The sequence below is a fragment of the Neobacillus vireti genome, assembly GCF_001026695.1.
GTDB lineage: Bacteria > Bacillota > Bacilli > Bacillales > Cytobacillaceae > Neobacillus > Neobacillus vireti.
This window is the reverse complement of sequence record NZ_LDNB01000007.1, coordinates 204,883-262,553: the sequence shown is the minus strand read 5'-3', so window position 1 is coordinate 262,553 and position 57,671 is coordinate 204,883. Positions and strand designations below refer to the sequence as shown.

At 41.6% G+C, this 57,671-nt stretch carries 58 protein-coding genes and 1 riboswitch (1 of these 59 running past the window's edge); of the genes, 12 read left to right on the top strand and 46 right to left on the bottom strand.

What is annotated here, in order from left to right:
• Positions 1-21: 21 nt before the first annotated feature.
• From AA980_RS08370 to AA980_RS08360, 3 genes are all read right to left on the bottom strand, one after another.
• Positions 22-336: a DUF4870 domain-containing protein gene (locus AA980_RS08370; RefSeq protein ID WP_024029121.1), complete on the bottom strand. Its 315-nt coding sequence runs from the start codon at positions 334-336 to the stop codon at positions 22-24.
• 63 nt (positions 337-399) lie between these two features.
• Positions 400-1,305, bottom strand: coding sequence for an ABC transporter permease subunit (locus AA980_RS08365; RefSeq protein WP_024029122.1), 906 nt, complete (start codon positions 1,303-1,305; stop codon positions 400-402).
• A 2-nt stretch (positions 1,306-1,307) separates the two neighbouring features.
• A complete protein-coding gene (locus tag AA980_RS08360; protein ID WP_024029123.1) occupies positions 1,308-2,249 on the bottom strand; it encodes an ABC transporter permease subunit in 942 nt (313 codons plus the stop codon).
• 596 nt (positions 2,250-2,845) lie between these two features.
• On the opposite strand from AA980_RS08360, the gene AA980_RS08355 reads away from it, so the two are divergent.
• From AA980_RS08355 to AA980_RS08340, 4 genes are read left to right on the top strand one after another with little or no spacing between them, the layout of a single operon-like run.
• A complete protein-coding gene (locus tag AA980_RS08355; RefSeq protein ID WP_024029124.1) occupies positions 2,846-3,574 on the top strand; it encodes an amino acid ABC transporter ATP-binding protein in 729 nt (242 codons plus the stop codon).
• Between the two features lie 21 nt (positions 3,575-3,595).
• Positions 3,596-4,390 carry a transporter substrate-binding domain-containing protein gene (locus AA980_RS08350; RefSeq protein ID WP_024029125.1) on the top strand — a complete coding sequence of 265 codons (795 nt, stop codon included), beginning with the start codon at positions 3,596-3,598 and terminating at the stop codon, positions 4,388-4,390.
• Positions 4,391-4,448: 58 nt separating this feature from the next.
• Positions 4,449-5,099: an amino acid ABC transporter permease gene (locus AA980_RS08345; protein ID WP_024029126.1), complete on the top strand. Its 651-nt coding sequence runs from the start codon at positions 4,449-4,451 to the stop codon at positions 5,097-5,099.
• 15 nt (positions 5,100-5,114) lie between these two features.
• On the top strand, positions 5,115-5,825 hold the full coding sequence (locus AA980_RS08340) for an amino acid ABC transporter permease (protein WP_024029127.1): 711 nt from the start codon (positions 5,115-5,117) through the stop codon (positions 5,823-5,825).
• A gap of 33 nt (positions 5,826-5,858) precedes the next feature.
• On the opposite strand, the gene uvrA is transcribed toward AA980_RS08340, so the two are convergent.
• From uvrA to AA980_RS08315, 5 genes are all read right to left on the bottom strand, one after another.
• On the bottom strand, positions 5,859-8,735 hold the full coding sequence (gene uvrA, locus AA980_RS08335; protein ID WP_024029128.1) for an excinuclease ABC subunit UvrA: 2,877 nt from the start codon (positions 8,733-8,735) through the stop codon (positions 5,859-5,861).
• Positions 8,736-8,742: 7 nt separating this feature from the next.
• On the bottom strand, positions 8,743-10,722 hold the full coding sequence (gene uvrB, locus AA980_RS08330) for an excinuclease ABC subunit UvrB (RefSeq protein ID WP_024029129.1): 1,980 nt from the start codon (positions 10,720-10,722) through the stop codon (positions 8,743-8,745).
• 337 nt (positions 10,723-11,059) lie between these two features.
• Complete coding sequence (locus AA980_RS08325; protein ID WP_024027059.1) at positions 11,060-11,299, bottom strand: CsbA family protein; 240 nt, start codon at positions 11,297-11,299, stop codon at positions 11,060-11,062.
• An 83-nt stretch (positions 11,300-11,382) separates the two neighbouring features.
• Complete coding sequence (gene panF / locus AA980_RS08320; RefSeq protein ID WP_024027060.1) at positions 11,383-12,828, bottom strand: sodium/pantothenate symporter; 1,446 nt, start codon at positions 12,826-12,828, stop codon at positions 11,383-11,385.
• Entirely contained in the window at positions 12,825-13,109 is a 285-nt protein-coding gene (locus AA980_RS08315) for a YhdT family protein (RefSeq protein ID WP_024027061.1), read from the bottom strand. Before AA980_RS08315 ends, panF begins: the two co-directional genes overlap by 4 nt.
• A gap of 368 nt (positions 13,110-13,477) precedes the next feature.
• On the opposite strand from AA980_RS08315, the gene AA980_RS25745 reads away from it, so the two are divergent.
• Entirely contained in the window at positions 13,478-14,908 is a 1,431-nt protein-coding gene (locus tag AA980_RS25745) for an Ig-like domain-containing protein (RefSeq protein WP_024027062.1), read from the top strand.
• Between the two features lie 286 nt (positions 14,909-15,194).
• Here the strand turns inward: AA980_RS25745 and AA980_RS08305 are convergent, their stop codons facing one another.
• The 5 genes from AA980_RS08305 to AA980_RS08280 form a co-directional block, all read right to left on the bottom strand.
• Entirely contained in the window at positions 15,195-15,560 is a 366-nt protein-coding gene (locus AA980_RS08305; RefSeq protein ID WP_024027063.1) for a hypothetical protein, read from the bottom strand.
• Positions 15,561-15,971: 411 nt separating this feature from the next.
• Complete coding sequence (locus AA980_RS08295; protein ID WP_024027064.1) at positions 15,972-16,787, bottom strand: energy-coupling factor ABC transporter ATP-binding protein; 816 nt, start codon at positions 16,785-16,787, stop codon at positions 15,972-15,974.
• The gene (locus AA980_RS25740) at positions 16,787-17,476 is read right to left on the bottom strand and encodes an energy-coupling factor transporter transmembrane component T family protein (protein WP_024027065.1); all 690 of its coding nucleotides are present in this window, start codon (positions 17,474-17,476) and stop codon (positions 16,787-16,789) included. Before AA980_RS25740 ends, AA980_RS08295 begins: the two co-directional genes overlap by 1 nt.
• On the bottom strand, positions 17,473-17,748 hold the full coding sequence (locus tag AA980_RS08285; protein WP_024027066.1) for a PDGLE domain-containing protein: 276 nt from the start codon (positions 17,746-17,748) through the stop codon (positions 17,473-17,475). The genes AA980_RS25740 and AA980_RS08285 overlap by 4 nt, the downstream gene beginning before the upstream one ends.
• Complete coding sequence (locus tag AA980_RS08280) at positions 17,745-18,380, bottom strand: energy-coupling factor ABC transporter permease (RefSeq protein ID WP_024027067.1); 636 nt, start codon at positions 18,378-18,380, stop codon at positions 17,745-17,747. Before AA980_RS08280 ends, AA980_RS08285 begins: the two co-directional genes overlap by 4 nt.
• Before the next feature lie 75 nt (positions 18,381-18,455).
• Between AA980_RS08280 and nikR the strand changes: the two genes are divergently transcribed.
• Positions 18,456-18,875 carry a nickel-responsive transcriptional regulator NikR gene (nikR, locus tag AA980_RS08275; RefSeq protein ID WP_024027068.1) on the top strand — a complete coding sequence of 140 codons (420 nt, stop codon included), beginning with the start codon at positions 18,456-18,458 and terminating at the stop codon, positions 18,873-18,875.
• A 451-nt stretch (positions 18,876-19,326) separates the two neighbouring features.
• Complete coding sequence (locus tag AA980_RS08270) at positions 19,327-20,862, top strand: NCS1 family nucleobase:cation symporter-1 (RefSeq protein WP_024027069.1); 1,536 nt, start codon at positions 19,327-19,329, stop codon at positions 20,860-20,862.
• A 125-nt stretch (positions 20,863-20,987) separates the two neighbouring features.
• On the opposite strand, the gene cydS is transcribed toward AA980_RS08270, so the two are convergent.
• From cydS to AA980_RS08200, 15 genes are all read right to left on the bottom strand, one after another.
• On the bottom strand, positions 20,988-21,089 hold the full coding sequence (gene cydS, locus AA980_RS28235; protein WP_407937457.1) for a cytochrome bd oxidase small subunit CydS: 102 nt from the start codon (positions 21,087-21,089) through the stop codon (positions 20,988-20,990).
• A gap of 20 nt (positions 21,090-21,109) precedes the next feature.
• Positions 21,110-22,135 (bottom strand): cytochrome d ubiquinol oxidase subunit II, encoded by a 1,026-nt coding sequence (locus AA980_RS08265; protein ID WP_024027070.1) that lies wholly within the window; start codon positions 22,133-22,135, stop codon positions 21,110-21,112.
• The gene (locus AA980_RS08260) at positions 22,132-23,478 is read right to left on the bottom strand and encodes a cytochrome ubiquinol oxidase subunit I (protein WP_024027071.1); all 1,347 of its coding nucleotides are present in this window, start codon (positions 23,476-23,478) and stop codon (positions 22,132-22,134) included. The genes AA980_RS08265 and AA980_RS08260 overlap by 4 nt, the downstream gene beginning before the upstream one ends.
• 224 nt (positions 23,479-23,702) lie before the next feature.
• Positions 23,703-24,344, bottom strand: a complete 642-nt coding sequence (locus AA980_RS08255) for a response regulator (RefSeq protein ID WP_024027072.1) — start codon at positions 24,342-24,344, stop codon at positions 23,703-23,705.
• Complete coding sequence (locus tag AA980_RS08250; protein WP_024027073.1) at positions 24,344-25,138, bottom strand: sensor histidine kinase; 795 nt, start codon at positions 25,136-25,138, stop codon at positions 24,344-24,346. Before AA980_RS08250 ends, AA980_RS08255 begins: the two co-directional genes overlap by 1 nt.
• Positions 25,139-25,190: 52 nt before the next feature.
• Positions 25,191-25,898 (bottom strand): ABC transporter ATP-binding protein, encoded by a 708-nt coding sequence (locus AA980_RS08245; protein ID WP_034723304.1) that lies wholly within the window; start codon positions 25,896-25,898, stop codon positions 25,191-25,193.
• Entirely contained in the window at positions 25,889-26,701 is an 813-nt protein-coding gene (locus AA980_RS08240; protein ID WP_024027075.1) for an ABC transporter permease, read from the bottom strand. The genes AA980_RS08245 and AA980_RS08240 overlap by 10 nt, the downstream gene beginning before the upstream one ends.
• A 73-nt stretch (positions 26,702-26,774) precedes the next feature.
• A complete protein-coding gene (locus tag AA980_RS08235) occupies positions 26,775-27,338 on the bottom strand; it encodes a nitrous oxide reductase accessory protein NosL (protein ID WP_024027076.1) in 564 nt (187 codons plus the stop codon).
• On the bottom strand, positions 27,335-28,615 hold the full coding sequence (locus AA980_RS08230) for a right-handed parallel beta-helix repeat-containing protein (protein WP_024027077.1): 1,281 nt from the start codon (positions 28,613-28,615) through the stop codon (positions 27,335-27,337). The genes AA980_RS08235 and AA980_RS08230 overlap by 4 nt, the downstream gene beginning before the upstream one ends.
• Positions 28,616-28,969: 354 nt before the next feature.
• A complete protein-coding gene (locus tag AA980_RS08225; RefSeq protein WP_024031181.1) occupies positions 28,970-30,148 on the bottom strand; it encodes an MGDG synthase family glycosyltransferase in 1,179 nt (392 codons plus the stop codon).
• A gap of 149 nt (positions 30,149-30,297) precedes the next feature.
• Complete coding sequence (locus tag AA980_RS08220; protein WP_024031182.1) at positions 30,298-30,915, bottom strand: DedA family protein; 618 nt, start codon at positions 30,913-30,915, stop codon at positions 30,298-30,300.
• Between the two features lie 7 nt (positions 30,916-30,922).
• Positions 30,923-31,615 (bottom strand): polysaccharide deacetylase family protein, encoded by a 693-nt coding sequence (locus AA980_RS08215; protein ID WP_024031183.1) that lies wholly within the window; start codon positions 31,613-31,615, stop codon positions 30,923-30,925.
• Positions 31,612-32,976, bottom strand: coding sequence for a sensor histidine kinase (locus AA980_RS08210; protein WP_024031184.1), 1,365 nt, complete (start codon positions 32,974-32,976; stop codon positions 31,612-31,614). Before AA980_RS08210 ends, AA980_RS08215 begins: the two co-directional genes overlap by 4 nt.
• Positions 32,977-32,980: 4 nt before the next feature.
• On the bottom strand, positions 32,981-33,679 hold the full coding sequence (locus AA980_RS08205; RefSeq protein WP_024031185.1) for a response regulator transcription factor: 699 nt from the start codon (positions 33,677-33,679) through the stop codon (positions 32,981-32,983).
• 189 nt (positions 33,680-33,868) lie between these two features.
• A complete protein-coding gene (locus AA980_RS08200) occupies positions 33,869-34,462 on the bottom strand; it encodes a putative ABC transporter permease (protein WP_024031186.1) in 594 nt (197 codons plus the stop codon).
• A 480-nt stretch (positions 34,463-34,942) separates the two neighbouring features.
• On the opposite strand from AA980_RS08200, the gene AA980_RS08195 reads away from it, so the two are divergent.
• The 4 genes from AA980_RS08195 (at position 34,943) to AA980_RS08180 (ending at position 38,742) form a co-directional block, all read left to right on the top strand.
• Complete coding sequence (locus AA980_RS08195; protein ID WP_024031187.1) at positions 34,943-35,668, top strand: ABC transporter ATP-binding protein; 726 nt, start codon at positions 34,943-34,945, stop codon at positions 35,666-35,668.
• A complete protein-coding gene (locus tag AA980_RS08190) occupies positions 35,665-36,723 on the top strand; it encodes an ABC transporter permease (protein ID WP_024031188.1) in 1,059 nt (352 codons plus the stop codon). The genes AA980_RS08195 and AA980_RS08190 overlap by 4 nt, the downstream gene beginning before the upstream one ends.
• Positions 36,724-36,868: 145 nt before the next feature.
• The gene (locus AA980_RS08185; protein WP_024031189.1) at positions 36,869-37,447 is read left to right on the top strand and encodes a DUF2087 domain-containing protein; all 579 of its coding nucleotides are present in this window, start codon (positions 36,869-36,871) and stop codon (positions 37,445-37,447) included.
• 83 nt (positions 37,448-37,530) lie between these two features.
• Entirely contained in the window at positions 37,531-38,742 is a 1,212-nt protein-coding gene (locus AA980_RS08180; RefSeq protein WP_024031190.1) for an MFS transporter, read from the top strand.
• A gap of 32 nt (positions 38,743-38,774) precedes the next feature.
• On the opposite strand, the gene arsC is transcribed toward AA980_RS08180, so the two are convergent.
• From arsC to prfB, 17 genes are all read right to left on the bottom strand, one after another.
• Positions 38,775-39,194, bottom strand: coding sequence for an arsenate reductase (thioredoxin) (gene arsC / locus AA980_RS08175; protein WP_024031191.1), 420 nt, complete (start codon positions 39,192-39,194; stop codon positions 38,775-38,777).
• An 81-nt stretch (positions 39,195-39,275) separates the two neighbouring features.
• Positions 39,276-39,938, bottom strand: a complete 663-nt coding sequence (locus AA980_RS08170) for an MIP/aquaporin family protein (protein WP_047771446.1) — start codon at positions 39,936-39,938, stop codon at positions 39,276-39,278.
• 91 nt (positions 39,939-40,029) lie between these two features.
• Positions 40,030-40,308, bottom strand: a complete 279-nt coding sequence (locus AA980_RS08165; RefSeq protein ID WP_034724656.1) for an ArsR/SmtB family transcription factor — start codon at positions 40,306-40,308, stop codon at positions 40,030-40,032.
• 284 nt (positions 40,309-40,592) lie between these two features.
• On the bottom strand, positions 40,593-41,174 hold the full coding sequence (locus tag AA980_RS08160; protein ID WP_024029817.1) for a DUF3995 domain-containing protein: 582 nt from the start codon (positions 41,172-41,174) through the stop codon (positions 40,593-40,595).
• Positions 41,175-41,362: 188 nt separating this feature from the next.
• The gene (gene crcB / locus AA980_RS08155; RefSeq protein WP_024029816.1) at positions 41,363-41,725 is read right to left on the bottom strand and encodes a fluoride efflux transporter CrcB; all 363 of its coding nucleotides are present in this window, start codon (positions 41,723-41,725) and stop codon (positions 41,363-41,365) included.
• A gap of 2 nt (positions 41,726-41,727) precedes the next feature.
• Entirely contained in the window at positions 41,728-42,129 is a 402-nt protein-coding gene (gene crcB, locus AA980_RS08150; protein ID WP_024029815.1) for a fluoride efflux transporter CrcB, read from the bottom strand.
• A gap of 64 nt (positions 42,130-42,193) precedes the next feature.
• Positions 42,194-42,255, bottom strand: a riboswitch (Fluoride riboswitch).
• A 48-nt stretch (positions 42,256-42,303) separates the two neighbouring features.
• Complete coding sequence (locus tag AA980_RS08145) at positions 42,304-43,371, bottom strand: sulfite oxidase (RefSeq protein WP_024029814.1); 1,068 nt, start codon at positions 43,369-43,371, stop codon at positions 42,304-42,306.
• Positions 43,372-43,677: 306 nt separating this feature from the next.
• Positions 43,678-45,063, bottom strand: coding sequence for a hypothetical protein (locus AA980_RS08140; protein ID WP_024029813.1), 1,386 nt, complete (start codon positions 45,061-45,063; stop codon positions 43,678-43,680).
• A complete protein-coding gene (locus AA980_RS08135) occupies positions 45,038-45,586 on the bottom strand; it encodes a sigma-70 family RNA polymerase sigma factor (protein WP_024029812.1) in 549 nt (182 codons plus the stop codon). Before AA980_RS08135 ends, AA980_RS08140 begins: the two co-directional genes overlap by 26 nt.
• A gap of 234 nt (positions 45,587-45,820) precedes the next feature.
• Positions 45,821-47,014 carry a PDZ domain-containing protein gene (locus AA980_RS08130; protein ID WP_024029811.1) on the bottom strand — a complete coding sequence of 398 codons (1,194 nt, stop codon included), beginning with the start codon at positions 47,012-47,014 and terminating at the stop codon, positions 45,821-45,823.
• A 320-nt stretch (positions 47,015-47,334) separates the two neighbouring features.
• A complete protein-coding gene (locus AA980_RS08125; protein WP_024029810.1) occupies positions 47,335-48,789 on the bottom strand; it encodes a S41 family peptidase in 1,455 nt (484 codons plus the stop codon).
• A 391-nt stretch (positions 48,790-49,180) separates the two neighbouring features.
• Positions 49,181-50,491, bottom strand: coding sequence for a murein hydrolase activator EnvC family protein (locus tag AA980_RS08120; RefSeq protein ID WP_024029809.1), 1,311 nt, complete (start codon positions 50,489-50,491; stop codon positions 49,181-49,183).
• Between the two features lie 113 nt (positions 50,492-50,604).
• Positions 50,605-51,498 (bottom strand): permease-like cell division protein FtsX, encoded by an 894-nt coding sequence (gene ftsX / locus AA980_RS08115; RefSeq protein ID WP_024029808.1) that lies wholly within the window; start codon positions 51,496-51,498, stop codon positions 50,605-50,607.
• On the bottom strand, positions 51,488-52,174 hold the full coding sequence (gene ftsE, locus AA980_RS08110; protein ID WP_024029807.1) for a cell division ATP-binding protein FtsE: 687 nt from the start codon (positions 52,172-52,174) through the stop codon (positions 51,488-51,490). Before ftsE ends, ftsX begins: the two co-directional genes overlap by 11 nt.
• A 256-nt stretch (positions 52,175-52,430) precedes the next feature.
• Positions 52,431-52,748 carry a cytochrome c551 gene (gene cccB, locus AA980_RS08105; RefSeq protein ID WP_024029806.1) on the bottom strand — a complete coding sequence of 106 codons (318 nt, stop codon included), beginning with the start codon at positions 52,746-52,748 and terminating at the stop codon, positions 52,431-52,433.
• Positions 52,749-52,800: 52 nt separating this feature from the next.
• On the bottom strand, positions 52,801-53,667 hold the full coding sequence (locus AA980_RS08100; RefSeq protein WP_024029805.1) for a YitT family protein: 867 nt from the start codon (positions 53,665-53,667) through the stop codon (positions 52,801-52,803).
• 224 nt (positions 53,668-53,891) lie between these two features.
• A protein-coding gene (gene prfB / locus AA980_RS08095; protein WP_152681113.1) for a peptide chain release factor 2 occupies positions 53,892-54,993 on the bottom strand; the annotation gives its coding sequence in 2 pieces (ribosomal slippage) (positions 53,892-54,920 and positions 54,922-54,993; 1,101 coding nt in all).
• A gap of 458 nt (positions 54,994-55,451) precedes the next feature.
• Between prfB and AA980_RS08090 the strand changes: the two genes are divergently transcribed.
• On the top strand, positions 55,452-56,666 hold the full coding sequence (locus AA980_RS08090) for a YecA family protein (RefSeq protein WP_024030739.1): 1,215 nt from the start codon (positions 55,452-55,454) through the stop codon (positions 56,664-56,666).
• A gap of 124 nt (positions 56,667-56,790) precedes the next feature.
• Here the strand turns inward: AA980_RS08090 and AA980_RS08085 are convergent, their stop codons facing one another.
• Positions 56,791-57,671, bottom strand: partial view of a cytochrome c3 family protein gene (locus AA980_RS08085; RefSeq protein ID WP_024030740.1) — the end only. The gene runs 1,174 nt beyond the window's last position; 881 of the gene's 2,055 nt are visible here — the last part of the coding sequence; its start codon lies beyond the right edge, outside the window — the gene reads right to left on this strand; its stop codon occupies positions 56,791-56,793.

Below are 57,671 nucleotides of genomic sequence, written 5' to 3'. Positions count from 1 at the left end.
AAAATTTTTCTCTCTTAAAGCTTATTCAGCTGTTAGGACCTTTACGCCTTTTACAATATTCCAAATGAGAACAACAATCCAAATCAGTATTAACACGACAATACTTATAAAGGTAAAAGCAGGAAGCTGATCTGGCAAGCTGGCAAAATCATACCATACAGCAACAACAATCAGCGGTGTCGGGATCAATGGAATTAAATGCGATATTAGTGATTTCTTCGCATGAGTTTTTGTCACTTCGTCCCCTGTTGCAAAGTAGACAACCAATGGAAAAAGAAACCCTGCGAAAAAAATACTAAAATAGCACAAACTTGAAAGTACCTTTCTTGTATCCATATCGTTCATCACCTCTATCCTATATTTACGGAAGGGAAAGCTGAAGGTTTCAGTTTTTTTAAATTATAAATCAGCGCGGTAGGTTCGGTATTTATTTTCAAAAAACTTTTGCAAGCCATCTGCGAACAAATTAAAGGTGTAAATCGTCACGGCAATCGCGCCAATTACGGAAAACGGTATCCATTGATAGGTAAAGATATCCGCCGTAATTTTTTCAAACATCGTAGGCCATGCAAGGGAGGTATTAACAACTTCATAGGCCCCCAACTCATTCGTGATGAACGTATGGGTTACATAAACATGGACAATTCCCAGCTGTGCGAGCAGGAAAAGCACCCTGCCTATATCATTGACGATTAATATTATCAGATGCGGTATCACGACAGGCATATAATAGTTTTTAAACAGCCGAAACGGCGTGCCGCCAGCGACAATTCCCGCTTCAATATATGGGCGTTTCTTTGTCTCCTTCATATTTTGCAGGATAATCTCTGCCACCCTTCCCGTTTCCAGCATCGCAATCACAAGAATGACCCACAATCCTCTTTCCTTGGAAAAGAAGATCAGCGGCAGTGTCACGAAAAAGGTAACAAAAAAGATTGGCGGCATAAAGGAAAACAGCTGCTGCCAGCCCTGCAGTATTTTTTCCAGTAGTTTCGAATAAAATCCGCCAACAGCTAACGGGATGGCCAATACGTAGCGGATGACAACGACAAGGATGACGGTGGTCAATGTTTCTTTCGCCCCCATAATGATCAGGCTGAGAACATCAACGCCTTTATGATTACTGCCTAGCGGGAATCCTTCTCTCGGTGGAATCGGCGGAAGGATGAAGGCTCCTGTTTCGGTTTTGATCACACCATGTTGCTTTAAATGGTGATCGACAAACGGCAAAGATGGCCCAGCGAACACAACAATCAGTAAAACTAGTAAAAAGAGCGAACTTATCCAAAGCTTCCAATTCTTCAATTCTATTCATTCCTTTCCAACGGCGATACCATGCCTTTTGCGATTTCACTAAGAACCTTCGCCAGAAAAATTACAGCGGTAAAGAGGATAACATATCCTGCAGCCGGGTAAACCGCTATTGAGAAGTCCTGACCTACCATGAAAGCTTTCGGTGATGTAACCGTTTCGTAAAAAAAATAGGCGGCGCCCCGATAATTCGTTAAGAATTCGACGATGAATAAGTTTGAGAGCGCATATAGAGTAATCGTATTTGTATGGCTCAAGATTTTGACAAAACAATTTTTTAAGACGTGGCGGTACAATACCTTAAAGGAGGACGTCCCTTTGGAAAAGGCGGTCCGTATGTAATCCATTCCCTGCTCGTCACGGATGCTAAAAAAAGTAATATTAGCTATGTAAAATAACGGATAAATCGCTAAGAAGATAATATCCAAGATGACAACACTTGGCTGGTCGCTGCCGTAAACAATAATATGGGGAAGCAGGCCGGCCTCAAAGCCTTCCATAATTAGCAGCTGCAAGGCAATGATCAAAAATAAGTCAGGAATCGAGAGGAAGAATCTTGTTGTATGGACCCCAAACAGCTTCCCTCTTCGATTGCGAATCCGGTAGTCGAAAACACCTTTGGCGATGCCAAGGAAAAAGCCTAGGAATAGGGCGGGAATGGTAATCAGCATGCTTTTTTGGAAGGTGCGCCAAATATTTTCTGTAAGCGAGATCCCATTATAAACGGTGCCAAGGCCTTTATTTTCCTTAAGATATTGAAAAAATTGCTTAAATTGGTCAATATGGGCGTTGAGTGAATAATTGTAGGTCGCGCCTTTATACATGCCTCCCGCCCCGATATCATAGGCAGCTGTGCGTGGCAGGAATAACAATGTCAGAAACAGCATAATGGTTATCAGCCATAATAGAGTCTGATGAAAAATATTTCTGAAAATCATCTCTTCATCTCCTTTTTTTGGAATCTCCTACTATTCTACTAATATTTCAAAATTATTTCAATTTTGCGAATGAGATTACATAGGAAATGACCTTTTTTTAAAAAGCGGCATGGGATTTCGCCAACTTTTTGGATTAATCTCGCCAAACTGGGGGCGGATCCCGCCAAACTTAGCATTTATTCCGCCAAACTACTTTTTTAGCCCCCTGGTCATTGCTAATTCCGCCAAAAATGGTTCGGATTTCGCCAACTTTTAGATTAATCTCGCCAAACTGGGTCTGGATTTCGCCAAATTTTAGATTAATCTCGCCAAACTGAGTCCGGATTTCGCCATCTTTTGGATTAATCTCGCCAAACTTGGCACGGATTTGCCAAACAGGTGTCAGGTCTCGCCAAACTTAGCCCGGATTTCGCCAACTTCACAATTGATACCGCCAAAGCCTCTATTCCCCGAACCTCCATAAAACCAGGTATTATTACCTAGGTACTTCAGACTAAATTCAGATTCCCACTGTGAAAACTGAATAAACCTTGTCCCTTATTCATAGTGTAAAGGGAATTTACTTTTAACTATTTTTTGCTTTGGAGGGGGTTGTATTGATTTCATTTCGTAATGTCAATAAACATTACGGTAGTTTTCATGTTTTAAAGGATATTAGTTTAGAAGTGAATCAAGGCGAGGTTGTAGTCGTCATTGGTCCCTCAGGCTCTGGAAAAAGTACGATGCTTCGCTGCATCAATCGATTAGAAACCATTACCGACGGCGAACTGGTTGTAGGCGGTATCCAAGTGCATAGTAAACAAACCGATATAAATGATCTCCGCAAAAATATCGGGATGGTGTTTCAGCATTTCAACTTGTATCCTCATAAAACAGTTTTGGAAAATATTACGTTAGCTCCCATTAAAGCACTCGGTCAGGATGACAAAAAGGCGCATGAAACGGCAATGTTCTACTTAGAAAAAGTCGGTATTCCTGAAAAGGCAAATTCCTACCCATCGCAACTATCAGGAGGACAGCAGCAAAGGGTTGCGATTGCCAGAGGGCTGGCAATGAAGCCGAAGGTCATGCTTTTCGATGAACCCACCTCCGCTTTAGATCCCGAGATGATAGGTGAAGTTCTCGAGGTAATGAAGCAGCTTGCAATCGAAGGGATGACGATGGTGGTGGTCACCCATGAAATGGGCTTTGCTCGTGAAGTAGCCAACCGGGTCGTCTTTATGGATGAAGGAGAAATTGTTGAGGAAGGAAAGCCTGCCGAGTTTTTTGCCCATCCACAGGCTAAACGGGCGCAGCTCTTTTTAAAACGTGTATTAAATCATTAATTATAAAGGGGGAAAAATGGTATGAAGAAGTGGTTATTTTTTGGAGTCATATTTACTTTAATCGCAGCCTTGATGGCTGGTTGCGGGAAGTCGTCCTCAGGCAGTGAAAGTGACGGCACTTTAGGAAAAATTAAGGATCGCGGAAAGTTTGTCGTCGGGGTCAAATATGACACGTATTTATTCGGCTACAAAGATCCGCAATCAGGTAAGGTCGAAGGCTTTGACGTCGATATCGCAAAGGCCCTTGCAAAGAAAATACTTGGCGATGAAAAGAAAATTGAATTGGTAGAGATTACGTCCAAAACGCGGATACCGATGCTGAAAAACGGCGATATTGATGCGATTATCGCAACGATGACGATTACCGAGGAGCGAAAACAGGAAGTAGATTTCTCAGATGTGTATTTTGATGCCGGCCAATCGCTGTTAGTGAAAAAAGGCAGTGCCATTAAAAGTGTCGATGATTTGAAAAAAGGAACAAAGGTATTAGCCGTTAAGGGGGCAACTTCTGGAGCAAACGTTAAAAAGGCGGCGCCTGAAACAGAGCTATTAGAATTTGAAAACTACGCCGAAGCATTCACAGCATTAAAGTCCGGTAAAGGCGATGCCCTAACGACTGATAACTCGATTCTTTATGGGATGGCGGCGCAAGATTCCGATTATGAAGTGGTCGGCGGTACCTTCACTGAAGAACCTTACGGAATTGCGATGACAAAAGGAGATAAAGAATTTGTTGACTATGTAAATAAATTTTTGAAAGAGTTAAAGGATAGCGGCGAATACGACAAAATGAAAGCGAAGTGGATTAAAGAGTAGGATTTTCATAGAGGATGGGATAAAGGATCCCATCCTTTGATGAAAGGAGAGAGAAAATATGCTTAATTTCTCCATTTTAACAAAATACTTTGATTTGTATTTCCAAGGCTTTCTGACGACGATTGAAGTCAGTATTATTGGCCTTATATGCAGTTTTATCCTAGGGGTTATCGTGGCTGTGATGAGAATTGCCCCCCTCCGAATCTTAAACTGGATCGGGACCTGTTTTGTCGAGTTTATCCGGAATATTCCCCTCATTCTTATTGTGTTTTTCTTTTATTACGGGCTAAGTAACTATATCAATTTAAGCGGCTTTGCTGCCGGAACGATTGGTCTGACGATTTATACAGCTGCTTTTATTGCCGAGGCAGTACGTGCCGGGATTCAATCCGTTGATAAAGGACAAATGGAAGCCGCCCGCTCTTCCGGACTAACGTATATTCAAGCGATGAAACACATTGTACTGCCCCAGGCGATTAAAATTGTCATTCCCCCGATTGGCAATCAATTTATTAATCTCGTTAAAAACTCGTCGATCTTAGGCCTTGTCGCAGGGATGGAATTGATGTATTTTGCCGATTATGTTCATGAGAAGACATGGATATCATTTGATACGTATATTTTTGCAGCGCTGTTTTATTTAGTGTTAACAATCCCATTGAGCTTTTTTGTCAATCGTTCAGAAAAACGACTGGCAAGAAGCTATTAAAAGGGGTGATGAGCAATGGACTTTATTGGAGCGTACTCTGTCGGAAACCTTAGCTATTTACTAAAAGGCTTTTTGATTACCCTCGAAGTCGCAGTCATTTCGATTATTTTAAGCTTTGTGATTGGCAGCTTGTTAGGAACACTCAGATATGCTAAAATTCCCGTTTCGTCAAAGATAGTGGCAGTGATTGTCGAGACGATTCGGAATTCACCTTTATTACTAATCATTTTCTTCAGTTATTTTGGATTGCGGGAAGTGGGCCTAAAGCTAGAGATCATGCCTGCAGCCATCATGGCGTTAACGATTTTTGAATCAGCGATGATTTCTGAAATCGTCAGAAGCGGATTGAACTCGATTGAAAAAGGGCAAATCGAAGCGGCAAGATCTTCTGGGTTAACCTATATCCAAACGATGTGGCATATTATCCTGCCGCAAGCGTTAAAGCGGATGATTCCGCCGCTGGTAAGCCAGTTTATTTCCTTATTAAAAGACACATCATTAGCTGTCGTCATCGCATTACCGGAAATGCTCCACAATGCGCAAGGGATTTACAACGGAAATGTCACCTATGTAATACCAATTTTCATTTTAGTCGCATTGATTTATTTCATTGTCAACTATTGTTTATCACTAGTGGCCAGGGCATTGGAAAAACGGTTGGATACCAATCAAAAAGACGGGAAAAATGGAAACAGGAGAATTCGAGCTGCATCCTTATCCGGCTAGTCTCCACTATAAAAAAAGCTAAAACGCGAAGTTTTAGCTTTTTACTGTCATTTCTTTCTCTTCAATTTGCTGTTTCATTCGTAAGCGGTCACGCTCGAGGATCGGTTTTAAGTATTTGCCGGTATAAGATTCAGGGACTTCCGCGATCTTTTCCGGTGTGCCAGTTGCAACAATTGTCCCACCTTTGTCTCCGCCTTCAGGTCCTAGGTCGACAAGATAATCTGCAGCCTTGATGACATCGAGGTTATGCTCGATGACCAGTACGGTATCGCCATTTTCCACTAAACGCTGGAGAACAACAAGTAATCGCGAAATATCATCAACATGGAGACCGGTTGTCGGCTCATCTAAAATATAAAATGATTTTCCGTTCGAACGGCGGTGCAATTCAGAAGCAAGCTTGACGCGCTGGGCTTCCCCACCGGATAGTGTAGTCGCCGGCTGGCCAAGCTTGACATAGCCAAGGCCGACATCCAAAATCGTCTGCAGCTTACGGCTGATTTTCGGAATGTTTTCGAAAAATTCGACGGCTGCTTCAACAGTCATATCGAGGATATCAGAAATATTTTTTCCCTTGTACTTCACTTCCAGTGTTTCACGGTTATAACGATGCCCATGGCACACTTCGCACGGAACATATACATCAGGTAAAAAGTGCATTTCAATTTTGATGATCCCATCGCCGCGGCACGCTTCACAGCGTCCGCCCTTGACATTAAAGCTAAAGCGCCCCTTTTTATAACCGCGCACCTTCGCTTCATTTGTCGAAGCAAACACATCACGAATATCATCGAACACACCGGTGTAAGTTGCCGGATTGGAACGCGGTGTCCTTCCGATTGGCGACTGATCAACATCGACGACTTTTTCCAGATAATCGATGCCTTTGATACTCTTATGTTCCCCTGGCTTCGTTTTCGCATGATGAAGCTTTTGCGCCAGTGATTTATGAAGAATCTCGTTGATTAGTGTACTTTTTCCTGATCCGGATACACCAGTAACGGCGATAAACATCCCAAGCGGAATCTTGACATTGACATTTTTTAAATTGTTCTCGGATGCGCCTTTGATTTCAATATAGCGGCCATCCGCTTTGCGGCGTTCCAGTGGCAGCGGGATGAATTTCTTTCCCGACAAATATTGCCCGGTTAGCGAATTTGGGTCCGCCATTACTTCAGCAGGTGTTCCGGCCGAGATAATTTCACCGCCGTGGATACCGGCACCTGGTCCAATATCAATCAAATAATCCGCCGCAAGCATCGTATCTTCGTCATGCTCGACAACAATTAATGTGTTGCCGATATCACGCATGCTTTGCAACGTGCCAATTAAGCGGTCATTATCACGCTGATGAAGTCCAATCGACGGTTCATCTAAAATGTATAATACGCCTGTTAATCGTGAACCGATTTGGGTGGCCAAGCGAATTCGCTGTGCCTCCCCTCCCGAAAGCGTCCCAGCTGTACGGCTCAGCGTTAAATAATCGAGTCCGACATTTACTAAGAAGCCAAGACGCTCACTAATTTCACGAAAGATCAGCTTCGCAATTTGCATTTCTTTTTCCGAAAGCTTTAATTCGGCGAAAAATTGCTTCGCTTCTTCAATTGAAAGGTCTGTCACATGGGCAATATGGTGGCCATTGATCAGGACCGCTAATGTTTCCTTTTTCAAGCGGTAGCCTTTACAGGATGGGCATGCTTTTTGCCCCATGTATTTCTCCATTTGCTCACGGATATAATCGGAGCTTGTTTCCTTGTAGCGGCGCTCGACATTGCGGATGACGCCTTCGAATTCAATATTCCCTTCACGGATTTGGCCAAAATCATTCTCATAACGGAAGTATATTTTTTCGCGGCCGGAACCATAGAGAACTTTTTCTAACAGATGCTCGGGAATATCCTTAACAGGAATATTCATATCCACGCCAAAATGATTGCATACCGCCTCCAATAGCTGCGGGTAATATTGCGAGCTTGTCGGCTCCCATGGGGCAATCGCATGCTGTTTTAAAGTCAAATCCTTATTAGGGATGACGAGATCCACATCCACTTCTAGCTTGGAGCCAAGTCCATCGCACTCCGGACAGGCACCAAAGGGACTGTTGAACGAAAACATCCGCGGCTCCAGTTCTCCGATCGAAAAACCGCAAATAGGGCAGGCATGGTTTTCACTGAACAACAGCTCTTCTTCGCCGATCACATCGACAATGACCTTTCCTTCGCCAAGCTTTAGGGCCGTTTCTAGGGAATCGGCAATCCTGGCGGAAATCCCCTCTTTGACGACAATCCGGTCAACGACCACTTCAATCGAGTGCTTTTTATTCTTTTCGAGTTCAATCTCATCCCCGATGTCGACCATTTCTCCGTCGACACGAACACGGACAAACCCTTGCTTTTTAATGTCTTCGAAGACCTTGACATGTGTTCCTTTACGACCGGAAACAACCGGGGCAAGGATCTGCATTTTCGTTCGTTCCGGATATTCGAGAATCCGGTCGACCATTTGCTCAATCGTTTGTGAAGAGATTTCTATTTTGTGTATCGGGCAAGTTGGATGCCCAACTCTGGCAAATAATAAGCGTAAATAATCATAGATTTCTGTCACCGTTCCGACGGTTGAGCGCGGATTCCGGCTTGTTGTCTTTTGATCAATCGATATCGCTGGGGATAACCCCTCAATCGTGTCGACATCCGGCTTATCCATTTGGCCGAGGAATTGCCGGGCGTAGGCAGACAGTGACTCGACATAGCGGCGCTGCCCTTCGGCGTAAATTGTATCAAACGCGAGTGAGGACTTTCCAGACCCGGAAAGTCCGGTTAAGACAACTAGCTTATCTCTCGGAATTGTGACATCAATATTTTTCAAATTGTGGGCTCTGGCGCCTTTCACAATCAATTTTTCCATCGCCATCTGTACGTCATCCTTCCGCTTTCAGCTCTAAAATTAAATCACGAAGCTCTGCGGCACGTTCAAAATTAAGTGCCTTCGCTTCAAATTTCATTTCTTTCTCCATATTCGCAATCAGTTTCTCTTTTTCCTTTTTGCTCATCTTGCCAAACGAAGCGGCTGGTGTGTATTGTTCCTGATCCTCAGCTGCATGAGTGGCTCGGATGACATCGCGGATTTCTTTTTGAATCGTCATTGGGGTAATTCCATGTTTCAGATTGTATTCCTCTTGTATCAAACGGCGCCGCTTCGTTTCGCTAATCGCCAGTTCCATCGAATTGGTGATTTTGTCGGCATACATGATGACGTGACCATTAGAATTACGGGCAGCACGGCCAATCGTCTGAATTAACGAACGTTCCGAACGGAGGAAGCCTTCTTTATCGGCATCTAGAATTGTAATCAGCGATACCTCTGGAATATCCAGCCCTTCACGGAGAAGGTTGATTCCGATGAGAACGTCGTATTTTCCCATGCGGAGCTCACGGATAATCTCAATTCGTTCGAGCGTCTTCACTTCTGAATGCAGGTATTGGACCTTGATGCCAATTTCCTTCAAATAATCGGTTAAGTCCTCGGACATTTTTTTCGTTAAGGTCGTGACAAGGACTCGTTCATTTTTCTTTACCCGCTCGTGGATTTCACCAATCAAGTCATCTATCTGGCCCTCAATTGGACGGACTTCAATCGTTGGATCGAGCAGGCCAGTCGGGCGAATGATTTGCTGAACCATTTCTGGCGTGTGTTCCAATTCATAAGGACCCGGTGTTGCCGAAACAAAGATGGCATTATGAACGTGCTTGTCAAATTCATCGAAGGTGAGCGGCCGATTATCGAGCGCTGATGGCAGCCGGAAACCGTGGTCGACAAGCACCTGTTTCCGCGCTTGGTCGCCATTGAACATCCCTCTTACTTGCGGCAGGGTGACGTGCGACTCATCGATGATCATCAGGAAGTCTTCCGGAAAATAATCGAGCAGTGTATATGGCGTTGATCCCGCTGGTCTTAGGGTTAGATGGCGCGAGTAATTCTCAATTCCCGAGCAAAAGCCCATTTCGCGCATCATTTCAAGATCGTAACGAGTCCGCTGTTCAATCCTTTGTGCTTCAAGCAATTTATCTTCAGCACGGAGGACGGCAAGCCGTTCTTCGAGTTCTTTTTCAATATTCTCAATCGCAACGCGCATCTTCTCTTCTCGGGTAACGAAGTGGGAGGCCGGGAAAATCGCAACGTGTTCTCGCTCAGCCATGATTTCACCTGTAAGAGCATCGACTTCACGAATGCGATCGATTTCATCACCGAAAAATTCCACCCGCATGCAATGCTCATCACGTGAAACGGGGAAAATCTCAACGACATCGCCGCGGACTCGGAATGTCCCCCGCTTAAAATCAATATCGTTTCGTTCATATTGAATATCTACTAAGCGATGAAGCAGCTGGTTGCGTTCAATTTCCATTCCAGTTCTTAGTGACAGCACCATCTCGCGGTATTCTTCCGGCGAACCGAGACCGTAAATACAAGATACGGAGGCAATAATAATGACATCCTTGCGCTCGAATAAAGAAGAAGTCGCCGAGTGGCGCAGTTTGTCAATCTCATCGTTGATACTGGCATCTTTTTCAATGAATGTATCGGTCTGTGGCACATATGCTTCAGGCTGGTAGTAATCATAGTAACTGACAAAATACTCAACGGCATTGTTTGGAAAAAATTCTTTAAACTCGCTATATAGCTGGCCGGCGAGCGTTTTATTGTGGGCAATCACTAATGTCGGTTTGTTTACCTCTTTTATCACGTTTGAAACGGTAAATGTCTTTCCCGTACCGGTCGCACCAAGAAGTGTTTGATGGCGCTTGTTTTGCTTGATGCCTTCGACTAATTGCCTGATGGCTTCCGGCTGATCCCCTTGTGGCGAGTACTTTGAAATTAATTCAAATTGATCTTTCACAAAAAGTTTCCTCCCCATAAAATAAATCACTTTTCAGCTTAATAACCTTGTTAATGTGGACCGGGATAGTGCCGGAAAGTGTGCTGCAAAATTTCATATTAACATTCTACCACATTCACCCAAAAACAAACCAACAATATGCGAACTAGCATTCGATTTTTTTAAAAGAACCAGTCTGTGTTAAAGCGCCTTGTTGATTTTGGGCACAATGTTGATTGGAGTGGAAGGCGCGAGACTCCTGCGGGAGCAGCGGGACAGGTGAGACCCCGCAGGCGCNAACATTCTCTCACAGCCAAAAACAAAAAAGCCTGCCGCAATTCGACAGACTTAACAAATCCTAGCTTCTTTTCACCGCTCGCTGCTTCATTTTTGCCGCCATCCAGAACCCAGCGGTTAAGGAGAAGGCGTCAATCACAATTAGAAGAAAAGAGCCGGTATAACCTTTATAAACAGACGCTGCAATAAGGGCAACGGTTAAAACAAGACCGATAATTCGATTGTAAGTGACCCGTGTAAACAACAAAACTAGTAACCCCGGCATAATAAAGGCTGACAAGTATCTAATAACATCTAACAATCGGTCCACACCCATTCAAAGATTTCTGTTAATTCATTCTAGAAATTAATGACTAAAATTGCAACAAAAAGACTTCGGCTCTATTATTTTTCAATATTGATAGCAGTGGTGTGTTGCTGGGATGCAATGCTAACGAGCACAAATCCTAGCAATGAGAGCACAATTGGCACCACTACAGTATGGAGCCCGAAGGCGTTCGGATAAAAACGGTCTAATAGGATGTAGGAACCCATCCCTAGAATCATCGATGTGATGGCGCCATATTTATTGCTTCTCCGCCAATACAGCCCCATGATAACAGGCCAAATAAAGACGGACTCCAAGCCGCCGAAAGAAAATAAATTAAGCCAGACGATTAAATCAGGCGGACTTAATGCCAACAGAATGACGAGGATTCCAATAATCGCCGTAACACTGAAACTGACCTTTTTCACATGGTACTCCCCGGCATTGGGCTTTATGTAATTCAAATAGACGTCCTTGACTAATGCTGAACTGACGAGGATGAGCAGGGCATCGACCGTCGACATAATTGCTGCCATTGGCGCCGCCAGGACGATGCCGGCAACAAACGGCGGCAGCACTTTCATCGACAGCAATGGCATGACGGTATCACCAATTTTGATACCAGGAAGCACCGGCCTTGCGAACACACCAATGAGATGCATGCCAAGCATAATAAAACCGACAACAATTGTTCCAATAATGATGGCACTATGCATCGCTTTTGAGTTTTTATACGACATCGCTCGTACGGTAATTTGCGGCAGCCCAACAACACCGATCCCGACTAATATCCAGAACGAAGAAACATAAGCAGGCGTTAATGTTCTCTCGGCACCAAACGGGCTGATTAAATTCGGATTTTCCGCAGCTAAATCGGCGATGATTCGCGGGATGCCGCCGCCTGCTTTAATCGTCGCCACCAACAGGATCAGCGTCCCGAGAAACATAACGACACCTTGGACAGCATCGGTAAGGGCCACGGCTCGAAAACCGCCGATAATGACAAAGGCGAGAACGGAAAAGGCAAAAATTAATAGGGCCACTCTGTAAGGCAGCCCGGTTAGGGATTCAACAAGCCGTGCCCCGCCAATCCACTGCGCTGCCATTGATGAAAACAGAAAAATGATAATACTTGCCGCAGATAAAAGGACAACGGTTTTACTTTTATAACGCTCTTTTAGAAAGTCAATTAGAGTGATCGCTTTATACTGACGTGCCACAATTGCGAATTTCTTTCCCAGCACCATTAACGTGAAATAACCGGTTGCTAATTGGGCCATCGCCAGCAGGACCCAGCCTAAGCCTTGGGTGTAGGCAATCCCCGGTCCTCCGATAAAACTTGAGGCACTGCCATAGGTCGCAACCATCGTCATAGCGAGGATAAAGCCGCCCATTTGCCGTTCACCTAAAAAATATTCCTCGAGAAAGGAATTAGATTTGAGGACGAACTTGTTTGACCAAAAGCCGACGGCAAAAATAATCATGAGGAAGAGTATCAAAGGTGTAATGACCGCCCAATTCATTTGCTCTCCTCCTCTTTCTCTTCAAAAGGAACTTCTTTAAACAGAAATTTAACGGTCATAATGACGAGAATCACCATAACCACAAAGCCAGCAATGCAGCTGTAAAAGAACCATGCCGGCAGCCCGAATATGTAGGTATAGTTTTGGACATCGGTTGAACCAAGGCCATAGGCAAAGCCATACCACCAAATAAAATTAATCAAAACAAGAATAACCCCGATCAGGGCTTCCCTGTGGGCAATCTTAAAACGCTTGTCCAGCGGTTTAGCTGTTTTTTTCAACTGGACCTCCTCCTCGTTTCCCAACTACGTTATTTTTAACGAATAATGAACATTTTACCAAACAATCCTGAATGCAAAAAGGGGGTGCCCCTATGGGACAGAGAGACAGGCTTATTGTCCTAGTTAATTTCTAATAATTTCATAGAGAAACCCCTAACCTAAAATTGGGACAAGGTGCCCCATGTCCCTGTTCAACCATACTTTTACAAAATCCACCAATTTCTAATGGTGTCAGGCACCATTTGTGAAAAAATACCATTTTTATAGAGGGGATTGTAGTTATTTAGGGGAATATATTTGTTAAAAAATACCTCTTCCTATAGTAACATGGTTCTTGTTGGTAGTTTTATTAAAGGGGGATGTATTGGATGAAGTTAAAGGCAATTGGGAGTTTAGTAGTATTAATGATCATTTTGCTCATCGGTAATTCAGGGGTTAAGGCGGAAACAACATCCGAATCACTAAAAAGTCTTTTTAACAAGGAGGTAACTAGCGCTGAAAAGGCAGATTTCACTTTTGCACAGAAACAGAAAATCCGCGACTTAAATAAAGTACTAACTAACGGAAAGAAATGGTCTGCATCTGCATCAGATTCTGCTAATCGTAATTCAGCGGCATCAGCAATGGATGATTATCCAACTATTTACGAAGTCGAGCCGAATGACTTCATTTATCAAGCGAATCCATTAAAATTAGATGAAATAGCTCTGGGCACATTAGATTACTATGATATTGATACATACAAAATTAATGTGACAAAATCCGGACCATTGGCCGTCCTTGGTCTTATGGATGATTATGCTTTATCTGAAATTGGATTTTTACTATTTGATAAAAATGATACCCTTGTCAACATGGATGATATCTATCAAGAAGGGAAACTATTAGTAGAGCTTTATAATATCAAACCAGGAACTTATTACATCAAAGCATTCAACTTAAATGACTATTACGGCGACACATACGCACTAATGGCCACGATGAATCTTGATAATGAAGATACCACTCCGCCAGCGGCACCACAGGTTGATCGCGTGAATGATAAGGACAATATCTTAACAGGAACGGCAGAAGCTGGTTCTATAATTGAGGTAACTGTAAACGGATCTGTAGTTGGTACAGGTATTACCGGTGCAAATGGGAAATTTAGCGTTTCTATACCTGTTTATCCAGCAGGAACAGTATTAAACGTAACGGCAACAGATAAAGCAGGAAATAAGAGTAAGGCAACAAAGATTACAGTTGCAAGTTCAAATTTTACCGGCTGGGTGGTTGAAAATGGTAAACGTTATTATTACACCAATGGAGTAAAAAATACCGGCTGGTTTTACCAAAACGGAAAATACTATTTCCTTGATAAAACTAGCGGCGCTATGGTAACGGGTTGGCTGTTCACTGAAAACAAATGGTTTTTCCTCGATAAACAGTCTGGAGAAAGGAAAGCAGGCTGGATTTTGGATGGCGGCAAATGGTACTATCTTGATACGAATGGTGTAATGAAAACAGGCTGGGTCAAAGACAAAGGTACTTGGTATTACCTAAATAGCAATGGCTCGATGAAAACTGGCTGGCTGAAATCTGGTAAAGATTGGTATTACCTTAGCAGCAGTGGGGCCATGAAGACTGGGTGGCTTCGTTTGGGTAAAGATTGGTATTTCCTCAGCAGCACTGGAGCCATGAAGACCGGCTGGGTCAAAGATGGAGCAAAATGGTATTATCTATACGGCAACGGTAAAATGGCTTACAGTACAAAAATTGGCACGTACCGCTTAGGTGCCAATGGTGCTTGGATTAAGTAAACGGCATTAAGAGGAGGAGCGAGGTCATCTTGAAATGATTTCGCTCCGCTTTTTTTGTTTATTTTCATTTTTTTCGTTACATATAACTTATAGTGCGGTTTCGGTTTCATCTAAAGTTCCTACTGCCAAGTCTGTTGTGGATTTTCACCACCAAGTTATAGCCCATGCCAGGCGCACCATAAAAACCTTAAGAGAAATTTTCTCTTAAGGCTATTATGGTAATCAAATATTGATCTACATTTCTTCGGAGCAGCAATCAATACTTTACCTTAAATAGATGAAAGTATTACCAAACTACTATGTCATCCCCCCTCATAAACATGGCTGCCTCATGACCTTTATAATCTTGTTCAAGTAAAGAAATCTCCATTGTTGTATTCTTTTCAAAAATCAACTTGATTGCTTCCTTTTCAAGCAATAAGACTTTTTCTACTTTTTGGTTTATTAGTGAACACAATTCATCTCTGTACCCCTTTGTAACAATACTGTAAGAGACATTATTTTTATAGACTGTTGGTAATTTATATGCGGTTAAAATGGCTGTATCGTTAATCCCTTCAAAAATTATCTGGATATAATCTCTGATGAAAATAACCGATGTCATTTCTACGCCCTCAATCCAACTGATACCAAATCTATCAACAGATGACATAATTTACCCTCATTTATCTTTAATTTATTTTAATGGAATATACTACCATGAGTCTGCTTTTCCATTTGCTGTTCTTGCTGTTAAAGGATTAACTGCTTGACCTGACTTGTTCACTTGCTGAGTAAATATAGTGACGTAGCACGTTCCCTTTATCATCTGTTTCATATAAGACATTGATGCTGCTGCCGTCGTAAATATAGCGAATGATGGATGTTGTTCCATCACTTTTTTGATCTTCTTTTCGATGCAGCTGCCTGCATCATCGTATCTATATTCTGTAAGTAAAGACTTTTTTCCTTTTTCTGTTTCAGAAATTAATTGGTAAGCTGCATCCCATTGATATGTGTATTTGCCGTCTGTTTACCCTTGATAATAAAAAAAGGAAAGAACGCTAGGTTCTCTCCTTACTTCTTATATTTTCCGCACTAACCACTTCTTCGCCTCCTCGACTCGAATAGGCATTTTGTCTTTTTCGCCCTTCCATATTGCCGTCATTAATTCGACGATTGGCGGCAGCGTTAGGTTTGCCTGTTTCATGATATCAGGGCGGCCAAAAAGTTCTCTTGGTTGAAATGTCCCGAGGCACTGACCTTGGTGGATGACAATGACATCCTCTGCCCATTCGGCGACAAACTGCATATCATGGGTGGTGACAATCACGGTTTTGCCTTGCTCCTGCAGCAACTGTAATATCGATGCCATCCGTTCTTTTCCATAGGGATCAAGAAAGGCCATTGGTTCATCCAAAATAAATACGTCCGTCTCCATCGCCAGCACCCCGGCAATGGTGACATGCTTTTTTTGTCCGTAGCTAAGTTCTGATGGGTTTTCCATCAGTAAGTGTTCAATTCCTAAAATCTTGGTATATTTCCCCACTCTTTCCTGAACATCTGAAGCGGAAATTTCCATCTGAACCGGTCCAAACGCAATGTCATCGGACACCGTCAATGAAATGATTTGGTCGTCAGGGTCTTGAAAAGCGATACCGACATGCTTATATAATTCTTTCCGTAACTTCTTATCAAGCTTTTGGCCACGGAAGAAGATGTCCCCCTGCTGCTGGGCAAACAGCCCATTTAAATGAAACAAAATTGTCGACTTTCCAGCACCGTTTGCGCCAACAATGGCTGTTTTCCGGCCTTCGCGAATTGAAAAAGTGATGTCGCGTAAGATTGGCTTGTCCTTCGTATAGCCATACGACACCTCGTTAAATCGAAATATATCCACTATCGCAAACCTCCTACAAAAAACATACAAAGAACGCAGCCAGCCCACAGTGCACAATGCAGCCACTCGTACTTAGGGACAAGTTCTGTCCTAATTGATTTAAAACGTTCACCTTTGTAGCCCTTACTTAACATCCCCAAATAAATCCGCTCCGAGCGTTGATAGGAACGGAGCAGCAGACTTCCCAACAGCCCGCCTAATATCCTGTATTTCTTTAGCTGAAACCAATTGCCTGTATAAAACCCCCTGCTCCGGAGACTTAACAGCATTTGCCGCACTTCCCCGCGAAACACATCCATAAATCGCAGGGTAAACATGAGTAGCTCAATAAAAATCGACGGAAGCCGAAGTTCAGCCAATGCTTGTAAAAAGGCAACAATCCCTAGACGGTAAAACAGGAAGCTGAGCACCATGGCAACAAACAGTAAGCGCCCGCTATATTGAAGTGCTTTTATCCAGCCATGACTCCCTTCATAAAACGGAAAGAAGAGAAACGTAAACAGCATAAAGAAGGCGATCGGCTTTAGCTGTTTAACAAACGCACGAAACGGAATTCGATAAATAAACAATAGCAGGAGACCGATGACGAGATTTCCGCCAATCATCACAAGATTCTTTGGTAGAACACCAAGAATAATCAAGATAAGAGCCATCACCACTTTGACTCTTGGCTTTGGGACCGTAATCATCTGCGTTTCCCAGCCATTTTTCCAAGCAAAAGAAAGAGCACAAACGTAATCGCTACGCCCAGGATGCCGGAAAGACTAGTTGATAGCCATGAATGGACGCCTGGAATCGCATAGTCAGGGAGTGGTGAATGCAAATAGGTTGTGGCTCTGTCAATAAACCCCAATTGTTCTCCTGCCTTTTCGTAGCCATCTGGATGATTCGACGCAAGTAATGAAACTGCACCGGCAATAAATAACGATACCGCTATCCAAAAAACTAACCGCTTCTTCATCGTAACCTCTCCTCCCTGCCGCCAAGAAAAAAGGATGAGCGGCGGGCAAACGGAACAACTGCAACTGTTATCACGCCCTCACCAATCCCAATAATCGCATGCCAAAGAATAAGAGTTTGTAAGGCCAATTGATAGGAAACAACCTGTGACGCCCCGAGCTGAAGCGCAGCAAATCCAGCCGTGACAACTACAGAGACCCAGCCGGCGATAAATATCATTACCGAAACCGGTACCTTTGTTTTCTGTAAAAGTTTATACACTACTGTTGCGGCCAGCGGTGCAAGGATAGCCATATTGAGAATATTGACGCCAAGCACACTGATGCCGCCATCCTGGAAGACCACTGCTTGGATGGTGACGACGGTTGTCATAATGAGCGTCGTCGGCCAAAACCCAAATAAATAGGCAGCCAGCGCTCCGCCAATCAAATGCCCGGATGCCGCCGCTCCTAATAGTGGAAAATTCACCATTTGCGCCGCAAAGATAAATGCTGCCATCACGCCCATTATCGGCACAGCTGTCTGCTCCAGGTTCCTTTTCGATTCTTGAACACTTTTGGCAAGGACGACAACCGATACGGCAGCACCTGCCGCTAAAATAGCGGGACTTAATATTCCATCAGGAATGTGCATAATGATTCTCCTTTTCACTTTTTCTATTAAAATATTTGTGATATCGTTACGTTATAGGGAAGGAGGCGAACTATCTTGAATTCAAAGAAATTAAGCCGGTTTGGCGTATCCATGGAAGAAAGTTTACTCGAAAGCTTCGACCAACTAATTGAAGAAAAAGGCTATAAAACCCGCTCGGAAGCGGTCCGGGATTTAGTCCGTGAAAAATTAGTCAAACATCAATGGGAACAAGATGATCATGAGGTTGCAGGCTGTCTCCTGATTTTTTATGATCACCATCAGCGCCATCTAATGGCAGAATTAACAACGATTCAGCATGACTACCATGATTCGATTTTGGCAACGACTCATTTTCACCTTGATCATCATAACTGCCTTGAAATGATAGTCGTTCGCGGGAATGCCCTAAATATTCGTAGTTTACGAGATAAATTGCTTAGTTTAAAAGGGGTAAAGTATGGCCAACTGTCCGTTTCCCCTGTATCCGAACCATAATCGTGTTACTTTTCAATATAATCGTAACACCAATATATGCCAGTGAATTGGACTATATGTGTCTTTTTTAGTTTAATTAAGGGTAAAAAAGCCGTTTTTTATAGTGGAACGAAAGAATCTCCTCAAGAAATGGCTCGAATCCTTTCAACGATAACAGTAATTGCCCCCTTTACAAAATATAAGAAATAACAAAACAATTTTTTTACTTTTTGTCCAATGACAGCCCAATTTGTAGAAAATATAATAATATAGGCAGGGATGGGAGGTTGGTGCCACAATTAAATAAAAGCGCTTACAATTAAGGGTATCGGGGTATTAGGGATTTTAATTTCCGAATATTCAATCTTCCGTGAAATTGGCAGCTCGAAAGTTATCATGAGAATCCTCTGTCAAACTTGTTTTAAATGGTTTTGTTTTGTAGCTTTTGAGGGCCAAAAAAGGAGGAATTTTATTGAAAACGCAGATTGAGCAAAACGGCATTGTCATTTTAACAAAGGAAGCTTCGGACAGCCTGGAGGGAAGTGGGTTATGGAATGACGATCTCCGCCCAACGACCATTAGGGAGCATTCGTGGAAAGGTCTGAACTTTGCGACGCTATGGATTGGAATGTGTTTATGTATTCCAGCTTATACAATGGCCAGCGGATTGATTTCTTTAGGAATGAACTGGTGGCAGGCGATTGCAACCATCTTTGTTGGTAACGTAATTGTTCTTATTCCTATTTTATTGAATTCTCATGCTGGGACAAAATTCGGGATTCCGTACCCAGTTTTTGCCCGCCTTTGGTTTGGCTCAAAGGGAGCACATATTCCTGCTATGGCAAGAGCCATTGTTGCTGCCGGCTGGTTTGGTATTAATACCTGGATTGGAACCGGCGCTATCGATACCTTATTATCAGCTTCCTTCTCTTTCTGGAACTTTTCCGGACATACAGTCATTGTCTTTGCTCTTTTTTGGACCTTAAATGTAGCAGTTGCATATAAGGGTCCGCAGGCTATGAAATATTTAAGTTTGATTGCAACTCCTGTTGTTGGGATCTCAGCGATTATTCTCCTTATATGGGCACTCACCAATTCCGGCGGCTGGGGGCCGATTTTATCGACTCCATCTAAATTTCAGACAACCAGTGAATTTTTAAAAGTGTTTTTCCCTGCCGTAACCGGGGTAATTGCCTTCTGGGCCACACTTGCTTTAAACATTCCTGACTTTTGCCGTTACGCAAAAAGCCAAAAGTCGCAAATGATTGCACAAAGCTTTTCACTCCCACTTACCATGACGATTTTCTCCTTTATTGGAATTGCTGTAACTTCTGCTACTGTGGTCATATTTGGACAGGCGCTTTGGGATCCGGTTGCGCTTCTGGCAAAGTTCCCGCCATTTATCATCTTTTTAGGTACAATCGTGATCGTTATTTCATCTTTAACTATCAATGTTGGAGCAAATGTTGTTGCGCCAGCACGTGCAATCGAAAATTTGAATCCAAGACGAATTACATTTGGACTCGGAGCCCTTATTACAGGTCTATTTGCCATCCTCATGCAGCCGTGGTATATCATGGAGAACTTTGGTAATTACATTTTTGGCTGGCTTGGAACATACGGTGCCTTACTTGGGCCAATCGATGGAATTGCCATAGCTGATTACTGGCTTGTTCGTAAACGGCAAATGGCTCTTCATGAGCTGTATGATGTAAACGGCCGTTACAGTTATACGGGCGGTTTTAATAAAAATGGAGTTTATGCGCTCATCATCGGAGTAGCCGTCCCGGCTCTTGGTCTCATCATTCCGGGCCTTCATTTCTTATGGGATAATGCATGGACGTTTGGATTATTTGTTGCGATTATTGTCTATACCTATTTAATGAAGGGCGATCAGAGCGTTCTCCGAAAAGGTGAGTATGAAAAAATTACAAGCTACAAAAACTCAGTTTCAGGGAATCTTGCAGATACATTGGATGGAAGCAGTCCAAATGTTGATTTATATTAAACCTAAAATCTGCTAGGATTGAGAAAGAAGGAAAAAATGAGTGCCAAATTCATCTAAAATTTGGCACTCATTTTTTATAGCTAACGGAACCCGTTAATCGATGAAACTCTTCAAATGCATGTATGTTATTTGTTCACTGCGTTATCCTTTAGAGCACTCCAGAACCCAACCAGGATGGATGCGATCAACACAAGAAATGGCGCATAAAAGATCAGGAATTTTTCCAACACCGTTAGTCTCCCCCCTCCTAGGCATGATCATTTCGATCACCTTGTACATAGGCTTTGTTAAACAAGAACAGCCTGAGCAACAGATACAGTGACGGCAAAAGCAAGCAAAGTCCGGCGATAAACGCAATGACGAGCGCCGTAGCCATCGCTTTATTCGTGAAGCTGTCATAAATCGTCAAATACGGATACATTAAATATGGGTAATGAGAAATTCCATATGCCAAAAAGGCTGACGTAAATTGCCCAATCAACAGCCAAAAGGCGAAACCGTAGGCAAGCCGCTTCCAAAGTAAAAACACCGTTCCCGCAAAGAAAATCACCGACAGTGCAAACAGCCACCAGACATCGACTAAGCGTTGATAATGTTCCGGATTATGTCCCTTCATTTCCACAATGATGCCGGCGGCCGTGATGATTGCCGGTACCGCCCAAACGAGTGCATATTTCCTTAGCAGGCTGACTGCAGCCCGGTCTTTCGCCTTTTGCGCATACCACGTTAAAAACACGGCGGAAATATATAAGACGGATGTCAAACTTAGAACGACAATACTCCATGATAATGGGCTCGTAAACAGCGTCCAATAATCGAGGACAGGTCCCGAATCCATCATGGTGACAAAGCCGCCCTCAGAAATCGTCAAAACAATCGATAAGGAAGCCGGGATAAATAATCCTGTCAATCCGTACAAAATCGTGTAACGTTTATGCTTCAGCCCACCGTATATGGTAAACGCATAATAGGCGCCGCGGATGGCCAGCAAAATGATGGCGATGCTCGCGGGGACAAGCAAGGTTGAGCCATAATAATAGGCTGTTTTCGGAAAAAAACCGACAATCCCGACAAAGAAAAACACTAGAAATACATTCGTCACTTCCCAGACCGGTGATAAATAACGCTGAATCACCTTCGTCAAAATATGCTCTTTACCAGTCACTGTACTGAAGGCGTTAAAGAATCCAGCCCCGAAATCAATCGATGCGACGATAATATATCCGAAAAGAAACACACCCAATACCGTAATACCGAGAACCTCCAGCGTCATTTCGCAACACCCGCTTTCTCTCCGGCCCGGTCAGCCAATTCCTGTTCCACCGGATTCCGGCGGAACATCCGCCATAATATGAAAACACTGCCAATCCCAAGGATGAGATAAAGACCAGCAAACAGCCAGAGCATCGTATCGACATGGCCGCTTGCGGTGGCTGCATCCTTTGTCCGCATAATCCCGCGCAATACCCATGGCTGACGCCCGACTTCATCGAGCCACCAGCCCGCTTCAATCGCGATAATTGATAAAGGGCCGCCGAGCACCATCAGCCATCTAAACCATTTTGAAAAAATAAACTGCCATTGACGCCATGTTCCAACAACATACACAAACGATAGGAGAACCATCCACATTCCGATTGTCACCATTAAATCGAACATATAATGAATATAGAGCGGCGGCGTGTCGGCCTCGTTAAATTGGTCTAACCCAATCACTTCAGCATTTGGATTGCTATGGGAAAGGATGCTGAGACCAAAAGGAATTTTCAGGGCATATTTCACTTCACCGTCTGCAAGGACACCGTACAATATCAGCGGCGCCCCCTTTTCTGTTTCAAGATGCCACTCCGCTGCTGCTAATTTTTCCGGCTGATATTTCGCTAAATACTTGCCAGAAAAATCGCCGAGGACCACGGTGGCAATCGAAAAAATCAGCCCGAGCTTCATTGTTAAAAACAGTGCCTTCTTGTGATACACATGATTAGAGCCCTTCAACAGCCGATAAGCGCCGATCGAAGCGAGAACAAACGCCGATGTCATATAGGCTGTGACCACAACGTGGGCCACCTTAGACGGCATCGCCGGGTTAAACATCGCGAGCAGCGGACTTACATTCACCAGCTGCCCGTTAACCAAGTCAAAGCCTCGCGGTGCGTTCATGAACGCATTCACAATTGTGATGAACACGGCAGAAAACGAGGCACCCAGCGCAACCGGAATTAAGAGCAGCAAATGCTTTTTCTGATTCTCAAATCGATCCCAAGTATATAAGTAGATGCCAAGAAATATCGCTTCAAAAAAGAAGGCGAACGTTTCCATAAATAACGGCAGGGCAATTGTATTTCCTGCCAGTTCCATGAAATTTGGCCATAGAAGCGAGAGCTGCAGACCAATTGCGGTCCCGGTTACCACCCCGACTGCCACGGTAATGACAAAGCCCCGCGTCCACCTGCGTGCTAGTAAAATATAATGTTCGTCATTTTTCTTAATCCCAACCCATTGGGCAATCATAATCATCAGCGGGATGCCCACGCCAATGGTTGCGTAAATAATATGGAAGGATAAGGTTAATTCTGTTAAGACACGGCTAAAAAATAGTGCATCTTCATTTCCCATTACACGGTCCGACCACCTTTCTTACATTTTGGAAGGCATCATTCAATCTGCCACCCATTTTCACTCAAAAAATCCTGCCAATAATTGATAAGCCGATTATAAAAGCCACAATAAAGGCCAGCCAGATTAACATTCGTTCTTGTTTTTTATAAATAAGACAGTCCTCCCTTTTTATGCTCAGTGTATCACAAACTTTTAAATGCTTCATATTTATCATTACCCATTTATTTCACAATATATTTAACCGCATAGGAAGCGAGCTGTACTCTGTTTTCCAGACTAAGTTTTTCGAGGAGATTTTTGATGTGGTTTTTTACCGTATTCTCGGCAATAAACAGGTTTTCGGCGATTTGCTTATTGGTCAGCCCTTCCGAAACTAAGAGGAGAATTTCTTTTTCTCTCGGGGTCAATGAACTAATCGCCGGGGTATTCTGCAAATCACGTTCGCGAAATTGATAGAGCAGTTTCCCGGCCAAATCCCTTGTTGTCGCATTCGAACCGTCGACAATCGAACGAAGATATTGGAGCCAATCATCGGGATCCATATTTTTTAATAAATAGCCCTGGGCGCCGTACTGAATGCTGGTAAATAAATCGCCGACATTGTCAGAGACACTTAAAATAATTACTTTGATAAACGGATATTTTTCTTTAATAATTTTCGTTGCTGCTAAACCATCCATAACCGGCATTTCAATATCGATTAATAATATATCAGGAAGATGCTCTTCACATAACTCAATGGCTTCCTTGCCATTTTTTGCTTGAGCGACAATGGTAAACAGCGGTTCTTCTTCAAGAATTGCGATAATTGCCTGCCTTGCGTGGGGATGATCGTCTGCGATCAAAACTCGATATGGAACCATCATTTGTCGCTCCCTTTTACAATTATTTTCGTTCCGTGATTTTGCTCAGAGGTGATGTGAAGTACCGCATTAATTTTTTCAACACGCTCTTTTAACATAACGAGACCGTATTGATTCGGATTTCGTTCGTCTTGCGCAAACCCGTTGCCATCATCTTCAATTTTCATTTCCCATCCATCGGAAGCAATTTGGAAAAGCAAAACAGCAGATTTAGCCCCTGAATGTTTCCTAATGTTCGTAAATGCCTCCTGGATGATTCCGAAAAGCTGCACTTCTTCCGAAGGGGTAAAGTAACCTTCCGTTAACTGAATACGGACCTTTGCTTCAATCCCAGAAACCGTACTCCATTCATTCAGCCAATTCTCGACGCGATTCGGAAATGATATCATCTCTAACGGGTTCACCCGCAAATTATAAATCGCCTGCCTGACATTGGCTTCGATGGAATTGACGAGGCCGCTCGCCTCATTAATCTTCCCCTTTTTTAAGTTTACCTTTAGTAAAAATAAAGTTTGGGCAATATTATCGTGTAACTCTTTTGCCAGCCGTTCTCTTTCTTCATAAACGGCACGCATTTCCCGCTCGGTTGTAAGGCGATGATTTTTATCCTCGATCATCTTAAACATCCAAGTGGAAAACACATAGGAAACGGCTAATGTTATGAGGATAATCAAATAATTCCCTGTCTCCATTGATAAGTCATGCAGTAATACACTATGGCGAATCAGTTCAAAGCTCCCAATAATTAATGGAGGTATTAAAATCGTGATAATTTTTAGTGTACGATAAGACATCCTTATGGCCCCTCTACATGCTGATAACTCCATTAAAGCACACCTGCCCTAATTATTCCTCTTTTTGACGATAGCGGCCAAGCAGGTCCACCATAAATTGTTTCGGATTCAAGTGGTCATTTTGGATTATTTCCGTGATCCTTCCATTTTCCATAAAAATGACCCGGTCGGCGACTTCGGCAGCAACATCCATCATATGGGTTGAAAAAATAACTGTTGTGCCGGTCTGTTTAATTTTTTTCAGCATATCAATGAATTTATCAATCCAATAAGGGTCAAGACCATTTGTCGGTTCGTCAAGAATCAACACGGCAGGATTTGCCAACCAGGCCTGACCGAATAACAGCCTTTGGCGCATTCCTTTTGATAAGTGTTTAATCATCTCATCCTTTTTGGGCGCTAATCCAAGTATGTCGATAACTTCCTTAATTCGTGATGGGGCCACCTTTCGAAACGTTCCATAAAAAGTTAAAAACTCGGTGACAGTCAGCGTTTCCTGAGCAAAGAATTCATCCGGCATAAATCCAATTAACGATACATACTGTTTTCGATTTAGCTTGATATCAACTTGATTGATTAAAACAGTGCCATCGCCTGGTGCGGAAATGCCAGCAATCATCTGCAGCAATGTGCTTTTGCCGGCCCCGTTTCCGCCGCAAAGTACAATGCACTCACCATCATCTCCTGTCAACGAGAGGGGATAAAGTGCTGTTTTCTGTTTGAATACCTTGGAAACATTTTTTATGTCGATCATAGAAATCTCCTTCTTCTTAAGAACAGGATCGCTAGGGAAAACAATACAAATACGTAAGCAATCATGTAACCAAACAGAATGCTCCAGCCGGCACCTGATTGAAATAGATGAACAACCCCATCATACGAGCCGCCAAATACCGCGCCGCTATCCCATTGAATGATTAGAAAAATCCGCAAAAACTCGGCTGGGTTAAGGACCATCGCAAGTTTCATTAACGGATCAATCAGCGGATAAGGAACGAGTCCTAAAATCGCAATCAAAGCGGTGGGCCAAATCATAATCAGGAAGAACCAAATGGCAACTGAGGTCATTAATGCCTTCCACCTTGTTTTCGCTACGGTTCCAATAAATAATCCAAGAATTAAAAATACATAGATTAAGAGGAGCGAAAAGAGATAGATCCCGAGCAGCCATGACAGTGATAGCTGGATACCTGAAAGCATCCCAATTGCCATGCTGATTGCAAAGCTTAAAGTGAACACAGCCGCTTGCGCCGTAATCAGACCGGCAAATTTCCCAAAAAGATAGGCGGGAATACTCACCGGATACGTACAGAGAAGCTGCCACTGGCCGCTTTCCATTTCATTGGTAATCGAAAATGAACCAATAATCAGCATAAACAACGGCAGTAAATAGAGCAGGATATTGACAATCGTTCCCGTGACATTCGTAAAGCTGGAAAGACCGGCATTATTTCGTTCAAGTAAAAACAACAGCGAAAACACGAGTCCCCAAAGGATCAGAAATAAAAAGTAGGAACGCTGCCTCGTCATTGTTTTCCATTCAGAAAGCCATAAGTTTCTCATCGAATGCATCCTTTCAATCAAAAAGACAATCATAAAAGACTGTCTTTTTTGCACATTTTTCATTATTCAGCGATTAATGGCTATCCTCAGAGTGTTCCATATCCATGCCGTCATGTCCGTCATGTCCATCATGCCCGTCATGCATCTTCATTTTTTCTTTCATTTCTTTGACCATTTCCTCGTTCTTTTCCCATGTATGGCTTTGGAGCTTATCATAGGTTAATAGGCTGCCGCCATGTTGGTCAATAAAGCTTTGGGCATCTTTTTTATCTGTAAAAGAGATGACGTTATAGGCCATTGGAGTTTTGATTGGCTTGTCATACACATAGGAAGCCTTTTCTGCTTCAATCCATTTCTTTGAATCATAATCCTTCACATAGGAATTGGCTACTTTCTTGTCGTTATTTTCCTTCAACCATTTATACATGCAGCCGATATCATCAAAGACCATAGATTTTCCGTTTTCAAGCATAATTTCAGTAGCAAATTCGTTATCTTTTACAGCCATATGACAGATTTCACATTTATCGGTTTTTTCATTGATCGCAACTGGGTTAACTTCCTTCTTACTACATCCGGCGATGATGAATATGGCGAGAATCGCCATCAGGAATGGTTTAATTAAATTGTGTTTCATGTTCTTTTCCTCCCAAAATATATTATTAGCAGACTACTGACAATCATTGCCGCACAGATGAACCAGAAAATCGGCTTTTGCTGATTGGATTGTTGCTGTTTGTGTAAAACGTTGTTCATTAAGGGCTCTTTATCGGTTACAAGCAGTTCTTCAGGGCTTTTTAGCATTTTTTGCAGCAGGGTCATCCCCGGGTGTTGAAAAAATAGCTGATATGGCGGTGTTTCTCTTGCTAGATTAAGGAAAAACGGATCGGCACTGTGAGGCAGATTGCTTTTTCCATCACCGTCAGTATCAAGCTTCAAGGCGGCATCCCAATAATTTCGTTGAATTTTATTATCGGTGCCATCCGTTGCTTGAAAATCATTGACATTGCTAATAAAGGTATTGCCCACAATCATATTCTTCTCGATTCGATTCATTTGCGCACCGATGAAATTAGCTGTAATTTCGTTCCCTTTTATTTTATTACCGCTTGAATCTTCGACAAACATCCCGACACGGTTATGGGAAATACGATTGTTATTGATTATTGAATCATGGACATCATAAAGGAGGAGCCCCTGGGCGTTCACATTTTGATTGTTTTCCATGAGCTGATTATCGGCAATAACAGAATAGTTCGTCCCCATCACCATTGCACCGGTAAAATTCCCTGTTGAACGATTGTTCTTCACGGTAATATAGTCAGAAAACATTACATGCAGTCCGTATCTTGAATTGCTGATAGTATTGCCGCTAAAGGTATTATTGTGGCTGCTCTCCAGATAAAATCCATCTTGAACATGATCAATCCGGCAGTCTTCAAAGGTATTATGATTGGATTCCCACAGATCAAAGCCGTTCTTTTTATTCTTCCCTGTGACGGAAATATTTCGGAACGTACTATTGTTAACCTCTTCCAGCTCTAATCCCAAATGGTCATATTCAACCGTAATATCTTCAAGCTGATGTTGTTTCCCACTAATAAAAATCGCCGCTGGGCTCTCCGCCTTTTGGCAGCCAATTATTTTCACTTGCTTGACCATTACTTTCTTTCCCGAAATCGATAGCGCTGGTTCGGACGAACATACTTTCAAAATCGTTCCATTCGTACCCTCTAAGATAATCGGCTTTTTTAATACAAGCGCTTCATCATAAATACCTGCTGCAAGCTTAAAAACAGCGCCATCGGGAAGTGCATCAATTTGTGACTGAAGCGTTCCTTCTGCTGCCCCCTCCTTTCCCCCCAATAAGCTAATCATCACCGCCAAAAATATAAGTTTCACTAACATTTTCATTTGGTCTTTTCCTTCCTCGAAAACACTAGGTTAAGGGCTACATGGCTTAACACCTAATAAAGTAAACGAATTCACAGGTATTTCATATGACTCAGTGGGGCTATTTTTTCATTAATAGTTGACATTTTTGAGGCAAAAGCTGTGTTAAAAGAGAATGTTGATTTCCGTTCCAGGCGCTTCGCTTTCCGCGGGGCGGGCGGTGAGCCTCCTCGGCGCTAAAGCGCCTGCGGGGTCTCACCTGTCCCGCTGCTCCCGCAGGAGTCTCGCGCCTTCCACTCCAATCAACATTGTGCTTTAACACAGCTAAGGCAAAAAAAAAGAAGAGTCATGTAAACTCCTCTTCTTCTCATATTATTAAGCTCCTGCTCTCTGCAGGACTTTTTGCTGGCTGCCAACGGCTGCTTGAATACAGCTTGTCTCTTGGTCGAGAATGACTTTGATGGCATCCACCATTGATTCCGGATGATTGAGCTCAATCCCCTGCTGATAGGCATCGACGGCCTGCTCCCAGCGCTTCATTTTGCCAGCATCCTGCAAAACAGCAAGCAATTGTTTTTCCAATGGCAGTTTCTGTTCAAGTTCAAAGGCAAGCTCTTTGTCCTTTAAGTGGTGTAGATTAATTTCCTCTTGACCGGGAAGCATCGAATGAACAAAGATCGGCAGCCGCTTTTTCAGGGCTTCACTCACAGTAACACCGCCTGGTTTGGTCATAATCGCATCGACCGCTTCATAGATATTGTTCATTTCGGTCCTTGATGAAAGGTAAGGCAATGGCTTGATATGTGCCAAATTCCATGAGCGAACTTCCTCATATAGTTTCCGATTCTTGCCGCAAAGGACTAAATAATCAATCTGGGTGGAGCGTTTTAACTCATCCGCAAGCTTAGCAATTCCGCCCAAACCGCTATTTCCCCCGGCGATTAATATTTGCGGACGCAGGTTGTTTGTTTTATTCCAGACGTCATTCTTGGTAATCCGTTCATGAACAGGAATACCTGTGACAAGCAGCCGCTGTGTTGGAATTTGATATTTTTTGAGCAGGTGTTCTTTTACATACTGACTAGGAAGAAAATGTGCATCGATTCCCTCTCTTCCCCAAATGCTATTAATAAAGAAATCAGTATACACATTAATGACCGGGATATCGCATTTCCCCTTCATTTTTAACTTACTAAGCAAATTGGAAGGGAAGGCATGCGTACAAACGATTAAATCTGGGTTTTCCTCCGCCAGCAATTGCTCCATTTTTTTCATAAACAGCGGCTGATACCATTTAAAGGAATGACCTTTAGCAGGCGGGACGTAAAAAAAGCTTTTATAGGCGAGATTATAGGATTCCGGTGCGTAGCGAATCCATTTTAAATAGCCATTCGTAATCATTTTTTCTAGCGATTTATTGGTATAACTTAATAAGTCAATTTTTTTAAAAATAACATCGTCTGTATGATTTTTTAATAAATCCATGATTGCCTCAGCGACTTGGTGATGCCCTGACTGCATTTGTAACAGTGGTAAAAACAGAATCTTTTTCATATATTTCATCTCCTGTTCTTAAAGAAATCGTTCCTAGAGAAGATGATTTCTCCTTCTCAACTGTATCACTGTTTACTAGAAAAACGTGGTTTTTAATTGATTTTTAATCTTGGTTTCAGTGATTTTTTACATTACAAAAACCCGAAAAATCAGCCTTCGGGTTTTGTTTTATCCTTTGATTCCGTTTTTTTCCTTTTAATATACTTAATAATAACATAGAAGATAAAGATGAGGAGTAAAATGATTCCTAAATAAGGGACATAGGCGGGATTAATATTAAATACCTTGCCCGCAAAATATCCTGCCAAAATAAACGGAATGACCCAGAGAAGTGTGCCCATTAGTGAAAAAAGAAAAAAGCACTGAAAAGGAATGTTGGTAATACCGGCAAAGTATGGGCTTATTTGGCGCAGACCCGGCAGATAAAACCCCAACAAGATCGTTTTACGGGCATTTATTGTATATTTATCGCTTACTTTTTCCATCCGTTCACTCGTAATTCCAACATACTTGCCAAATTTCTTAATGAACGGGGACCCTGCATATTTTCCACAGCTATAAGCCGTTAGCATTCCAGTAAATGCACCAAGGATCGATGAAATCATCGCTAATTCTAATGAGAGCCTGTGATGGACACTCAGGACGCCGATTAAAAACAGCAACGATTCTTCGGGGGCAGGGATGCCGACAATCCCGAAGAATAAAAACAGAAAAATAACGGCGTATCCATAATTTTCAATATAATTTACAATCGTATCAACATTCATAATGGCCTCATATATCTTTTAATGTAATAAACTTTCTTCCCTTATTTTCCTGCAAATAGATTTCCAAGCTCTTAAGCATATAACCGGGCGCTGACTTGTCCGCTCCAAACGTTTCCCCGCAGTCATGAAGCAGTAAAATCGAACCTGGTTTTGTTGCTTGCCGCAATTGCTCCGTTAATCCGTGTTTCCCTTTTGCTTCCTTCCAATCGCCGAAGATATGCGACCAGAGGACGATCTTATATCGTTTACTTACCAGCAGGCTGAAAAGATTAAAATGTCCCCATGGCGGCCGGTAAAACATAACTTTCTCATTCGTGCATTCCATGATGGCCTGCTCCGTCATCCGAAGCTGTTTTTTTAATTGAAAAGGCGAGAGAATCCAGCTTGATATATGTTCATAGTGATGAATGGCAATTGTATGCCCCTCCTCATTCATTCGTTTAATGATTTCGGGGTACTTTTTCACCTTAGCCCCGACCACAAAAAAGCTCGCCTTTACATCGTTCTTTTTTAAAAGATCTAACAACTGCGGTGTGTATTCAGGATTAGGGCCGTCATCAAATGTGATCGCGATTGCGTCAGTTTCCGTTCGTTTACTTATGCCCAAGCTCCCAATACGAATAAGCACTGTTGGCAATATTGCATAAACAAGAATAAGCATTAATAATAAAATGAAACCGATGATTACTAGTTTGATCATTTCCTTTTTGGTAAGAACAACTTAGCTTCTGTTCCTACTCCCTCCGTACTTTTTATTTTTATTTCACCATGATGCTGCTTAATGATGTTTTTGGCAATCGCCAAGCCGAGCCCGGTTCCGCCCGTTTCCCTGCTTCTTGCCTTATCAACACGGTAAAACCGTTCAAAGATATTTTCGAGTTCCCCCTCGGGTACACCAATCCCATAATCTTTAACGGTAATGCTCGTTCCTTTTTCTGTGTCCTCTAAATAAACGTCTATTTTATCCATACTATACTTGATGGCGTTATCGATTAAGATAATAATCGCCTGTTTGAGCTTTACTTCGTCCGCGACCACAGTAATAGAAGCTTCATTAACATGGAGGTCAATCATCCGCTTATAGGCTGCTTGCAGTTGTTTCCCTATATTCTCACATAAAGAAACTAAATTGATTTCTTTGGATTCTAACAGATTGCCCGATTCGGTATCGGCGAGGTCGAGAAACCGTTCTGTCATTTTTTGAATCCTTGTTGCTTCAGAATGGATTGATTCAATCGCATCACGGGCAACCGCTTCATTTTGGATTCCCCTTCTAAGCAGAAGGTCTGCATAGCTTTTAATCACTGTAAGCGGGGTTTTTAATTCATGCGAGGCATCGGAGATAAACTGCCTTTGCTTTTCAAGGTTTGTCTCAAGTCTGCCAATCATGCGATTAAAGGTGACTGCCAATTTCTGCAGTTCGTCCTTAGTTTCAAGCTGAATATCTATTTTCTTCGGAATCCCGCTTTGCTCAATATCCTCCATCGTGTTAATCATATTGGAAATCGGCCTCATAATCAGATTGGAGAGCCACCTGCCACCAAGCAGTGAAAGAACTGCGCCGAGGATGGTACAAAAGGCAAGGATTGACAGTAATAAGTCCTTTCCTAATTCCAAGCCGGCTAATTTCTTCCCAAATTCTAGCGTGCCGACAACCTGTCCATTCTTTTCGATTGGCACCCTGACAATCGCAATTTGTTCTTCTTTATTCTTTAGTTTAATCGTTAACCGGTCTGTTCCTTTTTTAGCGGCAAATTCGGCCTTTATTTTCGCGGCCATCGGCTGATCATTCGTTACTTGATTGACAATTTTTGAATCGGGATTGATCACCCGAATATAGGAATGGTTCGCAAGGTATGGGGTTAATTTCTCCTTCTTGTCGGCAGCGGAGGTCTCCTTGCCCAGCTCCTTGATTAACACGCTTGCCTTTTGCAGCAGTTCATCATCCTCCATATTAACGGTAATTTTCATAAAAGAAAAAAAGACCACTGCGTTGACTGCAATTAGTACACATATTATCCAGGTCGTCGTGATAAGATTGATTTTTGTTGTTATCTTCATTTATTTAATTCTCCCTGACTGTATAACCGATTCCCCTAACAGTCTGAATAATCGTTGGATCTGAAAAGCCTTCTTCAATTTTTTTGCGTAAATGTCTAATAAACACATCAATCACATTTGTTTCCCCTTCATATTCATAGCCCCATACATGAAAAAGAATATTATCCCTTGTGACGATTTTATTTTTATTAGTTAGCAAGTACACGAGCAAATCAAATTCCTTCGGGGTTAACGTAATCGAAGCCTCACCCCTCGTTACTTCTCTCGTCTCAAGATTGACGGTCAGGTCCCTAATCGCTAAAACAGAATCCTCCGCTTGTAAAGCCTTGACAGCAATGGAATTCTGACGAAGACAAGCGCGAATTCTCGCCAATAATTCCTCGATTTCAAATGGCTTGGTGATATAATCATTAGCCCCCTGGTCGAGGCCTGCCACCTTATCCATCGTCATGTTTCGGGCGGTTAGTAAAATGACAGGAATCTGCGTATTTACTTTGCGAATTCTTCTTAATACCTCAATGCCGTTCATTTCAGGAAGCATGACATCTAAAAGGATTAAATCCAGTTTTTCGTTCAAGGCTGATTGTAATCCCGCCTTGCCGTCATAGGCAACAACGACCTCATAGCCTTCATATTCAAGTTCAAGCTTTAAAATCTTGGCGATTTGTTTTTCATCCTCTACTACCAAAATTCGCTGTTTCAAGATTACCGCTCCTTTTTACTGTCTATCTTCAGGTGCTCATTCCAACTATTTTGCGTAAAATGCTCCCCTTCAATGTAGCATTATTTAAACATACATTTCTATTTTTCATAGAAATTTAATCTATATATCAATACGAAAACTCCTTCAGCTTTATGGAAGCGAAGGAGTTTTACTGGTGAAGTGGCTCTGTTATTGAATTGGATTTGATGATTCATCGGATACAAGGTCCTTTAGCGAGTGTCTTCGTGTCGCTAATGAGAGATCGGCAAGGAAGTATAACCCTGCGACAGCCCAAATCCACGCCCAAAAAGGTTCGATTACTCCATAGAAAGCAATAAGGGGTGGATGGATCCATTGTAAACAAATGATAGCAAGAGCGCCCCAGCAAAGGGAAAAAGGCAAACAAATATGGCCCTGCAGCTGCATCGGTGTGTCGGAGTAATCCCACCACTGACGGTTGAATAATTTATGGAGCAAGGCGCCGCTCACATATTCCACGATGGTTGGAATGAAAAAGCACAGCAGAACCACCACCGCCCAATGTGTGTTTGGCGGTATTAAATAAACTAGGAGAATAGGAGCAAAGCCATACATCGGTTTAAATGGCCCCCACAAAAAATTTGGTTTAAAAAATACCCGTTTTGTGAAGAAGCTGTAGCTGTTTTCGAGCAGCCAGCCAATAAACGAATACAGCGTGAAATAAAAAATGATGGCCGCCGCTCCTTCCACCTTAAAAATCCCCGGATTTTGAATCTCGATACCATTCAGCAAGCTAATAATCATGGCTAAACCACCTTTTAAATGATTGGAAAATTTACCATTTTAGGTTTAACTGTCTGGCTTTGAAATATACAAAAAATTCCCTAGAAATTATGTTGTTAAGTATCCAGGCCTCCCGTAATTTCCAAATAACATCCAGCAAATGTCGTAAGTCTCTGAAAATATGTCATAAGTGGACGGAAATATGTCATAAGCGGATGGAAAATGTCATAAGTGCTCAAAAAGATGTAGTAAGGATCAGGAGTTCGCTTGAATTTGGATTAATTCGCCAACTTTGCAAGTTATCACGCCAAACTTAACGTTTATTCCGCCAAACCCTCTTTTGTAAAAAGGTAATAAACATACTGTGCCTCGTTCTGCTTGGAATGAACACTTTGCACATTATTGTTCATTGTAATTCCAATCATCCCATCATAAAATAACAGTATAGAGATAGTCAACACAGTGTTCATTACTGAGAATTGCCTAAGGAGAGGGTAAATGATGGTTCCAACTATTAAAGTGGAAGATGTCAATAAAAGCTATGGTAAAAAGCCCGTTTTGAATGGTGTTAACTTAACGATTCCGAAAGGTCAATTATTCGGATTAATCGGACCGTCAGGAGCAGGGAAAACCACACTTGTCAAAATGATAGTCGGTATGGAAAAGGCTGATACTGGAACGATTCAGGTGTTAAATCAAAAAATGCCCAATCTTGGTTTGCTCCAGGAAATCGGTTATATGGCACAATCGGACGCACTCTATGTTGAGCTAACAGGTGAGGAGAATTTGAAGTTTTTTGCTTCACTTTTTGGCTTAAATAAGGACGTGCAGAAGACGCGGATTGCCTATGTGGCCAGCTTAGTAAATCTGACGGAGGACCTAAAGAAGCGCGTAGCGGCCTATTCAGGCGGAATGAAACGACGCTTATCACTGGCAATCGCGCTGATTCAAGATCCGAAAATATTAATCTTAGATGAACCGACCGTGGGAATTGACCCCGAATTAAAATTGTCGATTTGGAAGGAATTTTTACGATTGAAAAATGAAGAAGGAAAAACGATTATCGTAACCACACACGTGATGGATGAGGCTGTGAAATGCGACTATGTCGCCATGGTCCGCGATGGACGGATTTTAACCAGCGGTTCGCCAACCGAGTTAAAAGCGTTATACGAAACAGATGATTTTGATGAGGTATTCCTGAAAGCAGGGGTGAAACAGTCATGAGAATGACGGCGCTAATCAAAAGGATCTGCCAGCAAATGCTTCGGGATAAACGAACTTTAGCATTAATGTTTGTGGCTCCGCTCTTAATTTTAACGCTGATGTACTTTTTATTTAATGGCAATACTGTTGATCCCAAATTAGGCGTCTTGAAGATTGATAGCGGCTTAGTAGATGCATTTAAAAAAGCAGATATAAAGGTAAAACAATATGAAGCCGTTACTAAGGATACCGTGGTCGATGACGACCTCGACGGCTTGCTGCAGCAGGATAATGGAAAACTGAAGCTGACATTACGGAATGACGACCCTTCAAAAGCGAAAGTGCTGCAAATGAAGGTCAATCAGGTGGTTGCTGCCGAGTTCCAATTCAAGATGATGATGAAAAGTTCGGGACCAGCGCCAACGATAACATCAAAGAGTATCGATGTAAACTACGTTTACGGCAATGCGGATACTGTTTTTTTTGATGTCTTAAGCCCGATTTTAGTAGGTTTCTTCGTCTTCTTCTTTGTCTTCATTATTTCAGGGATTGGCCTATTACGTGAACGGACGACTGGCACATTAGAAAGGTTATTATCGACCCCGATTCGAAGGGTGGAAATAGTTACAGCCTACTTGGTGGGTTATGGAATATTCGCTGTCATTCAAACGATGATTGTCGTCTTTTATGCAATTAATGTACTAGACATCGTGCTCGTCGGCTCGATTTGGAATGTGCTTTTGATTAACTTGCTGCTCGCTTTGGTGGCACTCTCTTTAGGGATTCTGTTATCGACCTTTGCAGCTTCCGAATTTCAAATGATTCAATTTATCCCGATCGCCGTTATTCCACAAGTATTTTTTGCCGGAATTTTCCCGCTTGAAGGGATGGCCAATTGGTTGCAGGCAGTCGCGAAGATTATCCCCATGTATTATGCAGGGGATGCCTTAAAGGGCGTCATGTATAAGGGAGAGAGCTTCAGCGAAATCAGTGGCAACCTTATCGCCTTAGTTATTTTCGCTGCCATCTTCATTGTGCTTAATATCTTGGCTTTGAAAAAATATCGAAAATTATAACCAAAATCGAAGCCTGAGGATAAGAAATCCTTTGGCTTTTTTATTTGGCATGTCTGTATTATAAAAATCATATTTACCCCTTGATTATTAAAATCAATTCGATTAATATCTAATTAGATAAATATAAAAGTAGGTGAGTTAACAAATGCAGTTAAACAAAATTGTTGAATTCCATAAAGCATTAGGTGATCTAACACGGGTTCGTATCATTGCCTTGCTAAAGCAAGGTCCTTTGAATGGGCAAGCGATTGCTGAGACGTTAGGGCTTAAACCGCCAACGATTACACACCATATGACGAAGCTGCGTGAGGTTGGACTTATAAAAGAACGCCGTGATAAAAATACCATCTATTTTTCACTTAATACAAAAATATTGGAAATGAGTGCTAAGGGCATTTTATCTGTTGGAACAGGAGGGGATGCAAAAATGGAAATGTCGGTTACTGCAGAGGAACGTTCAGCTATCATCAAAAATTTTTTCACAAAAGATGGGAAACTGAAAAACTACCCTGCACAAAGAAAGAAAAAGCTTGTTGTACTAGCCCATATGATCAAAGGATTAGAATTCTGGAAAGTCTACCAAGAGAAAGAGATCAATGAATATCTAAAGCAATATCATGAGGATTATGCAACATTAAGACGCGAACTTATAATGTGCCAATATATGTACCGAGAAAACAATCAATATGAGTTAAATCCGGTTGAGTTATGGTGGTTGAGTTAAAGGGTGTTGGCCGGCACCCGTTTTTTTTGCTCAACTAATTAGATAGATATGAAATTAGATGTATGTAAAAGAAGGTGTTTGATATGGGTATTTCATTTTTAAAGGAAGAAAAACAATATCGGAGATTATTTCTAGCTGGGATTGTGAATGGGATTGGCGACCGCTTTAGTTCTGTAGCTGTGTTAGCCATGCTTCTGCATGTAACAGGGTCTGGCTTGGCAGTGGGAACGACTCTAGCCATTCGGCTGCTACCTTCATTATTTTTTGGACCAATAGTGGGAAGGCTGGTAGATCGATTTTCGCGAAAGACAATATTAGTCACCACTGACCTTATTAGAGTTGCGGTTGCCTTATCTTTCCTATTCGTTCACAGTAAGGAGGATCTCTGGATTGTCTATTGTAGTTCGTTTATTTTAGCTTCAGGAGAAGCTATTTATGGACCAGCAAGAAAATCGGGCATAGCTGGTCTCGTGAGCAAAGAGCATCTTGTGAAAGTGAATAGTTTGGAGCAAGTAATGGTCGGGATTGTTTTAATCATTGGAGCCATCTCAGGTGGAATCGTTTCATCTATTTTTGGGGCTGGTGTGACATTTTGGTTAAATGCAGTTTCATTTTTAGGAGCTGGAGCCATCATCTCGACGATTACATTTCCCAATAACAAAAATATGGAAAAAGTTGTTGAGTCCAAAAAGGAAAATCCAATCTCAACCTTCAAAAAGGTAATCTTAATGTCTGTTCCGGTACAAATCCTTCTTTTATGTGAGACATTAATTGCTTCGATGAATGGAATTGATAATGTTCTGATCAGCGTTTATGCGATTAATGAGTATCAACTTGGAGATGTTGGGGTAGGTCTTTTTTATGGTGCATTAGGGATTGGGTTAATGTTAAGCTTTTCTGTTGCCAATCAACTACGAAAAAATTTCCTAGTTACAGGGTTAGTATGTCTATTACTTGAAGGGGTATTTCTTGTCTTATTAAGCCGAACACATTTAGTGGTTTTCGCACTGCTTATATTTTGTGGTGCTGCGTTTATGTCCGGGATTGGAAATGCCTGCTTTGACACCACTCTCATGAAGGAAATCCCTGAGGAGCATCAAGGAACCATGTTTGGGCTGCTAGCAACCATCTCAAACACTATTTTGGGAATGTCGATGTTTATTTCCGGATTCGCACTACAGTACGTTACACCTCGTTCCTTGGGTCTGCTTGGAGGTATTGCCTATATTCTTGTTGCCATTTTCCTAATGGTAACCATATCAACCAAATCATATCGGAAAAGAGGTACCGTTTGAATGGTACCTCTCTTGTATATTCCCTCTCTGTATTATTCTCCTGTTTCACCAAAACGTTTGATTCTATTTCCTATTTCATCACGGACACGCTGAAAGAATTCCCATTTTTCCTCATCTGTTCCTTTTGCTTTTGCTGGGTCATCAAATCCCCAATGCACCCGTTTTACTTTTGGCGGGGTAATTGGGCATTTGTCAGCAGCGTCACCACATAGCGTTACAACTAAATCTGCATTGTTTAAATAATCTGCATCGATAATATCAGAAGTATGATTTGAAATATCGATACCAGCTTCTTTCATCGCTTTTACAGCATTTGGGTTTAAACCGTGTGCTTCAATGCCCGCACTGCGTACTTCCCACTCATCATTTAAATATTTCTTTGCCCAACCTTCGGCCATTTGGCTGCGACATGAGTTTCCTGTACATAAAAAGTAAAGTGTTTTTTTAGACATGTTGCTCGCTCCTTTTTGTAGCCGATAGGAAAGTATAACTTTCCTATCAGGCATAAGTGCAACTACGCCTCTGTCTTCGCCCTAACGGTCAATCGGCGAGTTTTCTTTATCTTCTAGTAATTTATAAATGATTGCCGCGCACATGGCCCCTAAAATAGTTGCGATGATATACACCCATAAATGTTGAAGTGTTCCTGATACGATTGCAGGACCAATCGATCTTGCTGGATTCATTGAGGCACCACTAATCGGTCCACCAAACATCGCCTCTAACCCCACTGTTGCCCCAATTGCCATTCCCGCAAAGGATTTTTCTGCTTTACCATGAACAGCAGCTCCAAAAATAACAAACATTAAGAAAAATGTAAGGATGAATTCTAAAACAAACGATTGAGACCATGTACCGCTTGGCAGCGTAGCACCTAAAGACGCTACCTTCCCAAATAAAGAAAATATGGTAAGACTAGCAGCAATCCCTGCAATGATTTGAGTAACAATATAATACACAGCTTCCTTTTTAGTAATATCCTTATGAATTAAAAATCCAATGGTAACTGCAGGGTTAAAATGTGCACCTGAGATGTGGCCAAACGTGTAAATTAATGCCATTACGACTAGCCCAAATGTAATAGCTACGCCAACATGTGTTAAACTTTTCGTCATCGTATCTATTACTACTGCACCAGTCCCGGCAAAAACAAGAAAATAGGTTCCTAAAAATTCACTAATGATCTTTTCTTTCAATGTTTTAATCCCCTCGATGATGAAAATTCTTAACGCAAAACAGGATCAACCTATTCCTCGCACGTTTTGACTAAAAAAGTATTACAAGCGTTTAACAGTCGCAACGTATGAATGAAATCTCATCCAAATGGTCAATAATGGTCTGAATATACGGTTGTTGCACTTCGTTTAATCGATAATGTTTCCATGTTCCTGCTGGTCTTTCGACAATAATTTCAGCTTCTTTTAACTTTTTCAATTGTTGACTGACAGCAGGTTGAGAAATATTTAAAACATCAACAAAATCACAGGCACATACTTCTCCCTTTTTAAGACATGCTAGGAGCTTTAAACGATTAGGGTCACTCACAGCTTTTAACTGTTTCGCCATCAATTCAAGATTCTTCAAAAAAGAATTCCTCCCTGATATATAACTATTTGCTTATATAATATTCCACTTATATATAGATTGCAAGTTGTATTTTATTAATTTTTTGTAAAACAATTGCAGCTTTGAAATAATGAATGATCAATAAAAGCTCACAAGCCGGCATTTTTGGCATAAAAAAGAATCCATTTGAAAAAGATATTGATCAAAATGGATTCTTCTCTAGCAAAATTAAGTTTCGGTTTAATAAAAAAGTTGCTCATCACTCGATATCTGTATCAGATTAACTATGCAAATCGCACACCCAGCATCCCTGTGACCAATCCAACAAGCGTGCCAAATATACACACCGTAAGCCAACCTTTCCTGCTCTGTGCTTCTTTCAAAAAATACCATCCTGCAATGGCAAGTAAAATGCCTTCAATCAAAAACCACGGTTCGAAAATGACCATGTCCCAGACCACGTACATGTCATCGTGGATATCAAATGTCCTATTCTCCAAGCCAATCACACCTGCGATTTGCAAGCTACGATAGATAATGCCATAAATGCCATGAGAAGTGGCTATCGAACACCCTATCACAGATATGGAAAGCAACAATAAGCGCAGGATTTTACTTTTGCCTAAATAAATGAAACCAAGACCTACGAGTCCCGCAACAATAAAGATTGGTAACGAGATCCAATTAATTAGTTCAAACTGGGAAGATGCAGCCACTCCGGGTTTTAGTAGGGACACACCCATTCTTCCGCCTAAAGCCCAATATAAGTGTGGCAGCATATAGGCAATGGACCATACAAAAACAGCGCCCCCAGCCCAAACGATTGATTTTGATTGCGGTAGTTTCGACGACAGTTTCGAATTCACTAACGATCACCTCCACAGTGTCCTAGGACCCTTTTTGTAAGACTAGTACTTAAGGTCGTTATCCCTTTTTCAGGGTATGCCTCTATAATGATATAACTATGAAGCTACTATTATTATATAATTCACCAAAATAAAATATTGCTTCGTTCGCTCAGCGAATTGATGGTCCTGCATAAGGTTCTACATTTTTATAAAACATCTCCTAAAAGACTTCCGATCCAAGCAAAAAATACACCTAAAAATACCGAAGCTGTAACGTAGATTAAAGCGTTTTTTGTTTTTCTTGACTGTAACATTTGCAACGTTTCATATCCAAAAGTTGAAAAGGTGGTATATGCTCCAAGAAAGCCTGTACCACACAAAAGCCAAGTCCACTCCGGAATAACTTCTTTTAGATTTAATATAGCAAGAAAACCAAGTAAAAACGAGCCGCTAATATTAATGATCCAAGTTCCGAAGGGGAAAACTCCGGAAGTCTTACTTGTGAACCATTTTCCAAGCAAAAACCTCGAAATTGCTCCAAAAATGCCTCCTAGTCCAACATATATCATTATTATGATCCCCCCCTAGTTGGTTTTCGCTTTAGTTTAAAATCTAACGATACTAATTTCGTCCCTATTATGGCTAGTGTTATTCCCCCAAATATACTTATCATCACATATAAAATGGCAATAAAATATTGCTGCTCTTTAAGCAAATTCAGTGTTTCCACTGAAAATGTAGAGAAAGTGGTGAATGCACCTGTAAAACCTGTTCCTATAGCTAATATTAAATTGGGATTAATATTTTTTCGTTTTGCCGTAATCGTAAAAAACCATGCAAGAAATAAACAACCCATTAGGTTAATTACCAGGGTTCCTAATGGGAAACCTGACTGAGTAGGAATCGCTTTTCCAACCATGAAGCGCAAAATAGAACCAAAGAAGCCACCTAACCCAACTGCAATTACATTCATTCAAAAGACTCCTTACATAATTTTCTTTTAAAATAAAATAGACTCCTACCAGTAATTAGAATAACCACTGGTAGGAGTCATTAGTCACAAAGACGGTTGATGGCGAACTCCATCGCCTTTTATCATGATTATATACAAAAAATCTATTTAATCAAGAAGGTTTTTTTAAAAAAATTATTCAACTTTTACTTTTATTCTATCTATTGCGTTGTAACCATAGCCCTTCCTGTTCCATATTGGTTCCAATGGTTGAATATTTCCATTAGAATCCATTGCTTTTGAAAGTATGGTGTATTCTCCCCTTTTTAGTGCTTCCCATTGATAATTCCAACGAACCCATGAATGTTTCTCTGATGAAGTGGTTAAGTGACAAGGATTCCAAGACTTACCTTCATCAATACTAATCTCTACATTTGCGATCCTTCCATTACCTGACCATGCAATCCCATTAATTTCATAAACTCCTGTATGCAATAATTGCATATTTAATGGATATTGAATCGTTGAATTAACATTGATTGTGGTTACGGGGAATTTTCCACTATCGTTTTCTTTGTTCGGATAGTAAACGTAATCAACGGCTTGAAAAGGTCCTTTAAATTCCTTGCCAATCACTAAAATTTTTTTAATCCATTTTACAGATGCCATGGCATACCATCCAGGAACAATTAATCTTAGAGGAAATCCGTGCTTGAAGGGAATGGGTTGATTATTATATTCATAAGCAATAATAGTTTCTGGGTCAATGGCTTTCTCAATGGGTAAACTCCTGGAAAAATTAAATAGTTGGTTAGAATCAGGTCTTATTCCATTATCGTAGCCTTCGAACACAATTTCTTTTGCAGAATCATGCAATCCTGTGTACTGCAATAAGGTTCTTAAAGTTACGCCTTTCCAAATGCCTTGACTAATTGCTCCTTTTCCCCATTGCTCTCCAAATACTTTGGGTTTAAATAACTTCCGCTTATCACCAGAACATTCTAAAACCACTTTTATCACTTTAGAGGGCAATGAATATATTTCCTGTAATGAAAAAACTTTTGGGGTATGTACTAGTCCCTCAATTGGGAGATGATAAAAGGATGATGCAAAGTTGGGATAAGAAAAATGATTTCTTCGATAAAATAGTTTTTCAGTTACAATATCGCCGTAATAAAAATGTATCGGTGTTTCTTGATTTTCAGGAACTAACGACTTTGAAATTAAGTAGGGCCTAACTTCTGGGGGATGGGAATATTTCATTTAGATTCCTCCTTTAGATGGGGCTTCTAATTAATACGTATGTAGTTTATAAGGTTTCATTCAAATTTTTATTTCAATCTAACTCTACAACAAAAGAAACGTTCGTTCTACTTATTCCTTGTTAACTAAAGAAATTAATATCCTTAGAAGATGTGAAGAAAATGCCCTCCAAAGAACAAAAATGACCAACAAATTGGCATACAATTTGTTGGTCATTTTATGTTACAATTTTAATGTTTGCGATAGGATTAGGAACCCGTTATAAATATAAGCAACTTTTTTTCCGATTTATTCTTATTGTTAATACTATTGACGAATATCAATCCACCAACGGTTTTTCGCATTCATGTCTTCAGTGTTACCAGATCCACTGTTAGGGAAAGCATCAAGGAAGATGGAGTCCAGTTTATCCGCATCTACGAAATAACCCAGGTTAACCTTCACTGTTTGTCCAGGCTGGATACTGCCAATATTGTAATAGCTTTTTCCGTTTCCGTGAGGCTCTAGATAATCAACCTCGCTCGTCATAAGACTTTGTTCGTTAAATCCATTTCTCCCTGTATATTTCCAGGTATTATTTTCAGATTTAAGCACTCGTAAAGGATGATACATGTAGATTGCATCGGTTGACTGGCTACCAGCATTCTCCAATGTCGTTGTCAGGTAGACAAATTTGAGATTCACTAATTTAGACTCTGTTAATTGGTCAATTGAATCCTTACCATTACCCAGTTTATAGACATTCCGTTTGTAAGGCATCAAGTTCTTCGTCTGATCTAAAGCCTTCTTCTCGCTTAGTCTATCTAATCCAGATTCATTAAAGTTTCCTTGTTTAAAATCTGCAATTGAATCAAAGACTTCCACTTTTTCGATAACAAAATTAAGACTGCTTTTGCCTCCAGCTTGATCTATGGTTACCGGAACGGTTTGACCGACGCTGAATAATTGGTTACTGTCCTTTTTCAACGGAATAACTTTTGATTCCGTTAGTTTACTTGCTTTATTTAAATGGGCTTTGTCATAATCTGCTGTAAATGATGCATTTTCCTTTGTTGTTGGTTCAAGTGAAATGTTCTCCATGACTTTCATCATTTGTTCATCACTTACATCGTTTCCAATATAACTTTCTAACATAATCCCCTCTTCCTCAAATAAAAGAAAGACCTGTCTGTTAAACATCATATTGGGATTGCCAGTGTCTTTATTGACAATTACCGCATTTCTTCCGCTAATTCCCACTTTTTTGTAGCCTTTTGTGTATAGAGTTGAAAAATCTGAATTTCCCCCAAGTCGCCAGAGAATAAATGAGAAACCACCTTTTGCGTAGTTATCCTTAAAGGAATATTTCATACCATCGGCGTCGTCAGCTTCCATATTTTCTGGTAAATGGCCGACTTTCAATTTATACCATTTATCACTCTTATTGGAGGCCATATTTGTCACGGAAATATTTACTTCATAATTTTGTTTTTGGACAATCATATCATAAACCTTTACTGCTCCAAAAGCAGTTGTCGGCAGGCCAATCAATAAGCAAGCAGCGGCGATTAATATACGTTTCCTTTTACGCTTGGCCAGCTGTTTTCTTGGAACGGAGTCCAATGAAAAGTTCGATATTATCGTATTAAGTTTATCGGTCGGAACATGAATCATGTCAATCTCTTCCTTAAACGATGGAATTTTGTTTGTCATCACTGTAAACCCCCTTCATTTTCTCCTTAAGTTTGTCTAACCCGCGCCGGATATTCGTTTTCACCGTTCCCTCTGGACATTTAAGCATCGAGGCAATCTGTTTAACTGTATAATCTTGATAATACCTTAACAGTAAGACCGTTTTATATTTTTCCTCAATTTCTTCCATTGCTTTAAGAAGATCAATTTGGACATCAGAATTGAAAGATGAGGTATCACTAATGTTTTCCAACACTTCTTTATTGATTGGAACTACTTGCTTTTTCTTTCTTAATAGATTAATCGCTGAATTAATTAAAATACGCGTCATCCATGTGGAGAAATATTCGTCATTTTTTAGTTTTGACAGCGATTCAAAAGCTTTATAAATCGTCTCTTGAAACACTTCTAGTGCATCATCTTCATTCCGCAAATACACATATGCAATCTTGTACAATTTTTCCTTATCCATATGAATTAATGTCTGAAAAGCATTTATATCCCCTTTTTTAGCTTTGGATATTAAGTTCAACTTACTTTCCATTGTGGCACCCCCTTTTCTGTCTTCGAATATTAGATAAAACAGACACTCAAAACGATTCAAATAATACTTAACTTTTAAAATAAACTATCGTTAAATGCAAAAAAATTAGTAAGAGTTTAATTGCAACTCTTACTAATCTTATAAACCATAATTTTTTTGTGTATTTATCTATGTTACACGATCTATTCAAATTAATTATGAATAAGTTCTAACTAATTGTGAAAAATCACAACATTACCCAATCTTCTTATCAAACTTCCGCTCATCTGGAACAAATAGGATGCCAAGCTCGTAGTGGTCTCCTTCGTAGAGGGCGCGCTGAACGAACCGAACCTCGCCATTTTTATCAAGTACATCGAGCTTGCAATGGGCGCGGTTTTTTTCCAATGCTTCGTAAAGGGTGTTTTCATCCCAGACAAGCACGCCATTTGCTTTGGCGATGATTTCCCCGACTTGGAGTCCCATTTTACTTGCTGGGGATTCGGGAATAATTCCAATAATCATCAGACCTTGATTCTTTTTTGAAAAATAAAATGGCCTATTTTCGTCCTTAAGTGACGCCATTAATGTTAAGGATTCACGGCCTATTACGGCAAGAGCTGCGATGACAATCGAAATTAGCGGATACCAATAACCTGCCACCGAGAGGATCGAGATAAAAATCCCGAGCATAATGACTTGCCGGCCATGAAGCTGAATCGCTTCCTTTGGGAGCATCCCTTTGATTTGCTGATGGAACCCGATTGCAAAAGGAACAAAAACGAGCGTGTACTCTTTCGCACCTATATGGAACAGCGGCCACCAATCGAATGGCAGCTGAAGCGCGTCACCCGGAATAAGCATGAACAGCGGCAGCATCCAAAGGCGCTTCACTTCATGGACACCCACACTTTGACCGCGCTTGCTTTTTGCTAGTTTCGGAGATGTTCCTTTGCTGCCATTTTTTAAAATCAGGACGCCTTCCGCAATTAGCAAAAGACCAAGAACCACGACTACGGAAGGGTAAACCTTGTCACCAATCGCATCAAACGCCTTCGAAAAGAGCGGAATCGACCAGTTATTTTCTGCGATTAAAATGATCGTGAAAAAAGCAGCCCCGACCGTGTATACAGGGGAGAGCAGCCGAACATTCGTTGTCAATGACCACAAAAATGTGAATCCAGCGATTAATAGAATGGCAGCGAAAGGTACAGCGATTCCGGCCGCGACAACAATAATCGAAAGAACAAGCCCGCAAAGTAGGCCCAGCGGAAACAACTGCCGAAGTTCGTAATATGCATCATGGGCTCGAATATGAAAATCCTTCCGCTCCCGTTTAACCCTCATAACACCTAAAATCCCCGCGAGGAAAACGAGATAGTATAAAACAGGATGAAGAAATAACCTGCCTGTCCCTTTAAGTAGCTCCACAAGCCATGTTTCCACCATTTCCTGCCACCTGCCTAATCAAAATTTCTAGTAAACTATTATGTAAAAGTCCCTTAAAGCTTATTTTACCAAATTTAAACCATAAAACATATTGCTAGTTTCTAAAAATGTTTTAACATTCTATCTTTTAGTGGCTGAACGGTAGGATTTTACCGGAGTGAAGAGGAGGATTCCGCCAACTTGGGGTGCAATTTCGCCAAACTAACTGCTTATTTGGAGGAAATATATATTGATTTCGCCAAACTAGGCAATGATTTCGCCAAAAAGCATTTTTAACGGTAAATCCAAAACAAAAAAAGAGACCAAAGTCTCTTTTTAGTTTATTTCGTGATCAACCTCAACGCCATTTGCAGCTGCAGGTCATTCTTCTCTTTTTTCATTTCCTTCATCGCGGCTTCTTCAAGCTTTGCGGCTGTTTTAGCATCGATTTCCCCAGTCGGCGTTAGTCCTTTGTCCTGTTGGAAACCTTTAACAGCAATTGTGGTTTCGGCGCTGAAGTATCCGTCTGTCCGGCCCGGTGCAAAGCCCAAGCCCTTTAAAATTTCTTGAGCATTTTTGATCTGCTCATTGTTCATGTCCTCGACTAGCGTGTTCTCAACTTGAATCGGATGGGTAGCAAATATTGCCGGCTGTTTGATAGTCACATCTGGTTTAATTCCCTTTTTATGAATCCAATTCCCATCTGGGGTCAGCCATTTATAAAGGGTTAATTTAATATTACTGCCGTCGCCCATCGGTACCGCCTGTTGGACGGTTCCTTTTCCAAAAGTGGTTTCCCCGACTAGCTGATAGCCTGCTGCTTCCTGTAATGAACCTGCCAAAATTTCCGAAGCTGATGCACTGCCTTTGTTGATTAGGACAAGCACTGGATAATTCTTTTTCTCAGAAAGGGTGGAAAAGAAACGCTGTTTTTTGCCGGTACGCGGTTCGATTTGAACATAGGGCTTATCTTTCGGGATAAATTCTTTTAATATATCGCCAACACTGTCAAGAAATCCGCCGGGGTTGCCACGCACATCGAGGATTAGCCCTTTTATGTCATCGTTTTCCAAAGCCTTTAAGTCCTTTTTAAAATCCGCCGCTGTATTTTCAGCGAAGGAGGTAATCTCGATATAGCCGATCTTTTTGCCATCTTGCTTCTTAACAGAAGCGTGGACGGTCTCAAGCGGAATTTCATCGCGCTTGACGTCTATTGACAGCGGTTCCTTTAACCCTTTTCGGGCAATCTCTAACGTTACCAGCGTTCCCTTTTTGCCGCGGATTTTTAAGGTTGCTTTATTGAGGTCCAGCCCTTCAATACTATGGCCGTCGATTTTCAGAATTTGATCATTCGGCTTGATGCCTGCTTTTTCTGCTGGAGAATTTTTAAACGGTGAGACAATGACAATTTTTCCATCGACCATGCCGACCTCTGCTCCAATGCCCTCAAAGGATGATTCCAAGGTTTGCGTGAATTGCTGGGCCGTTTCCTTGTCCATATAAACCGAATAGGGATCCTTTAACACTGAGAGCATTCCTTGGATGGCACCTTCAACCAGTTTGTCTTGGTCCACTTTTTCAACATAGCGGCTTAGGATCATGTCATATGCCTGCTCAACCTTTTCAAGGTCTTTTACATCCGTTTGAGAAGATACAGGTTGATCTTTAGGGAGTATTGCTTGCTCGAGTTCATTTCTATTTTCCTTTTTCTCTAAAAACTGCAGTCCTGCATAGGTGCCCCCTGCCCCGGTTAATAGCGAACCCGTAATCAACAGGGCAATCCATTTTCGATTCATTAGAATCCTCCTCAAGATAAAAATGCCTGTATTATCTATTTTAATAATTAGGCACCGAATTCCTGCCTGTTTATTAACTTATATGTGAGGAATGGACGAGTTATGAATAAAAAAGCAGAAGCGCCCGTTTAGCGGCGTATGGACTCCTCGAAAAAGCTAACGCTTTTTCTTCGTGCGAAGCTTATGCTGCCGAAGCTTTCCTTGTGGAGCGCTTCGACTGAGATAAAGGAAACACGGAGAGCGGAGCGCATCCGTGCTTGACTTATCGTAGGGAGAAGAGCGAAGTCCACTACCCGCTGGGCGCTGGAGCTGGAGCTGGACAATTCTCAAAGTTCAACATTAGAATTTAGACAAAAAAAGAAGAAGCTATGCCTCTTCCTTAATTTGATTATTAAATTGGAACAATGCCGATTGGATTAATCGCTGAATGATAGGCCCATGGTCCTTTGTAAAGTTCAAAATGTAAATGTTGGCCATGGGAATCACCGGTATTCCCCATGGTGCCGATTCGTTGACCTTTTGAGACAGTTTGTCCTGGTGATACTTGATAACCTGACATATGTGCATAAACAGTAGTATAAACCTGACCATTAATCGAATGGGATATATATACTACGTTTCCATAACTGCTTGAATAATGGGCAACAGAGACAACACCATCTGCCGCAGCAACAATTGGTACATTGTTGCCGCTTTGGGCAATATCAACACCCCAGTGGAAAGATCCCCATCGTCCGCCATATCCTGAAGTAACTACACCTGGAGCTGGTCTTGTAAAGCTGCCGCTTGAAACCTGTGGTGCTGCCGCAGAGGAACTACTGCTATTACTGCTGCTATTACTGCTGCTGCCGCTGTTACTGCTGGCTGCTGCCTTTTTCTTAGCCGCTGCAGCTGCCGCCGCGGCTGCTGCCTCTCTAGCTTGGCGTTCTTGCTCTTGTTTAATTGTTTTTTGAATCGAAATCTCTTGAGCCGCAAGAATTTCCTCCTGCTCCTTTAAATCCAGCATTCCTTCGTGGGCTTCATGCTCTTGACTTTCTAAACTTCCTAATAGTTTATCCTTTTCAGCCTTTTGGGCAGTCAATTGTTTATTCATAGTTTCCAAGTCTGCGAGCATCTTTTTTAAGCTGGCAAGGTCTTTCTCCACTTGAGATTGTTTCTCCTCAAGCTCGTTTTTGTCAGCTTCATGCTGCTTTAAAATATCCTGGTCGGCCTGCATAATGGTTGCGACCGCATTCGCGCGGTCAATGAAGTCGCTAAAGCTGGTTGACCCCATTAATACATCCAAGTAATTGACCATTCCGCCCGTATCCTGATAGCTGCGGGCCCGGTCCTTCAGCAGGACATTCCGCTTCTTAATCCGATCCTTGAGCACCTTCGTTTCTTCCTGAAGCTCAGCAATTTGAGCTTTTGTATCTTCTATTTTTGCTTGTTTTTCATCAATCTTAGTAGTGGCGTCACTAATCGCTAAATCAAGGCGTTTCAATTCGCTCTTAACGCTTGTTTGCTGCCCCTGGAGATTCGTAATCTTATCATTTGCTTGATTAATATTCGAATTTAAATCGGAACGCTGCTCATGTATTTTATTTTGCTCTTCCTTCAGTTTGGAGATAGATTCGGCCTCTGTTTTAGCTGGAATCGCTCCAAAAGATGTCCCCAGCCCTACCGTTGCAACAACGGCAAGCTTAATAACTGATTTCCTCATATCCGATTACTTCCTCCAACTCTATGTATAGGTATATTGTTTCTATAATCTATGTGGCAAAAGATATTTGACAAATCAGGAAGAGCCGGACAGACAGCCCCTCCTGATTATAATTACACTTTCAAGAACTTCCTTACAGACATGACACTGCCCCATACACCGATTACGGCTCCCATTAACATCAGAATACCGGAAACCTGATAAACAAATGGAGTAAATGGCAGCACTTTGATAAACGTGCCCTCGAGCTTAGGACCAATATAATCATAAGCACGATAATAAGCAGTAGAAATTAATATAATTGGCAGTATCGACCCAACAATACCAAGCCATAGTCCTTCTAAGAAAAACGGCCAGCGAATAAAAGTATTCGTCGCACCTACTAATCTCATAATTTTGATCTCTCTTCGTCTAGCAATAATCGTAATTTTAATTGTGTTGGAGATTAAGAAAATGGCGGTAAAGAACAAGCCAATGATTAACACAACTCCCACGTTACGACTCGCCTTAATAAACTTAAATAGTTTTTCCACTTTCCCCTGTCCATATCTAACCTTTGAAACAAAGTTCAGCTTTTCAGCTTTTTTTGCAACCAGCATCGTATCTGTTGGCTTTTTCGTTTTTACGACAAAGACATCGTTGAGCGGATTATCTTGTTCAAAAAGCTTAAAGGCCTTCCCATCCTCGCCAAGACTTTTCACTAAATTATCTAGCTCGTTCTTTTTCGGGGAAAAGGTGACAGCTTTAACTTCAGCCATTCTTTCGAGCTCGGTTTTTAATGTTTGCTGGTCTTTTTCGTTAGCAGCAACATCGATGTGAACACGAATTTGTACGTCATCTTCAATCGTTTGGGCCACTCTATTTAGATTCATCATAATAACGAAGAAGACACCGACTAGAATAAGCGTTACGGTCACGGCACTAACGGATGCAAATGTCATCCAGCCATTCCGGCTAATATTCTTTAAACTCTCACGGGCGTGACGGCCAACTGTTCTAATTTTCATAACCGTATTCACCTCTTTGCTCATCACGAACAATTCTGCCGCTTTCAATGGCAATTACGCGATGCTTCAATGTGTTAACAATCTCTCTATTATGGGTCGCCATTACTATCGTTGTGCCCCGGTTATTAATCTCTTCAAAGATGTTCATGATTTCCCATGAAGTCTCTGGGTCAAGGTTTCCTGTAGGTTCGTCTGCAATCACAACCTTTGGTGAGTTGACGATTGAGCGGGCAATGGAAACACGCTGTTGTTCCCCGCCGGATAGCTCTGTTGGAAGCATTTTTATTTTATGCTTTAAATTTACTAATTCGAGAACTTCCATAACCCGTTTTCGAATGTACTTTGGCTGTGCTTCAATCACTTCTAAAGCAAAAGCGACATTTTCATAGACAGTCAAGGTCGGCAGCAGTTTGAAGTCCTGAAAGACCACGCCTAGGTTTCTTCTAAAAAGCGGAACCTTTTTCATTTTTAATTTGGCAAGATTTACGCCATTCATCGTGATCGTTCCAGTGGTGGGTACTTCTTCGCGGTACATCATTTTGATGAAAGTTGACTTCCCGGCACCACTTGGGCCGACAACATAAACAAATTCGCCCTGATTAATTCGGACGTCTATTCCATTAATGGCGGTAACACCATTTGGATACTTTTTATATACCTCTTGCAATTCGATCATTAATTATCACCTTTATTAAAAGATAGTCCCGAATCGAGGATTCGACAAAAATCTTTATTTATTTGCAAAATGGACCAGAATGTCAAAATATATGTGCATAATTTCGCATAGCCCCATTATAACATCAATAAACGCTAAAATGGGCGGAAAAAATATTACAGTTTCTTTTCAAACAATACAAAATTCGACAAAATCCATCAAATTTTGAAAAATAAAAAACGTTCTGTGAAAATTAACAGAACGTTTTTTGTCTTTTTTACTTTTTAGCTGCAAGCCAATCTGCCACTTTATCAGCGTCGTCACCTTGAATGACGTTTGGTGGCATTGCCCCTTTACCATTTTTAATCGTATTCAAAATGTCATCTTTAGATAGCGTTGAACCAATTTTTGTTAAGTTTGGACCCATGCCGCCTTTTAAATCGCCGCCATGACAGCCAGAGCATTTCTGATCAAAAATCTTTGCTGCCTCACCGCCGCTTGCAGTGTCCTTGTTCGTATCAGAGCCGCCCCCACAAGCAGCAAGACCCATAACTAAGGATGTTCCTAATACAAATCCTAGTAGCTTTTTCTTCATTACCCTTACCCCCTTCAGAAAATAATACCATCAAAGAACTATTATACCAATCCTACTCGCGTTTGAAACCTTCCCCTAACACTTCCGCTGCGTCCATAACGATGATAAACGCTGACGGATCAAGGGTTTTAACCAATTGTTTCAATTTTGTGAACTCCGTTTGATCAACCACACACATGAGGACAGGCCGCTCATGGTCTGTAAAACCACCATATGCAGATAGTTTTGTCACACCACGGTCAATTTTATTCAAAATTCCTGTACGCACTTCTTCTTGTTTACTCGTAATGATCATCGCCATCTTTGATCTCCCGAATCCAACCTGAATAAGGTCAATGGTTTTGCTGGTCACATAAAGGGCAATCAGGGCATACAATCCCCTTTCAATATCAAAGACGATGGCGGCGGTAAGGACAATTAATCCATCAATCATTACGACACATCTGCCAAGGGTAAAACCAGTATATTTATTAATAATTTGTGCAGCAAGGTCGGTCCCGCCAGTTGAAGCTTTTCCTCTAAACACAATCCCGAGCCCAAGTCCCACACCAATCCCGCCGAATAAAGCACCAAGCAAAGCGTCATGCGTCCATGGCTGCAACCCTTTTGTCAAAAAGACAACAAATGGTAGAAAAATCGTCCCCGCAAGTGTCTTAGCTCCAAATTGTTTTCCCAGTAAAACAACCCCGGCAATAAACAATGGGATGTTAAACGCCCATTGGACGTAGGCTGGCTCCCAGCCAAGTACTGTCTTTAATATCGTACTAATCCCGCTTACTCCCCCAGAGGCAATCTGGTTCGGCAGTAAAAAAACATTAAACGCCATGGCAATAATGGCGGATCCTATTAGGATAAAAAGATAATCGGCTACGATTCTCAGTCTTGGATAAGTATGTGTAAGATTGCTTAAAATATTCATATTAACTTTCCCCTCTAAAATCCTTTTACAATCATTTTTTCTATTTACCGAAAGAGAGTATAGCATGGGAGAAATCTGCTGTAAATGACAGTAAACTGACGCGATGAAGGACTAAAATTACTATTAGCATTTACTATTAATGAAGGTTTCATGAAGATAGTTCTTAAAAAGGAAAGCCTTTGCCAAACTGGTCGGCAAAGGCTTTAAAGATATTATTTAAATGTTTATGAAATTCTCGATCTTAAATACGCATTGATAAATTGATCAAGGTCTCCGTCCATGACACCTTGAACATTGCCGCTTTCGGTATTAGTCCGGTGGTCCTTCACCATTGAATAAGGGTGGAAGACGTAAGAACGAATTTGGCTGCCCCATCCGATTTCCTTTTGCTCACCGCGAATTTCCAACAGCTCTTGTTCCTGCCGTTCGATTTCCAATTGATAGAGCTTGGCTTTGAGCATTTTCATCGCAGCCTCGCGGTTTTTAATTTGCGAACGTTCCGCTTGGCAAGTAACAACCACACCAGTTGGCAGATGGGTAATCCGGATGGCTGAATCAGTGGTGTTGATGTGCTGACCACCGGCACCAGTCGCGCGGTACGTATCTATTTTTAAATCTTCTGTCCGAATATCAATTTGGATATCGTCATTCAATTCAGGCATCACTTCACAGGATACAAACGAAGTGTGGCGCCGGCCTGAGGAGTCAAACGGCGAAATCCTTACCAAACGGTGAACGCCTTTTTCGGCCTTTAAGTAACCGTAGGCATTATGGCCTTTAATGGCAAGCGTTACACTCTTAATCCCCGCTTCATCGCCAGGAAGATAATCAAGCGTCTCGACCTTAAAACCCTTTTTCTCAGCCCAGCGTGTATACATCCTGAGGAGCATCGAGCCCCAGTCCTGCGACTCTGTTCCGCCTGCACCTGGGTGGAGCTCCAATATCGCATTATTTTTATCATACTCCTCACTTAAGAGAAGCTGCAGTTCAAATTGATTTAAACGGCCGGTTAAAAGCAGAAGCTCAGTTTCCAGCTCCGCCCGAAGTTCTTCATCATTTTCTTCCTTGACAAGCTCATAGGTCAATTCCAGGTTTTCAAACGAGTCATTTAATTCATTGAACTCATTTACCTGGTCCTTTAAGCCATTTGCCTCACTGATAACGGTTTGTGCCGCTTGCTGATCATTCCAAAAATCAGGCTGGAGCATCACATCGTCAAGCTCGGCAATTCTTGCTTCCTTATTCTCTAGGTCAAAGAGACCCCCTAAAGTCCACTAATTTCTTAGCTGATTTTTCCAATTCATTGCGAATTTCTGCTAATTCCATTTTCGTCACCTCTATAAAAAATAGGCTATGTTAAAGAACATCGTTGATTTTAAGCACAATGTTGATTGGAGTGGAAGGCGCGAGACTCCTGCGGGATCAGCGGGACAGGTGAGACCCCGCAGGTAGCGCCGAGGAGGCTCACCGCCCGCCCCGCGGAAAGCGAAGCGCCTGGAACGGAAATCAACATTCACTTTTAACACAGCAAAAAATAAAAATTACATCCTGTTATCTAGTTTATTCTAAATAACGCTGTTCAGTTACTTTTCCATTATAGCGTGATAGTAGTTAAAAATTCAAAGGTTGACCAAAAATAGGCACTTTTTTAAAAGTATGTTTATATTCGCTATGTGAAAAATGGTACTATTAAATAAGGACTCAACATATGAAATAAACCTATCAAATCAACTGTTTGATACATAGCATATTGAAAGCATATTGAAATAAAGGAGTGAAGTGAGATGGAAAAAATAAACCAGAATGATCCTTGTCCGTGCGGAAGTGGAGAAAAGTATAGGAAATGCTGCGGGGCAAACAAAGCTATTTCCATCAACCGGATTATTGAAAGTGAGCTGGATGAGCTACAAAAGCGAATCCTTCATTTTGCATTCTTTCATTTTGGGAATGAAATTAATGAGGATTTTGAGGATTTATCAGAAATGATTGATTTCGATATGGAACAGGAACGGGAATTCTATGAGCTCATTCATGCCATTTGGTTTTCCCTTTTTGAGGAATTGGATGACGAAGAAACAATTATTGAGAAATTTATTACCGCTGAAGCAGGAAAAATTAAGCGCCCTAAGCTGAGGCAAATTCTCCAAACATGGAATAATGCGAGAGTGATCGCTGGTAAGGTCATCAGCGTCGACAACAATCAACTTACAGTTGAGGATGGCTTTACCTCTGAACAATTGAATGCCATTGTTGGCAGCGTCACTGTCACAATTGAAGAGGGTTCATTCTTCATTGGAATGATCGTGCCTTACGAGCAAAATCATCTCTTCTTCCCATCACCATTTGATTTACCGCTCCTAAAGCCTGAGCATGCCTTTTCTTATATTGAAGATAGCAGCTTGGATGCTGACTATGATTCACCACAGGAATATTTGAAGGACTTTTTCTTAGAAGTCTTAAGTGAACTGCCAATGATTGGTGGTATGCTGGAAATAGAAGAGATGGAATGGTCAAAACCAATTTATAAGGAGGTTGCCGATATTTTCAAGGCGAAGCTGGAGTCTGAGGTACCGCCTCCGATTGTCGATACTGGGATTATCCTTTGGTTTAATTTTTGTGAGAAAAAGCAAAAGCGCATCCAAAATCCAAATCTTTATGCTGCTGCTGTCCATTATTTACTGTCGACGATTGCACCGCTGGGAGAAGTGAGAACGCAAAAGGAGCTGGCAAGGCTTTACGGTGCTGCCTCAAATGCTGTTGCTTCGATTGTTTTAGAGATGGAAGCCGAATTATCTTCGGAAATAGCCGAGTTGAAGAGCTTGTTTTTTGGCGGGGAGGAACCACCCGTTATGCCACCGTTTGAAACAGCATCCATAATTGAGTTTCCGATAGGTGGGAGCTCTGGAATAGATAAGGCTGGTAAACAAAAAAGCAAGCCAGAACTAGAGCTTATTAAGAATAAAGGCAAAAAAGGGTCCAAGAAGGGTCAAGAGGATTAAAATGAAAAACGAGAGGCGCTTTTATGCTTGCCTCTCGTTTTTGCATAGTGATAAGAAAGATAAATTTCGACTTCGAGAATTGTCCAGCTCCAGCGCCCTAGCGGCTAGTGCGCTGGAGCTTTTCTTATTGAGTTGCTCTTTTCGGTGCGTGGGCAGCTTCTCTAGCTGATTTACTTGGTCCGCCGTGACAGGAGGAGCAGCCCTGTTTATCTTCTTTTTGATGCCCGGATATTGGATCCCCAGTAGTAGCATCTTTTTCACTAAGCTTCCCGGTTATCCCATAAATATTGGTCGAGCCGTTATGGCAGCTTATACAAAACTTTCGTTCATCAGAATCGGTCCACGTAGAACCTGTTGTCTTAAACTTATCTTCGGCTTTTAGTTGCACATTGCCAAGCTCTTCCCTTAACATTTTAATATTATTCGAACCGTGTGTTTCATGGCATTCTGCACACGGAAACTGGCCATTTAACGTGCTGCCGCTGTCTTCTGTTGCATTAATATTATGCAAGGATTCGTTAATATGGGGTTTACTGTAATATTGGTTAATATCAGAAGCCGGTTTATCCCCTTTTTCAACTGCATTTCCTCTATGACAGCTTAAACATAATGAAAATTCATCCGCTTTTCCCTCTGCAGTACTAGCCTTTTTATAGGTTCGAATATGGCTATCGGCAGTGGAAACTGGTTTAAAACTATTCGGATTCTCCATTGTCCCCTGTGTATGCGGATTATGACAACTTGTGCAGGAGCTGCTAGAGTTTTGATTATGTTGATTGGTTTTAAGCGTCTCCTTATGTTCAACTACCTTTGGTCCAATTTGAGTGCCCGTTGTCCCATCATGACAGGTCATGCACAAATTTTCTTCATTTCCAAATGTACCGCCTTCTAGGCGTTCATTCTTTCCGTTATGGGTGCTATGGCAGTATTGGCATGCATTGGTCACATTTGAATAATTTCCGTGTATATTGAAGTCTAATGATCTTTTATGGTCCGGTATGTCGG

Excerpts from the sequence above, each read along its gene's own strand:
- AA980_RS08370 (WP_024029121.1), bottom strand. The coding sequence starts at position 336 with ATGGATACAAGAAAGGTACTTTCAAGTTTGTGCTATTTTAGTATTTTT.
- AA980_RS08360 (WP_024029123.1), bottom strand. The coding sequence starts at position 2,249 with ATGATTTTCAGAAATATTTTTCATCAGACTCTATTATGGCTGATAACC.
- AA980_RS08350 (WP_024029125.1), top strand. The coding sequence starts at position 3,596 with ATGAAGAAGTGGTTATTTTTTGGAGTCATATTTACTTTAATCGCAGCC.
- AA980_RS08345 (WP_024029126.1), top strand. The coding sequence starts at position 4,449 with ATGCTTAATTTCTCCATTTTAACAAAATACTTTGATTTGTATTTCCAA.
- AA980_RS08340 (WP_024029127.1), top strand. The coding sequence starts at position 5,115 with ATGGACTTTATTGGAGCGTACTCTGTCGGAAACCTTAGCTATTTACTA.
- uvrA (WP_024029128.1), bottom strand. The coding sequence starts at position 8,735 with ATGGCGATGGAAAAATTGATTGTGAAAGGCGCCAGAGCCCACAATTTG.
- panF (WP_024027060.1), bottom strand. The coding sequence starts at position 12,828 with ATGAATTGGGCGGTCATTACACCTTTGATACTCTTCCTCATGATTATT.
- AA980_RS25745 (WP_024027062.1), top strand. The coding sequence starts at position 13,478 with ATGAAGTTAAAGGCAATTGGGAGTTTAGTAGTATTAATGATCATTTTG.
- AA980_RS08305 (WP_024027063.1), bottom strand. The coding sequence starts at position 15,560 with ATGTCATCTGTTGATAGATTTGGTATCAGTTGGATTGAGGGCGTAGAA.
- AA980_RS25740 (WP_024027065.1), bottom strand. The coding sequence starts at position 17,476 with ATGATTACGGTCCCAAAGCCAAGAGTCAAAGTGGTGATGGCTCTTATC.
- AA980_RS08285 (WP_024027066.1), bottom strand. The coding sequence starts at position 17,748 with ATGAAGAAGCGGTTAGTTTTTTGGATAGCGGTATCGTTATTTATTGCC.
- AA980_RS08280 (WP_024027067.1), bottom strand. The coding sequence starts at position 18,380 with ATGCACATTCCTGATGGAATATTAAGTCCCGCTATTTTAGCGGCAGGT.
- AA980_RS08265 (WP_024027070.1), bottom strand. The coding sequence starts at position 22,135 with ATGACGCTGGAGGTTCTCGGTATTACGGTATTGGGTGTGTTTCTTTTC.
- AA980_RS08260 (WP_024027071.1), bottom strand. The coding sequence starts at position 23,478 with ATGGGAAATGAAGATGCACTATTTTTTAGCCGTGTCTTAACAGAATTA.
- AA980_RS08255 (WP_024027072.1), bottom strand. The coding sequence starts at position 24,344 with ATGGTTCCATATCGAGTTTTGATCGCAGACGATCATCCCCACGCAAGG.
- AA980_RS08250 (WP_024027073.1), bottom strand. The coding sequence starts at position 25,138 with ATGTCTTATCGTACACTAAAAATTATCACGATTTTAATACCTCCATTA.
- AA980_RS08240 (WP_024027075.1), bottom strand. The coding sequence starts at position 26,701 with ATGAGAAACTTATGGCTTTCTGAATGGAAAACAATGACGAGGCAGCGT.
- AA980_RS08235 (WP_024027076.1), bottom strand. The coding sequence starts at position 27,338 with ATGAAACACAATTTAATTAAACCATTCCTGATGGCGATTCTCGCCATA.
- AA980_RS08230 (WP_024027077.1), bottom strand. The coding sequence starts at position 28,615 with ATGAAAATGTTAGTGAAACTTATATTTTTGGCGGTGATGATTAGCTTA.
- AA980_RS08225 (WP_024031181.1), bottom strand. The coding sequence starts at position 30,148 with ATGAAAAAGATTCTGTTTTTACCACTGTTACAAATGCAGTCAGGGCAT.
- AA980_RS08220 (WP_024031182.1), bottom strand. The coding sequence starts at position 30,915 with ATGAATGTTGATACGATTGTAAATTATATTGAAAATTATGGATACGCC.
- AA980_RS08215 (WP_024031183.1), bottom strand. The coding sequence starts at position 31,615 with ATGATCAAACTAGTAATCATCGGTTTCATTTTATTATTAATGCTTATT.
- AA980_RS08210 (WP_024031184.1), bottom strand. The coding sequence starts at position 32,976 with ATGAAGATAACAACAAAAATCAATCTTATCACGACGACCTGGATAATA.
- AA980_RS08200 (WP_024031186.1), bottom strand. The coding sequence starts at position 34,462 with ATGATTATTAGCTTGCTGAATGGTATCGAGATTCAAAATCCGGGGATT.
- AA980_RS08195 (WP_024031187.1), top strand. The coding sequence starts at position 34,943 with ATGGTTCCAACTATTAAAGTGGAAGATGTCAATAAAAGCTATGGTAAA.
- AA980_RS08190 (WP_024031188.1), top strand. The coding sequence starts at position 35,665 with ATGAGAATGACGGCGCTAATCAAAAGGATCTGCCAGCAAATGCTTCGG.
- AA980_RS08185 (WP_024031189.1), top strand. The coding sequence starts at position 36,869 with ATGCAGTTAAACAAAATTGTTGAATTCCATAAAGCATTAGGTGATCTA.
- AA980_RS08180 (WP_024031190.1), top strand. The coding sequence starts at position 37,531 with ATGGGTATTTCATTTTTAAAGGAAGAAAAACAATATCGGAGATTATTT.
- arsC (WP_024031191.1), bottom strand. The coding sequence starts at position 39,194 with ATGTCTAAAAAAACACTTTACTTTTTATGTACAGGAAACTCATGTCGC.
- AA980_RS08165 (WP_034724656.1), bottom strand. The coding sequence starts at position 40,308 with ATGGCGAAACAGTTAAAAGCTGTGAGTGACCCTAATCGTTTAAAGCTC.
- crcB (WP_024029816.1), bottom strand. The coding sequence starts at position 41,725 with ATGATATATGTTGGACTAGGAGGCATTTTTGGAGCAATTTCGAGGTTT.
- crcB (WP_024029815.1), bottom strand. The coding sequence starts at position 42,129 with ATGAATGTAATTGCAGTTGGGTTAGGTGGCTTCTTTGGTTCTATTTTG.
- AA980_RS08145 (WP_024029814.1), bottom strand. The coding sequence starts at position 43,371 with ATGAAATATTCCCATCCCCCAGAAGTTAGGCCCTACTTAATTTCAAAG.
- AA980_RS08140 (WP_024029813.1), bottom strand. The coding sequence starts at position 45,063 with ATGACAAACAAAATTCCATCGTTTAAGGAAGAGATTGACATGATTCAT.
- AA980_RS08135 (WP_024029812.1), bottom strand. The coding sequence starts at position 45,586 with ATGGAAAGTAAGTTGAACTTAATATCCAAAGCTAAAAAAGGGGATATA.
- AA980_RS08130 (WP_024029811.1), bottom strand. The coding sequence starts at position 47,014 with ATGGTGGAAACATGGCTTGTGGAGCTACTTAAAGGGACAGGCAGGTTA.
- AA980_RS08125 (WP_024029810.1), bottom strand. The coding sequence starts at position 48,789 with ATGAATCGAAAATGGATTGCCCTGTTGATTACGGGTTCGCTATTAACC.
- AA980_RS08120 (WP_024029809.1), bottom strand. The coding sequence starts at position 50,491 with ATGAGGAAATCAGTTATTAAGCTTGCCGTTGTTGCAACGGTAGGGCTG.
- ftsX (WP_024029808.1), bottom strand. The coding sequence starts at position 51,498 with ATGAAAATTAGAACAGTTGGCCGTCACGCCCGTGAGAGTTTAAAGAAT.
- ftsE (WP_024029807.1), bottom strand. The coding sequence starts at position 52,174 with ATGATCGAATTGCAAGAGGTATATAAAAAGTATCCAAATGGTGTTACC.
- cccB (WP_024029806.1), bottom strand. The coding sequence starts at position 52,748 with ATGAAGAAAAAGCTACTAGGATTTGTATTAGGAACATCCTTAGTTATG.
- AA980_RS08100 (WP_024029805.1), bottom strand. The coding sequence starts at position 53,667 with ATGAATATTTTAAGCAATCTTACACATACTTATCCAAGACTGAGAATC.
- AA980_RS08090 (WP_024030739.1), top strand. The coding sequence starts at position 55,452 with ATGGAAAAAATAAACCAGAATGATCCTTGTCCGTGCGGAAGTGGAGAA.